Origin of the sequence: Paenibacillus pectinilyticus (assembly GCF_001700435.1) — a bacterium.
In the GTDB taxonomy this organism is placed as follows: Bacteria; Bacillota; Bacilli; order Paenibacillales; family NBRC-103111; genus Paenibacillus_E; species Paenibacillus_E pectinilyticus.
In genome coordinates, this window is the sequence record NZ_LYPC01000029.1 from 307 (window position 1) to 55843 (window position 55537).

General features: G+C 44.3%; 71 protein-coding genes, 1 rRNA gene and 1 other annotated feature (1 of these 73 cut by a window edge). Of the genes, 70 read left to right on the top strand and 2 right to left on the bottom strand.

All coding sequences use genetic code 11. The annotated features are described in order from the left end of the window. The first annotated feature begins 14 nt into the window (after positions 1-14). The 8 genes from rrf (at position 15) to pssA (ending at position 8567) form a co-directional block, all read left to right on the top strand. Positions 15-131 (top strand): 5S ribosomal RNA (gene rrf / locus A8709_RS31425). A 284-nt stretch (positions 132-415) separates the two neighbouring features. Next, positions 416-877, top strand: coding sequence for a CtsR family transcriptional regulator (locus A8709_RS31430; RefSeq protein ID WP_065858807.1), 462 nt, complete (start codon positions 416-418; stop codon positions 875-877). A gap of 13 nt (positions 878-890) precedes the next feature. Next, positions 891-1400 (top strand): protein-arginine kinase activator protein McsA, encoded by a 510-nt coding sequence (gene mcsA, locus A8709_RS31435; RefSeq protein ID WP_065858809.1) that lies wholly within the window; start codon positions 891-893, stop codon positions 1398-1400. A gap of 23 nt (positions 1401-1423) precedes the next feature. Continuing rightward, positions 1424-2485, top strand: a complete 1062-nt coding sequence (mcsB, locus tag A8709_RS31440) for a protein-arginine kinase McsB (RefSeq protein WP_084225681.1) — start codon at positions 1424-1426, stop codon at positions 2483-2485. Between the two features lie 54 nt (positions 2486-2539). Next, on the top strand, positions 2540-4981 hold the full coding sequence (gene clpC / locus A8709_RS31445; protein ID WP_065858811.1) for an ATP-dependent protease ATP-binding subunit ClpC: 2442 nt from the start codon (positions 2540-2542) through the stop codon (positions 4979-4981). A gap of 249 nt (positions 4982-5230) precedes the next feature. Then, a complete protein-coding gene (radA, locus tag A8709_RS31450) occupies positions 5231-6598 on the top strand; it encodes a DNA repair protein RadA (RefSeq protein WP_065858813.1) in 1368 nt (455 codons plus the stop codon). 45 nt (positions 6599-6643) lie between these two features. Continuing rightward, the gene (gene disA, locus A8709_RS31455) at positions 6644-7723 is read left to right on the top strand and encodes a DNA integrity scanning diadenylate cyclase DisA (protein ID WP_084225683.1); all 1080 of its coding nucleotides are present in this window, start codon (positions 6644-6646) and stop codon (positions 7721-7723) included. Positions 7724-7808: 85 nt separating this feature from the next. Then, entirely contained in the window at positions 7809-8567 is a 759-nt protein-coding gene (pssA, locus tag A8709_RS31460) for a CDP-diacylglycerol--serine O-phosphatidyltransferase (protein ID WP_065858817.1), read from the top strand. Positions 8568-8655: 88 nt separating this feature from the next. Here pssA and A8709_RS31465 read toward each other — a convergent pair whose 3' ends face one another. Further along, on the bottom strand, positions 8656-9051 hold the full coding sequence (locus A8709_RS31465) for a nucleoside triphosphate pyrophosphohydrolase family protein (RefSeq protein ID WP_065858819.1): 396 nt from the start codon (positions 9049-9051) through the stop codon (positions 8656-8658). 152 nt (positions 9052-9203) lie between these two features. Here A8709_RS31465 and A8709_RS31470 point away from each other — a divergent pair, with 152 nt between their 5' ends. The 62 genes from A8709_RS31470 to A8709_RS31770 all read left to right on the top strand — a co-directional run bounded on the left by A8709_RS31470 (position 9204) and on the right by A8709_RS31770 (position 55374). Beyond that, entirely contained in the window at positions 9204-10271 is a 1068-nt protein-coding gene (locus tag A8709_RS31470) for a PIN/TRAM domain-containing protein (protein WP_065858821.1), read from the top strand. A gap of 62 nt (positions 10272-10333) precedes the next feature. Next, positions 10334-11041, top strand: coding sequence for a 2-C-methyl-D-erythritol 4-phosphate cytidylyltransferase (ispD, locus tag A8709_RS31475; protein WP_065858823.1), 708 nt, complete (start codon positions 10334-10336; stop codon positions 11039-11041). Continuing rightward, positions 11038-11523 carry a 2-C-methyl-D-erythritol 2,4-cyclodiphosphate synthase gene (gene ispF, locus A8709_RS31480; protein WP_065858825.1) on the top strand — a complete coding sequence of 162 codons (486 nt, stop codon included), beginning with the start codon at positions 11038-11040 and terminating at the stop codon, positions 11521-11523. Before ispD ends, ispF begins: the two co-directional genes overlap by 4 nt. Before the next feature lie 40 nt (positions 11524-11563). After that, positions 11564-13021 (top strand): glutamate--tRNA ligase, encoded by a 1458-nt coding sequence (gltX, locus tag A8709_RS31485; protein ID WP_065858827.1) that lies wholly within the window; start codon positions 11564-11566, stop codon positions 13019-13021. A 339-nt stretch (positions 13022-13360) separates the two neighbouring features. Continuing rightward, a complete protein-coding gene (cysE, locus tag A8709_RS31490; protein WP_065858829.1) occupies positions 13361-14032 on the top strand; it encodes a serine O-acetyltransferase in 672 nt (223 codons plus the stop codon). Then, positions 14013-15413, top strand: a complete 1401-nt coding sequence (gene cysS, locus A8709_RS31495) for a cysteine--tRNA ligase (protein WP_065858830.1) — start codon at positions 14013-14015, stop codon at positions 15411-15413. The genes cysE and cysS overlap by 20 nt, the downstream gene beginning before the upstream one ends. Beyond that, positions 15410-15838 carry a Mini-ribonuclease 3 gene (locus A8709_RS31500; RefSeq protein WP_065858833.1) on the top strand — a complete coding sequence of 143 codons (429 nt, stop codon included), beginning with the start codon at positions 15410-15412 and terminating at the stop codon, positions 15836-15838. Before cysS ends, A8709_RS31500 begins: the two co-directional genes overlap by 4 nt. A 42-nt stretch (positions 15839-15880) precedes the next feature. Next, positions 15881-16621, top strand: coding sequence for a 23S rRNA (guanosine(2251)-2'-O)-methyltransferase RlmB (gene rlmB, locus A8709_RS31505; RefSeq protein ID WP_065858835.1), 741 nt, complete (start codon positions 15881-15883; stop codon positions 16619-16621). Between the two features lie 3 nt (positions 16622-16624). Further along, positions 16625-17137 (top strand): NYN domain-containing protein, encoded by a 513-nt coding sequence (locus A8709_RS31510; protein WP_065858837.1) that lies wholly within the window; start codon positions 16625-16627, stop codon positions 17135-17137. 119 nt (positions 17138-17256) lie between these two features. Then, positions 17257-17901 (top strand): RNA polymerase sporulation sigma factor SigH, encoded by a 645-nt coding sequence (gene sigH, locus A8709_RS31515; RefSeq protein ID WP_028557511.1) that lies wholly within the window; start codon positions 17257-17259, stop codon positions 17899-17901. Positions 17902-18124: 223 nt separating this feature from the next. Next, entirely contained in the window at positions 18125-18274 is a 150-nt protein-coding gene (gene rpmG / locus A8709_RS33905; protein ID WP_079418041.1) for a 50S ribosomal protein L33, read from the top strand. 19 nt (positions 18275-18293) lie between these two features. Then, entirely contained in the window at positions 18294-18506 is a 213-nt protein-coding gene (secE, locus tag A8709_RS31520) for a preprotein translocase subunit SecE (protein ID WP_028557510.1), read from the top strand. Between the two features lie 24 nt (positions 18507-18530). Then, entirely contained in the window at positions 18531-19064 is a 534-nt protein-coding gene (nusG, locus tag A8709_RS31525) for a transcription termination/antitermination protein NusG (protein WP_028557509.1), read from the top strand. A gap of 137 nt (positions 19065-19201) precedes the next feature. Further along, positions 19202-19627, top strand: a complete 426-nt coding sequence (gene rplK / locus A8709_RS31530; RefSeq protein ID WP_028557508.1) for a 50S ribosomal protein L11 — start codon at positions 19202-19204, stop codon at positions 19625-19627. A 116-nt stretch (positions 19628-19743) separates the two neighbouring features. After that, a complete protein-coding gene (rplA, locus tag A8709_RS31535) occupies positions 19744-20436 on the top strand; it encodes a 50S ribosomal protein L1 (RefSeq protein ID WP_065858839.1) in 693 nt (230 codons plus the stop codon). A 54-nt stretch (positions 20437-20490) separates the two neighbouring features. Next, positions 20491-20644: a sequence feature (ribosomal protein L10 leader region), on the top strand. 68 nt (positions 20645-20712) lie between these two features. Further along, a complete protein-coding gene (gene rplJ / locus A8709_RS31540; RefSeq protein ID WP_065858841.1) occupies positions 20713-21222 on the top strand; it encodes a 50S ribosomal protein L10 in 510 nt (169 codons plus the stop codon). A gap of 65 nt (positions 21223-21287) precedes the next feature. Then, the gene (gene rplL / locus A8709_RS31545; protein ID WP_065858843.1) at positions 21288-21653 is read left to right on the top strand and encodes a 50S ribosomal protein L7/L12; all 366 of its coding nucleotides are present in this window, start codon (positions 21288-21290) and stop codon (positions 21651-21653) included. Positions 21654-21881: 228 nt separating this feature from the next. After that, positions 21882-22478: a class I SAM-dependent methyltransferase gene (locus A8709_RS31550; protein ID WP_065858845.1), complete on the top strand. Its 597-nt coding sequence runs from the start codon at positions 21882-21884 to the stop codon at positions 22476-22478. A 357-nt stretch (positions 22479-22835) separates the two neighbouring features. Then, a complete protein-coding gene (gene rpoB / locus A8709_RS31555) occupies positions 22836-26375 on the top strand; it encodes a DNA-directed RNA polymerase subunit beta (RefSeq protein WP_065858848.1) in 3540 nt (1179 codons plus the stop codon). Between the two features lie 69 nt (positions 26376-26444). Beyond that, the gene (gene rpoC, locus A8709_RS31560) at positions 26445-30065 is read left to right on the top strand and encodes a DNA-directed RNA polymerase subunit beta' (protein ID WP_065858850.1); all 3621 of its coding nucleotides are present in this window, start codon (positions 26445-26447) and stop codon (positions 30063-30065) included. 184 nt (positions 30066-30249) lie between these two features. Further along, on the top strand, positions 30250-30501 hold the full coding sequence (locus A8709_RS31565; RefSeq protein WP_065858852.1) for a ribosomal L7Ae/L30e/S12e/Gadd45 family protein: 252 nt from the start codon (positions 30250-30252) through the stop codon (positions 30499-30501). A gap of 161 nt (positions 30502-30662) precedes the next feature. After that, complete coding sequence (gene rpsL / locus A8709_RS31570) at positions 30663-31082, top strand: 30S ribosomal protein S12 (RefSeq protein WP_028557500.1); 420 nt, start codon at positions 30663-30665, stop codon at positions 31080-31082. A gap of 44 nt (positions 31083-31126) precedes the next feature. Further along, positions 31127-31597: a 30S ribosomal protein S7 gene (gene rpsG, locus A8709_RS31575; protein ID WP_028557499.1), complete on the top strand. Its 471-nt coding sequence runs from the start codon at positions 31127-31129 to the stop codon at positions 31595-31597. Between the two features lie 39 nt (positions 31598-31636). Beyond that, positions 31637-33712, top strand: a complete 2076-nt coding sequence (fusA, locus tag A8709_RS31580; RefSeq protein WP_065858854.1) for an elongation factor G — start codon at positions 31637-31639, stop codon at positions 33710-33712. A 39-nt stretch (positions 33713-33751) separates the two neighbouring features. Further along, positions 33752-34942: an elongation factor Tu gene (tuf, locus tag A8709_RS31585; RefSeq protein ID WP_028557497.1), complete on the top strand. Its 1191-nt coding sequence runs from the start codon at positions 33752-33754 to the stop codon at positions 34940-34942. Positions 34943-35354: 412 nt separating this feature from the next. Next, a complete protein-coding gene (gene rpsJ / locus A8709_RS31590) occupies positions 35355-35663 on the top strand; it encodes a 30S ribosomal protein S10 (protein ID WP_028557496.1) in 309 nt (102 codons plus the stop codon). 43 nt (positions 35664-35706) lie between these two features. Beyond that, a complete protein-coding gene (rplC, locus tag A8709_RS31595; protein WP_029196463.1) occupies positions 35707-36330 on the top strand; it encodes a 50S ribosomal protein L3 in 624 nt (207 codons plus the stop codon). A gap of 16 nt (positions 36331-36346) precedes the next feature. After that, positions 36347-36973: a 50S ribosomal protein L4 gene (gene rplD / locus A8709_RS31600; protein ID WP_065858858.1), complete on the top strand. Its 627-nt coding sequence runs from the start codon at positions 36347-36349 to the stop codon at positions 36971-36973. Further along, on the top strand, positions 36970-37260 hold the full coding sequence (rplW, locus tag A8709_RS31605; RefSeq protein ID WP_028557493.1) for a 50S ribosomal protein L23: 291 nt from the start codon (positions 36970-36972) through the stop codon (positions 37258-37260). Before rplD ends, rplW begins: the two co-directional genes overlap by 4 nt. Before the next feature lie 29 nt (positions 37261-37289). Continuing rightward, positions 37290-38120 (top strand): 50S ribosomal protein L2, encoded by an 831-nt coding sequence (gene rplB, locus A8709_RS31610; RefSeq protein WP_028557492.1) that lies wholly within the window; start codon positions 37290-37292, stop codon positions 38118-38120. A gap of 51 nt (positions 38121-38171) precedes the next feature. Further along, positions 38172-38450, top strand: coding sequence for a 30S ribosomal protein S19 (rpsS, locus tag A8709_RS31615; RefSeq protein ID WP_028557491.1), 279 nt, complete (start codon positions 38172-38174; stop codon positions 38448-38450). Between the two features lie 29 nt (positions 38451-38479). Then, positions 38480-38812 carry a 50S ribosomal protein L22 gene (rplV, locus tag A8709_RS31620; RefSeq protein ID WP_028557490.1) on the top strand — a complete coding sequence of 111 codons (333 nt, stop codon included), beginning with the start codon at positions 38480-38482 and terminating at the stop codon, positions 38810-38812. A 13-nt stretch (positions 38813-38825) separates the two neighbouring features. Continuing rightward, complete coding sequence (gene rpsC / locus A8709_RS31625) at positions 38826-39488, top strand: 30S ribosomal protein S3 (protein ID WP_028557489.1); 663 nt, start codon at positions 38826-38828, stop codon at positions 39486-39488. Between the two features lie 3 nt (positions 39489-39491). After that, positions 39492-39926 carry a 50S ribosomal protein L16 gene (gene rplP, locus A8709_RS31630; RefSeq protein WP_028557488.1) on the top strand — a complete coding sequence of 145 codons (435 nt, stop codon included), beginning with the start codon at positions 39492-39494 and terminating at the stop codon, positions 39924-39926. Further along, a complete protein-coding gene (rpmC, locus tag A8709_RS31635; RefSeq protein ID WP_028557487.1) occupies positions 39916-40113 on the top strand; it encodes a 50S ribosomal protein L29 in 198 nt (65 codons plus the stop codon). Before rplP ends, rpmC begins: the two co-directional genes overlap by 11 nt. Before the next feature lie 27 nt (positions 40114-40140). Beyond that, positions 40141-40404 (top strand): 30S ribosomal protein S17, encoded by a 264-nt coding sequence (gene rpsQ / locus A8709_RS31640; RefSeq protein WP_028557486.1) that lies wholly within the window; start codon positions 40141-40143, stop codon positions 40402-40404. Between the two features lie 35 nt (positions 40405-40439). Further along, positions 40440-40808 carry a 50S ribosomal protein L14 gene (gene rplN / locus A8709_RS31645; protein WP_028557485.1) on the top strand — a complete coding sequence of 123 codons (369 nt, stop codon included), beginning with the start codon at positions 40440-40442 and terminating at the stop codon, positions 40806-40808. A 55-nt stretch (positions 40809-40863) separates the two neighbouring features. Then, the gene (gene rplX / locus A8709_RS31650) at positions 40864-41217 is read left to right on the top strand and encodes a 50S ribosomal protein L24 (protein ID WP_081787661.1); all 354 of its coding nucleotides are present in this window, start codon (positions 40864-40866) and stop codon (positions 41215-41217) included. Positions 41218-41251: 34 nt separating this feature from the next. Further along, complete coding sequence (gene rplE / locus A8709_RS31655; protein WP_065858860.1) at positions 41252-41794, top strand: 50S ribosomal protein L5; 543 nt, start codon at positions 41252-41254, stop codon at positions 41792-41794. Between the two features lie 36 nt (positions 41795-41830). Beyond that, on the top strand, positions 41831-42016 hold the full coding sequence (locus A8709_RS31660) for a type Z 30S ribosomal protein S14 (RefSeq protein WP_028557482.1): 186 nt from the start codon (positions 41831-41833) through the stop codon (positions 42014-42016). Positions 42017-42049: 33 nt separating this feature from the next. Then, complete coding sequence (rpsH, locus tag A8709_RS31665) at positions 42050-42448, top strand: 30S ribosomal protein S8 (protein ID WP_028557481.1); 399 nt, start codon at positions 42050-42052, stop codon at positions 42446-42448. 29 nt (positions 42449-42477) lie between these two features. Then, positions 42478-43020, top strand: coding sequence for a 50S ribosomal protein L6 (gene rplF, locus A8709_RS31670; RefSeq protein ID WP_065858862.1), 543 nt, complete (start codon positions 42478-42480; stop codon positions 43018-43020). Between the two features lie 101 nt (positions 43021-43121). Next, entirely contained in the window at positions 43122-43490 is a 369-nt protein-coding gene (rplR, locus tag A8709_RS31675; protein ID WP_057313450.1) for a 50S ribosomal protein L18, read from the top strand. 28 nt (positions 43491-43518) lie between these two features. Beyond that, complete coding sequence (gene rpsE / locus A8709_RS31680) at positions 43519-44016, top strand: 30S ribosomal protein S5 (protein WP_056618277.1); 498 nt, start codon at positions 43519-43521, stop codon at positions 44014-44016. A gap of 11 nt (positions 44017-44027) precedes the next feature. Next, positions 44028-44216, top strand: coding sequence for a 50S ribosomal protein L30 (gene rpmD / locus A8709_RS31685; protein WP_057313449.1), 189 nt, complete (start codon positions 44028-44030; stop codon positions 44214-44216). 35 nt (positions 44217-44251) lie between these two features. Beyond that, positions 44252-44692, top strand: coding sequence for a 50S ribosomal protein L15 (gene rplO, locus A8709_RS31690; RefSeq protein WP_056618269.1), 441 nt, complete (start codon positions 44252-44254; stop codon positions 44690-44692). Next, a complete protein-coding gene (gene secY, locus A8709_RS31695; protein WP_065858864.1) occupies positions 44692-45996 on the top strand; it encodes a preprotein translocase subunit SecY in 1305 nt (434 codons plus the stop codon). Before rplO ends, secY begins: the two co-directional genes overlap by 1 nt. A gap of 86 nt (positions 45997-46082) precedes the next feature. Continuing rightward, a complete protein-coding gene (locus tag A8709_RS31700; protein ID WP_056618263.1) occupies positions 46083-46733 on the top strand; it encodes an adenylate kinase in 651 nt (216 codons plus the stop codon). Then, positions 46733-47485 carry a type I methionyl aminopeptidase gene (gene map, locus A8709_RS31705; protein ID WP_065858866.1) on the top strand — a complete coding sequence of 251 codons (753 nt, stop codon included), beginning with the start codon at positions 46733-46735 and terminating at the stop codon, positions 47483-47485. Before A8709_RS31700 ends, map begins: the two co-directional genes overlap by 1 nt. Then, the gene (locus A8709_RS31710; RefSeq protein WP_208607781.1) at positions 47486-47800 is read left to right on the top strand and encodes a KOW domain-containing RNA-binding protein; all 315 of its coding nucleotides are present in this window, start codon (positions 47486-47488) and stop codon (positions 47798-47800) included. Positions 47801-47802: 2 nt separating this feature from the next. Then, the gene (gene infA, locus A8709_RS31715; RefSeq protein ID WP_009676800.1) at positions 47803-48021 is read left to right on the top strand and encodes a translation initiation factor IF-1; all 219 of its coding nucleotides are present in this window, start codon (positions 47803-47805) and stop codon (positions 48019-48021) included. A 103-nt stretch (positions 48022-48124) separates the two neighbouring features. Further along, positions 48125-48238, top strand: a complete 114-nt coding sequence (gene rpmJ / locus A8709_RS31720) for a 50S ribosomal protein L36 (RefSeq protein ID WP_003333770.1) — start codon at positions 48125-48127, stop codon at positions 48236-48238. A 19-nt stretch (positions 48239-48257) separates the two neighbouring features. Next, complete coding sequence (gene rpsM / locus A8709_RS31725) at positions 48258-48626, top strand: 30S ribosomal protein S13 (RefSeq protein ID WP_028557471.1); 369 nt, start codon at positions 48258-48260, stop codon at positions 48624-48626. An 18-nt stretch (positions 48627-48644) separates the two neighbouring features. After that, positions 48645-49040 carry a 30S ribosomal protein S11 gene (gene rpsK / locus A8709_RS31730; protein WP_028557470.1) on the top strand — a complete coding sequence of 132 codons (396 nt, stop codon included), beginning with the start codon at positions 48645-48647 and terminating at the stop codon, positions 49038-49040. A gap of 125 nt (positions 49041-49165) precedes the next feature. Then, the gene (locus A8709_RS31735) at positions 49166-50110 is read left to right on the top strand and encodes a DNA-directed RNA polymerase subunit alpha (protein WP_028557469.1); all 945 of its coding nucleotides are present in this window, start codon (positions 49166-49168) and stop codon (positions 50108-50110) included. Between the two features lie 24 nt (positions 50111-50134). Then, positions 50135-50500 carry a 50S ribosomal protein L17 gene (gene rplQ / locus A8709_RS31740; protein WP_056618253.1) on the top strand — a complete coding sequence of 122 codons (366 nt, stop codon included), beginning with the start codon at positions 50135-50137 and terminating at the stop codon, positions 50498-50500. Positions 50501-50640: 140 nt separating this feature from the next. Beyond that, entirely contained in the window at positions 50641-51402 is a 762-nt protein-coding gene (gene truA, locus A8709_RS31745; protein WP_065858886.1) for a tRNA pseudouridine(38-40) synthase TruA, read from the top strand. A gap of 175 nt (positions 51403-51577) precedes the next feature. Continuing rightward, positions 51578-52015: a 50S ribosomal protein L13 gene (gene rplM / locus A8709_RS31750; protein WP_065858869.1), complete on the top strand. Its 438-nt coding sequence runs from the start codon at positions 51578-51580 to the stop codon at positions 52013-52015. 18 nt (positions 52016-52033) lie between these two features. Continuing rightward, positions 52034-52426 carry a 30S ribosomal protein S9 gene (gene rpsI, locus A8709_RS31755; protein WP_028557465.1) on the top strand — a complete coding sequence of 131 codons (393 nt, stop codon included), beginning with the start codon at positions 52034-52036 and terminating at the stop codon, positions 52424-52426. A gap of 248 nt (positions 52427-52674) precedes the next feature. Then, positions 52675-53367, top strand: coding sequence for a phosphoadenylyl-sulfate reductase (locus tag A8709_RS31760; protein ID WP_065858871.1), 693 nt, complete (start codon positions 52675-52677; stop codon positions 53365-53367). Between the two features lie 96 nt (positions 53368-53463). Beyond that, complete coding sequence (cwlD, locus tag A8709_RS31765) at positions 53464-54225, top strand: N-acetylmuramoyl-L-alanine amidase CwlD (protein WP_065858873.1); 762 nt, start codon at positions 53464-53466, stop codon at positions 54223-54225. A 54-nt stretch (positions 54226-54279) separates the two neighbouring features. Beyond that, positions 54280-55374, top strand: a complete 1095-nt coding sequence (locus A8709_RS31770) for an Mrp/NBP35 family ATP-binding protein (protein ID WP_065858875.1) — start codon at positions 54280-54282, stop codon at positions 55372-55374. Between the two features lie 52 nt (positions 55375-55426). Here A8709_RS31770 and gerD read toward each other — a convergent pair whose 3' ends face one another. Then, positions 55427-55537, bottom strand: the 3' portion of a protein-coding gene (gerD, locus tag A8709_RS31775) for a spore germination lipoprotein GerD (protein ID WP_065858876.1). The gene runs 666 nt beyond the window's last position; 111 of the gene's 777 nt are visible here — the last part of the coding sequence; its start codon lies off the right edge, out of view; its stop codon occupies positions 55427-55429.

Here is a 55537-nt window from a genome sequence, read left to right on the forward strand (position 1 = left end):
AAACGCTTTGACTGTTTGGTGATGATGGCGGAGGGGACCCACGCGTTCCCATCTCGAACACGACCGTTAAGCCCTCCAGCGTCGATGGTACTTGAACCGCAGGGTTCTGGGAGAGTAGAACGTTGCCAAGCAAAAGATCAGACCTTTTTGAGAGAATTCTCAGAAAGGTTTTTTTTGTTTTATGCCTTTCCTTTTTATGTGAAAAGAGCGAGGAGATCAGCTTTTTCTTCGTTTCATTTCGAATAAATCTGTAGGGAAGGTCAACAATAGTAAGGTTCACATAAGGGGATCGGATCCGTGGGGGGAGACAATTTAGGAGCAGTACTTGTCAAAAAGAAAGGAAATGATTATAATTTAGTTAAGGTCAAAGAAAGTCAAAGTCAATTTACTTCTAGAAATCTGGGAGGCCGAATTGATGCGCAATGTATCAGAAATTATTGAACAGTATTTAAAACATGTCCTGCAGCAAAGTACGGAAGGCGCTATCGAGATTCAACGAAATGATTTGGCTGACCAATTTCAATGCGTACCTTCACAAATAAATTATGTCATTAGTACAAGGTTTACTTTGGAAAAAGGCTATATTGTGGAGAGTAAACGCGGCGGCGGCGGCTATATTCGCATCCAGAAGATCGAGCTCAAGAGTCATGGTTCTATTTTGGACCATATATTCCGTACGATTCATACCCACATTGATCAAGTCACCTCTGAGGGGCTGATTTATCAATTGCAAGAGGGGCATTATATTTCCACCAGAGAAGCTAACCTGATTCGGGCGGCGATATCCAGAGATGTATTGACCTTTAAGCTACCGCTGCGCGATGAAATTCGGGCTAAGATTCTTAAAGCAATGCTGATATCCTTGCTTAGCAGATAAGGAGGCAGATGGAATGGTTTGTCAGGAATGCGGGAAACGACCGGCTACTCTTCATTTCACGAAGATTGTGAATGGGGATAAGAACGAGTTCCACATTTGTGAGAATTGCGCCCGTGAGAAGGGCGAGATGATTCCTGGAACATCGAATGGCTTTTCGATTCATAATTTATTATCAGGTTTACTTGACTTTGAACCCTTATCATCTACGACCAAGCCTCAAGCGATCCGATGTGATAACTGTGGCCTTACGTATTCGCAATTTAGTAAATTAGGTCGGTTTGGTTGCGGTTCCTGTTATCAGAACTTTTCGGAGAAGCTAGACCCTCTTTTCAAGCGAGTGCACGGGAATATCGTACACGTTGGGAAAGTACCCAAGCGGAGCGGTGGTATCATTCAGTGCAGACGAGAAATTGAGCTTTTGAAGAAAGATATGATGACCTGTATCGAAGGCGAAGAATTCGAACAAGCGGCACAGATACGCGACCAGATACGTGAGATTGAGAAGAAGATTGCGAGTATGTAAGTTTGTAAGGGAGTGTGAATCCAGTGGCGTTACAGCGGTTTACAGGAGATGCATTAAGTGAGTGGATGAAGGGTGAAGGGCCTGAGTCGGATATTGTCATCAGTAGTCGAATCCGAATTGCTCGTAACCTGAGAGATTATCCTTATCCCATGCTCGCGACCAACCAACAATCACAGGAAGTGCTGGAGCAGTTGTCTGGTGTTCTTGCGAATGATGAGTTAGAGACGATAAGTAACTTCTCACTCATTCCATTGTCAGAGCTTAATGAGCTTGAGCGAATGGTGCTTGTGGAGAAACATTTAATTAGTCCAAATTTAGCTAACGAATCCAGAAATGGTGCCGTTATTTTAAGCGATAATGAGTCGATTAGTATTATGATCAATGAAGAAGACCATCTTCGCATACAATGTCTATGTCCAGGTTTTCAGATTAAAGAGGTTTGGGACTTGGCCAATCAGATTGACGATATTTTTGAAACGCAGATGGATTACGGTTATGATGAAAAAAGAGGCTACTTAACGAGCTGCCCGACGAATGTCGGTACAGGAATTCGCGCATCTGTAATGATGCACTTACCTGCGTTAGTGCTTAGCCAGCAGATTAATCGTATTTTATCCGCTGTTACACAAGTTGGATTGACGGTTAGAGGATTATATGGGGAAGGCAGCGAAGCTTTAGGTAATCTATTCCAAATCTCTAACCAAATTACGTTAGGTCAGTCAGAAGAAGAGATTATAGATAATTTATACAGTGTGGCCAGGCAGATTATAGAGCATGAACGCGCCGCAAGACATAAGCTAATGCAAGAGTCTAGAATGCGTATTATTGATCGCGTAAATCGATCCCTTGGTATTCTATCGTATGCAGGGATTATCGACTCTAAAGAAGCGGCACAGCGGCTATCAGATGTAAGGCTAGGGATCGACCTGGGCATCATCAACAATGTTTCTTCCAATGTACTGAATGAGCTTCTAGTTATGACGCAGCCTGGATTCCTTCAGCAGTATGCGGGCGAGAAGCTTGGTGCAGATGAACGAGATATGCGGCGTGCAGAGTTGATTCGCGAAAAGTTTGGCAGGGTATAAAAAGATTCATCCTTTAGGAATTCCATAGATATACTACTTTTGGAGGTGTTCGCTATGATGTTTGGCAGATTTACGGAACGTGCGCAGAAGGTGCTTTCTCTAGCTCAAGAGGAGGCTGTTCGTTTAGGGCATAACAATATTGGAACAGAGCACATTTTACTAGGACTAATTCGTGAAGGTGAAGGCATTGCTGCTAAAGCACTCGTTGCGCTCGGCCTAGGTCTTGAGAAAATTCAAGATGAAGTGGAATCTCTAATTGGCAGAGGGCAAGAGCAACCTACTAACATCGCGTATACACCTAGAGCTAAGAAAGTCATTGAGCTTTCGATGGATGAAGCGAGAAAATTAGGTCACACGTATGTGGGGACTGAACATATTCTGCTTGGCCTTATTCGTGAAGGTGAGGGCGTAGCGGCAAGAGTGCTTAATAATTTGGGGGTATCGCTTAATAAAGCGCGCCAACAAGTTCTTCAACTTTTGGGCAGCAGCGAAACAGTATCGCCAAGTCATGGTACGAATCCGAATGTGAACACGCCTACATTGGATGGGCTGGCAAGAGATTTGACGGCATACGCCAAAGAGGGGCATTTGGACCCTGTTATCGGCCGTAGCAAAGAAATCGAACGTGTTATTCAGGTGTTGAGCCGTAGAACGAAGAACAATCCAGTTCTTATCGGTGAGCCAGGCGTTGGTAAAACGGCGATTGCAGAAGGTCTTGCACAAAAAATTATTAACAATGAAATTCCCGAAACGTTAAAAGATAAACGCGTTATGACCCTGGATATGGGGTCTGTCGTAGCAGGTACGAAGTACCGCGGCGAGTTCGAGGATCGTCTGAAGAAGATCATGGATGAGATTCGACAAGCCGGCAATATCGTATTGTTCATCGATGAGTTGCACACGTTGATCGGTGCAGGGGGAGCGGAAGGCGCGATTGATGCTTCCAACATCCTGAAGCCGGCGCTTGCCAGAGGCGAGCTGCAATGTATTGGTGCGACGACGTTGGATGAGTACCGGAAATACATTGAGAAAGATGCTGCTCTAGAGCGTCGTTTCCAACCGATTACCGTAGATCAACCTTCCCCAGAGGAAGCGGTTCAAATTCTGTATGGCTTACGCGATCGTTATGAAGCACATCACCGTGTGAAAATCACAGATGCTGCGATTCAAGAAGCTGTAAAGCTGTCTGATCGTTATATCACAGATCGTTTCTTACCGGATAAAGCGATCGATTTGATCGATGAAGCGAGTTCGAAAGTAAGACTTCGTTCTTACACGACACCGCCATCCTTGAAGCAACTTGAGAATAAATTGGAAAATATCCGTAAAGAAAAAGATGCTGCGGTTCAAAGCCAAGAGTTCGAGAAGGCAGCAGGTCTTCGGGATACGGAGCAAAAGCTTCGCGAAGAGCTAGACTCCACGAAGAACGAGTGGAAAGAGAAACAAGGCCGTCTAGATACGGAAGTAACACCAGATGATATCGCACAAATCGTGGCGAGCTGGACTGGAATTCCTGTGAGTAAGCTGGCAGAGGAAGAAACAGATCGTTTGCTCAAAATGGAGGATATCCTTCATGAACGTGTCATTGGACAAGAAGAAGCGGTTAAAGCGGTAAGTCGTGCGATTCGCCGCGCAAGAGCTGGATTGAAAGATCCTAAGCGTCCTATGGGCTCATTTATTTTCCTAGGACCAACTGGGGTAGGGAAAACCGAGCTTGCACGTGCCCTAGCAGAGTCCCTCTTTGGAGATGATAATGCGGTTGTGCGTATCGATATGTCTGAATACATGGAGAAACACTCGACATCCCGTCTAGTAGGAGCGCCTCCAGGTTATGTAGGCTATGAAGAAGGCGGTCAACTGACTGAGAAAGTTCGCCGTAAACCGTACTCGGTTGTCCTCTTGGATGAGATTGAAAAAGCACATCCTGAAGTGTTTAACATCCTTCTACAAGTACTGGAAGACGGTCGTTTAACGGACTCCAAAGGACGTACGGTTGACTTCCGCAACACGTTGATCATTATGACATCCAATGTTGGTGCAGATTTGATCAAGAAGAACTCTTCATTAGGCTTTACAGCGGCACTTGATGCTGGAAAAGACTACACGAATATGAAGGATAAAGTGATGGGCGAGTTGAAGAAAAGCTTCCGTCCCGAATTCCTTAACCGGATCGATGAAATCATCGTATTCCACTCTTTGGATGAAACACACATTGCACAAATCGTTAGCTTGATGGCTGATGATCTTCGCAAACGTCTAAAAGAACAAGAAGTGGATTTCTTGCTTACGGATAAAGCGAAACTGTTCCTCGCGAAGGAAGGCTTCGATCCAACCTACGGCGCGCGTCCATTACGCAGAGCCATTCAGAAACATATCGAAGATCGCTTGTCGGAAGAATTGCTGAGAGGCAACATTTCCAAAGGTGATTCGCTAACTATTGATGAGAATGAAGGCGAGCTTGTTGTCCTTAAGGGCGAAGGCGTAGCAACCAAGTAAGCGAAAGTGAAGAAGCATTTCACTTCATCCGATGAGGGTGGAGTGAAATGCTTTTTATTTCAAATATAGAAAATAGATGTTTCACATCAGAAGTCGGCTATATATCTCCATGAACGCTTCCTGTCCAATGAGGACAGTGTAGTCGTTTATTTTGTATCAGCACTTTCATGGCAACCATAAAAATGGTAAACTTTATGTGGTAAGGATATCCAGAAAGGGTATCTTCCAAGTTAAGGAGTAATTTCTTTTATGAGCAAGCAGAAAACGAAATTTAGCTGCCAAGAATGCGGCTATGATTCACCGAAATGGATGGGCAAATGTCCAGGTTGTCAGTCGTGGAATACGATGGTGGAAGAAATTGAAACCGTAGTTCGTACACAAGGGATGACATCTTCGATCCCCAAAACGAAAGAAAAAGCGGTCCCCATCATACATATAGAAAGCAGCTCGGAGCCAAGGGTTGTCACTAGTAATAAAGAATTAAATCGGGTTTTAGGCGGAGGTATTGTCCCAGGCTCATTGATCCTTGTAGGTGGGGATCCTGGTATTGGGAAATCAACCTTGCTGTTACAAACGTCCTTTGAACTCACACAAGCCCAGCAAAAGGTGCTTTATATATCGGGAGAAGAATCCATTAAGCAAACGAAGCTGCGTGCAGATCGATTGAATGCTTCTTCTCCGCTACTTTATGTATTATGTGAGACTAATCTAGAATTGATTGAGGAAGCCATTCAGGAAACCAATCCCGATTTTCTAGTGATTGACTCCATTCAAACGGTATTTCATCCCGCCATTACTTCAGCGCCAGGTACCGTATCACAGGTTCGAGAATGCACAGGCCATTTTATGAGAATAGCTAAGGGGAAGGGAATTGCAACGGTCCTTGTCGGGCATGTGACGAAGGAAGGTGCCATTGCTGGACCACGAATGCTAGAGCATATGGTGGATTGTGTGCTCTACTTTGAAGGCGAACGGCATCACTCCTATCGCGTGCTAAGAGCGGTAAAGAACCGTTTTGGCTCGACGAATGAAATTGGTATTTTTGAAATGCAGGAAGTTGGACTCGTTGAAGTAAGTAATCCCTCTGAGCTCTTTCTATCCGAGAGGCCGCTTGGAGTCGCTGGTTCGGCTGTCGTCGCAAGTATGGAGGGGACGCGTCCCGTCCTGGTTGAAATACAAGCGTTGGTATCTTCAACGAATTTCCCTTCTCCTCGAAGGATGGCGACCGGTGTCGATCATAACCGTCTCTCTTTAATCATTGCGGTGCTAGAGAAACGGATGGGGATGTTTCTTCAAAATCAAGATGCGTACTTGAATGTGGCCGGCGGAATTAAGCTGGATGAGCCCGCGGTGGATCTGGCCATCGCCATTAGTATTGCCTCGAGCTTCCGGGACCAAGCTACCCAGCCATTTGATGTGGTGTTCGGGGAGATAGGCCTAACAGGGGAAGTGCGCGGTGTATCTCGTATAGATCAACGTGTGAAAGAAGCGGAGAAGCTCGGGTTCCGGAGGGTTATTATGCCGGAGAAGAGTTTGAAGGGGTGGACGCATCCCAAAGGGATGGAGATTATTGGTGTAAACACGGTGGCAGAGGCATTGAAAGCAGCGCTTGGCTAAGATAGGGTGCTGTTCGGTAAGCTGAAAGCCTTCAGGAGGAAAATGATGAGTAAAGAAGAGATCAAACGAGATGTGATGAGCCAATTGCTCCAATTGGTAGCGCCTGGTACGCCATTTCGTGATGGCTTGGAGAATGTCCTGCGTGCCAAAACAGGCGGTCTGATCGTCGTGGGTTTCAGTTCAGAGGTAACTGAAATCGTAGACGGCGGGTTTTCTATAAATTGTGATTTTTCACCCAATTATTTATATGAGCTTGCCAAAATGGATGGGGCGATTATCCTCAGCGAGGATATCAAACGGATCTTATATGCGAACACGCAATTGATTCCGGACTCCTCCATTTCCTCGTCTGAAACAGGAATTAGGCACCGAACGGCAGAGCGTGTGGCGAAACAAACGAATAAATTAGTCGTTTCCATCTCGCAACGGCGGAATGTGATAACGCTCTATCAAGGTAATTTAAGGTACGCGTTGAAGGACATTGGCGTTATTCTCACCAAAGCGAATCAAGCCATCCAAACCTTAGAGCGCTATAAAGTTGTCTTAGATCAATCCTTAACGAACCTAAGTGCATCTGAGTTTGAGGAATTAGTGACGCTGCATGATATTACCAATGTCATCGCCCGATTTGAAATGGTACTCCGCATTAAAGCAGAAATTAACCGTTATATTAATGAGTTAGGCAATGAGGGACGATTAATTAGCATGCAGCTTGAAGAACTTGTGGGGAATGCGGAACTTGAGGCGCGTTTGCTCGTAAAAGATTATGTAAGAGATTTAACGGAGGACCGAGTCAAAGATATGCAAGCCGGTCTGAAGCGTTTGTCGTCTGATGAGCTGCTAGAGCCCCAGCAAATTATCCGATTGCTAGGGTATTCTCATACCAATTCGATTGCTGAAGAGCCGGTCTCGCCACGCGGCTTCCGGATCTTGGGTAAAATTCCGCGGTTGCCATCGATTATTATTGGTAATCTTGTGGAAAAGTTCGGCTACCTGCCACACATGATGATGGCCACAATTGAGGAATTGGATGAAGTTGACGGTATCGGAGAAGTGAGGGCCCGCGCGATTAAGGAAGGTCTCAAAAGAATTCAAGAACAAGTGTTCATTGACAGACATATTTAAACTGGATACAATCATAAAGTATCATTGTTGAGGTTTCATGAAGTCAAGTTTAGGGTATAGTAAATCCAGAGGTGGACAAAAACATATGTTAACGAAATCAATTCCCAGTCTCTTTACAGTAGGGAACTTATTCCTAGGCGTTTTATCGATTATCTTGGCCTTCAGTGGCGAACATGGCGTCGCAGCCGTTCTTGTCATTGTCGCAATGCTGTTAGATGGACTCGATGGACGTGTAGCTCGAGCATTGAATGCTCAAAGTGAGTTCGGTAAAGAATTAGACTCCTTATCCGACGTTATTTCTTTCGGTGTTGCTCCGGCTTTCATCATGTATGTAGTTGCGTTCAACGACCCTACAGTCATTAGTCCAGCGTTCGCTTGGATTGTAACAGCGATCTTCCCGATTTGTGGAGCGCTGCGTTTAGCAAGATTCAATGTTGTTGCCGGTACGCCTGGCTATTTCATCGGTTTACCGATTCCAGCAGCAGGCGGTGTTCTTTGTACGTTAGCTTTGTTCGTGAATGACATAAACGTATATGTACTTCTTGTAAGTACAGTTCTCTTGTCATACTTAATGGTAAGCACAGTGAAATATCCGAATTTCAAAAAAGCGGGTATTCCCAAAGCAGCGATTTGGGTCACACCGATTATTGTGGCAGCTGCAATTTTGATTGCTATCAAATGGCCTGAATCCATTTCTAAAATGATTTTCGTACCGCTTTTGATGTACGCTCTTTACGGCCTAAAAAAAAACGTTGATGGATATTTCATCCGTCTGCGCAATCTTCGCAGAAAGAACAAAAGACGTGCGATGGAAGAAAGCAATTCAGTGAAATCTGACTTGTAAGCACGTTGTTCGAAAATAAAAAGCATTTATTTTCTCCTGAATTCTCAGGAAGAAGATAAATGCTTTTTTTTTCGTCTTGTATGCATGATCATGACATGTTGAATAGGCCCAATGTTGTACATTTCTTTGATTCATTCTCAACAACTTGCTCCAAATTAATATCAAGAATGTTGCTTAGCGCGGACATGTAGAAGAGATTCCTGCCTAGCTCACTGCTCACAACCTCGATGCATTGTTCACATAAGTGTCCAGATACATGGGTGCGGAGGACATCCTTAGCCTCATCCAAGGTCATCTCTGGATGATACTCTTGCTTAGCCGCGTGAACTTGGATACATCCACATTCCGTAATGGATTTCACGACAGAACGGTTGGCTGCTGCGCCTGACTGCTGAAATTTGGATAAGACGTCAAGCAAACTGCGGTGACGGAGTAATAATTCAGACACTTGATCCTGAAACTGCTTTAAAGTCAAGGAGCTCATTCCATCCACCTCGGGTAGGTTGGTAACTTCCATTTCATTATAAGGGATGCCTTCTAATATTTCAATTTTCTGACGAAAGAAGTGATTAACGTTGCATAAATTGGAACATAATTGTAATAAGGTTCAAAAAAGTTGATGCAGGAGGTGAATCTGTGATGAAGAAATGGGTACAAATCATTTTAGCCATCATGGGTGGCAGTTTAGGTTATAGGTGGAGCGATGCGTTCCTTCGAACAACAGATGTAGCAGTACAGGCAGGACAAGTTTTTTGGATTAATAGTTTATGTGCAGCAGGGATGTTTTTGGTTTCGGCATGGGTAGCTAGTTTAGGGATGAAGTTGCTGATGAGAGGGGAACGCAATGTCACGGATATTCCCGTGTCGGACTTGCTCTCAGGTACGTTAGGTCTCGTCATTGGATTATTAGTATCCGTGATGCTGTTTCCTGTCATGGAGCAAGCCAAATGGGCAGGGCCGTTTCTACCTTTCGTTGTGTCGGCTATTTTAGGCGTTATGGGCTTCCGTATCGGCTACAGCAAGCGGGAAGAGCTTGTTCAGATCATTGTGAAGAGCCGCTCTGGCGGTCCTGAGAAGCAGACGCATCGTCCGTATGAGGAACATAAGATTCTGGACACGAGCGTCATTATCGATGGCCGTATTGCAGACATTTGCAAAACAGGATTTATCGAGGGCACCTTAGTAATCCCTGAATTCGTATTAGAAGAGCTGCAACATATTGCAGACTCATCGGATTTACTCAAGCGAAATCGGGGGCGTCGCGGACTGGACATTTTGAACAAAATTCAAAAAGAGCTTGAAGTGAAAGTCCTCATCTACGAGGGGGATTTCGAAGAAATTGCCGAAGTGGACAGTAAGCTTGTTCGTTTAGCGAAAGTGCTGCAAGGAAAAGTAATTACGAATGATTTTAACCTGAATAAAGTGTGTGAACTACAAGGTGTTTCGGTGCTCAATATTAACGATCTTGCCAATGCGGTTAAACCAGTCGTCTTACCGGGTGAAGAAATTATTGTGCAAGTCATTAAAGACGGCAAAGAACATGGACAAGGTGTGGCCTATTTGGATGACGGCACAATGATCGTAGTTGAAGGCGGACGCGATTTCATTGGGATGACGCTTGAAGTGATGGTAACCAGTGTGCTGCAGACGTCGGCGGGTCGGATGATTTTCGCGAAACCAAAACTATTGGAAAAAGCTCAGTAAAACCAGTATGATAAGGAGATGTAACATTACTTTGTTTGGAAAGCGCTAGGGTTGGAGGACTTATGGGGAAGCTAGGGGTTATCATCGTGGCAGCGGGCAAAGGCTCGCGCATGGGTACAGCGGAGAGTAAACAATACCTGCAACTGGGACAGAAGCCAATTCTGGTACATACCTTGCAATTATTTCAAAACATACATGAAGTGGATGAGATTATTCTTGTTGTGGGTGCAGATGATGTGAACCGCTGTGAGGCGTATGTCACGGGCTATGCGCTTACCAAGGTAACACGTGTGCTAGCAGGGGGCGCTGAGCGTCAGGATTCCGTTAGACAGGGTCTCCAAGCCTTACAAGAAGGCACGGAGTGGGTGCTTGTGCATGACGGAGTTCGGCCTTTCGTCAAAATAGAACATGTGTTCGAGTGCCTGGCGAAGGCGCAAGAAGTAGGGTCAGCCGTACTGGCCGTTCCCGTCAAAGATACCATTAAGGTTGTGGATGCAGCAGATAAGCGCATTCAATCAACGCCAGATAGACGAAGCTTGTGGGCGATCCAAACGCCGCAGGCTTTTCGTCTTTCCCTCCTCCAGGAGGCGCATGAGGCCGCTTTGCGTGATCAGTTCATAGGGACGGATGATGCAAGTCTTGTGGAGCGTCTAGGCGCTGCGGTGCATGTTGTAGAAGGGGACTATTATAATATTAAAATTACGACCCCGGAAGATTTACCTTGGGCAGATTGGATATTACATAACGTAAGGGGAGAGGAACGCTCATGATTCGTGTAGGGAATGGGTTTGATGTTCATCAATTGGTAGAAGGACGTAAGTGTATTATTGGAGGCGTAACGATTCCTTATGAAAAAGGATTACTGGGCCACTCCGATGCGGATGTGCTGTTGCACGCTATTAGCGACGCGATTCTGGGCGCATTAGGTCTTGGGGATATCGGGAAGCACTTCCCGGATACAGCTGACGAGTACAAAGACGCGGATAGCTTGGTCCTATTGAAGCGTGTATGGCAATTGGCCAAAGAGAAAGGCTACAAATTGGGGAACGCAGATTCCACCATTATAGCTCAGAAGCCGAAGATGCTGCCGTACATTCCGCAAATGGTCGAAATTATTGCAGCTGCGCTAGAGGCGGAGCCTGAACAAGTCAACGTGAAAGCGACCACGACAGAGCAGCTTGGATTCACAGGTCGAGGCGAGGGAATCGCGGCGCAATCGGTTGTTTGTTTAATTCGTGATGTGCTAAAATAGCAGAATATTCATGCTTGGAAGAAGAAAAGGGGATACCACAATGAATCAGCCTTTACGCGTGCGTTATGCACCTAGTCCGACTGGACATTTACATATTGGCGGTGCCCGTACGGCACTGTTTGATTATTTATTAGCTCGTCGCCATGGCGGAGCGTTTGTTGTGCGTTTTGAAGATACGGATCAAACTCGTCACAAAGAGTCAGGAATCGAGGACCAATTGAATGGTCTCAGATGGCTTGGCCTGGAGTGGGACGAGAGCGTAGATATCGGAGGTCCGTTCGGCCCTTATCGTCAAATGGAGAGACTCGATATTTACAAGACTTATCTGGATAAGCTTTTAGCTAGTGGTCATGCATACGGCTGCTATTGCTCAGAAGCAGATCTAGAGCAAGAGCGTGCAGAGCAAGAAGCTAGCGGGGAAATGGGCGGTTACTCCGGCAAATGCCGTCATTTGAAGCCTGAGCAGATTGCTGCGTATCAAGCAGAAGGTCGCGTACCTGCTACTCGCTTCCGTGTGCCAGCAGACCGTATCATCGCTATCGAAGATAAAGTGCGTGATCATGTGGAATTTGATTCGAATGGGATCGGTGATTTCATTATCGCTCGTCCTGACGGCATTCCGACATATAACTTTGCGGTTATTGTTGACGATCATTTGATGCAAATCAACTTGGTCATACGTGGTGAAGAGCATCTGTCTAATACGCCTAGGCAAATCCTCATGTACGAAGCGCTGGATATGCCGATTCCAGAGTTTGCTCACTTGGCCCTTATTTTGAATCCTGACCGTAAGAAAATGAGTAAACGAGATGAGTCGATCATCCAGTTTATCGAACAGTACAGAGAGCTCGGCTATTTGCCAGAAGCGGTGGTGAACTTCATTGCCCTGCTAGGTTGGTCACCTGGTGGAGAAGAAGAGATGTTCACGAAGGAAGAACTGATCGCACAGTTTGATCTGGATCGTGTATCCAAGAGCCCAGCTGTGTTTGATATGGATAAATTGAATTGGATGAATAACGCTTATTTGAAAAAAGCTCCGCTATCCCGCATCGTCGACCTGTGCTTGCCGCATTTGCGCAAAGCTGGCTATCTGCAAGAAGGTGAATTGGATGCGACTACTGGGGCATGGGTAGAGGCGCTGGTAGGCCTTAACCAAGAAAGAATGCGCTTCGCGGCTGAGATCGTGGATCTAGCGGCACTCTTTTTCAAAGAAGACCTGGTCATCGACGAAGAAGCAGCAGTCGTATTGAAGGAAGAACATGTGCCTGTTGTGTTGACTAGCTTCTTAGCACAAGTGGAGCAAGCAGAAGCTTTCACTGTTGAAGCGATGCCAGCACTGCTGAAAGCTGTACAGAAGGAAACAGGCTTCAAAGGGAAGCAGCTGTTCATGTCTGTCCGCTCTGCGCTAACAGGTCAAGTGCATGGACCGGACTTGAATGTCTCCCTTTTCCTACTAGGGAAAGAAAAAGTCGCTTCACGTCTACGGAGCTTATTGTAAAGCGGGCTTCTTTTCGCTATACTTATACACAACGAATACGCAAATGCCATGATCAGGAGAGTATGGTTAAGTGAGGATTCATCAGAGAGGATAATCGGGGCCGCGAGGCTTCGGCTGAGAGTTATCCAGTCCTTGTAATCAGAAATGCACCTGGGAGCAGCCGCGCCGAATACTCATCGAGTAGGGTAGGCGCAGCCGGAACACCCACGTTACGGGTTTTGAGTTGGGAGACTTCCGAGTCACCAAGCAGAGTGGAACCGCGATAACCACGCCTCTGCAGCCTTAGGGCTGCAGGGGCTTTTTTTATTTTATAGGCACTCTATGAAGAAGGTGAGCATGATGTGGTCAACGATCAAATCTGATATATCCGCTGTATTCGATAACGACCCTGCCGCACGCAGTTGGTTTGAAGTTGTATTTACGTATTCGGGCCTTCACGCCATTTGGTCGCATCGGATCGGGCATTGGTTATATACAAGAAAGATGTATACCCTAGCACGTATCGTTTCTCAAATTAGCCGGTTCATGACAGGGATCGAGATTCATCCTGGCGCAACGATCGGTAGACGTTTGTTTATTGACCATGGGATGGGTGTAGTCATTGGAGAAACCTGTGAAATTGGGGACGACGTGATTCTGTATCAAGGTGTAACTTTAGGTGGAACAGGGAAAGAAAAAGGTAAGAGACACCCAACAATTGGCAATAATGTAGTTGTAGGTTCGGGTGCCAAAGTGCTCGGTTCCTTCCTCGTCGGTGAAAATTCACGCATTGGGTCCAACGCGGTTGTCATTCAGGAGGTTCCTCCCAATAGTACCGTTGTTACCGTTCCTGCTAAGGTCGTGAAACGAGATGGTGTTCGTGTAAATCGATTGGACCATGGCAATTTGCCAGATCCGATCGTTGATATTTTCCAAGAATTACAAGGGCAAATTAATGAGTTGAAAAGCCAATTGAACGAAGAACGGAAGAGGAATGGAGAACTGAGAGAACATGACGCTCAAAGTATATAATACATTAACCCGCAAGAAGGAAGAGTTCGTTCCGATTGAACCTGGCAAAGTGAAAATGTACGTATGCGGACCGACTGTGTATAACTACATTCATATTGGCAATGGCAGACCTGTTATTTTTTTCGACGTTGTTCGTCGTTATTTGGAATCCCAGCAATACGAAGTGACTTATATCACGAACTTTACCGATGTGGATGATAAAATGATTCGAAAAGCCGAGGAGATGGCTGTTTCCGTACCAGAGCTTGCTGAAACTTTTATCGCTGCTTTTTTGGAAGATATCCAAACATTGGGTGTGCATGAGGCGACATTGAACCCGCGTGTAACCGAGAACATCCAGGAAATCATTGAGTTCATCGCAGCACTCGTGGAGAAAGATTTCGCTTACGAGGCTGGTGGTGATGTCTACTACCGGACATCTAAATTCGCAGAATATGGCAAGCTTTCCGGGCAGAATTTAGAAGAGCTTCAATACGGAATTCGTGTCGAAGTCGACGACCGCAAAGAGAATCCGCAGGACTTTGTCCTCTGGAAAGCAGCGAAGCCAGGTGAGATATATTGGGATAGTCCTTGGGGGCAAGGTCGACCAGGCTGGCATATCGAGTGCTCCGCAATGGTACGCAAGTATCTAGGCGAAACCATTGATATTCATGGCGGCGGACAAGATTTAACATTCCCTCACCATGAGTGTGAGATTGCTCAGACCGAGGCAGTCACCGGCCATCCAATGGCCAATTATTGGCTTCACAATGCTTTTTTGAACATCGATAATGAGAAAATGTCGAAATCCTTAGGGAACGGCATTCTGATCCGTGATCTCGTGAAACAAATTAAACCTGAAGTATTCCGTTACTTCATGCTTTCTGCCCACTATCGCAACCCGCTGAATTTCAGTGATGAAAGCTTGAAGCAAGCGGCCAATGCGTTGGAACGTATTCAAAATGCGTATGATAATATGAAGCACCGTCTAGCTACAGCATCTGCAACCGGTGAGGTCGAAGCGGGTGTAACGGATAAGCTGCAAGCCATTTCTAAGCAATTTGTGGATAAAATGAATGATGACTTTAATACGCCGGATGCGATTACCGCGGTATTCGAGCTTGTTGCCGAAGCGAACTTGTACCTGCAGCAGGAGCGGGTTAATGCGGAAGTGGTGAAGCTGTACCTCGCACAATTAGAGGCATTTGATACTACGTTAGGTATCCTATCGCAACAAGCGGATGAATTGCTGGATGAAGAAATTGAGCAACTCATCGTGGAGCGTACGGAATCGCGCAAATCGAAGAATTGGGCACGCGCGGATGAAATCCGAGATCTGCTTACGGAGAAGGGGATATTCCTTGAAGATACACCACAAGGGATTCGTTGGCGCCGCAAATGAGTGAAATGAATTTGGAAGCTGCCAATCTCTTTGCTTTTCCGCCATCGAAAAGCCCGAATTTATTGAACCCTTTAGTGCTTGCCTATATCGGCGATGCTGTGTATGAAGTGTATATTCGGCAATATGTCATCTCAGGGGCGAATCATCGCCCTAATCATTTGCATAAAGCCTCGACAGGGTATGTTTCAGCCAAAGCGCAGTCCAAACTGCTTACTTCATTGATGCCCATGCTGACTGAAGAAGAAGTGGATATCGTAAAGCGGGGACGCAATGCCAAGTCAGGGACGACGGCTAAGAACGCGGATGTGCTGGAATACCGGCACAGTACCGCGTTTGAATGCTTAATCGGTTATTTGTATTACAAACAATCCTTTGAACGGTTGAAGGTCATCTTAGACTTCGCCATCTCACATAATCAGAAATAGTTTTATCAGAGATATTCGGAAGAGCAATTAGGAGGAATTAGGATGGATGAAGACATTATTGGCGGGAAGCACTCCGTGTTGGAGGCGCTTCGCGCAGGACGGACGATAAATAAAATATGGATCGCGGAAAGTGCGCAGAAGCAGTTCGCAGGACCCATTGTAGCGGAAGCCAAAAATTTAGGGATTATCGTCCAATTTACGGACAAGCGTAAGCTGGATCAAATGGCTGAAGGCCTTCAACATCAAGGTGTCGTGGCACAAGTTGCTGCCTATGAATATGTGGAAGTAGAGGACATTTTAGCCAAGGCCAAAGAATTAGGTCAAGAGCCGTTCATTTTGATCCTGGATGAAATTGAAGATCCACATAACTTAGGTTCTATCCTGCGTACCGCAGATTGCACAGGTGTTCATGGTGTGATTATACCGAAACGACGTTCCGTCGGGCTAACAGCAACAGTTTCCAAGACATCCGCAGGAGCTGTTGAGTATGTCCCAGTCGCGCGCGTAACGAACATCGCACAAACGATTGAACAATTGAAAGAGCAAGGCGTTTGGGTTGCAGGAACCGATGTATCTGCGGCTCAGGATGTTTACAAAGCCAACTTTACCATCCCTATTGCACTAGTTATTGGGAACGAGGGCAAAGGGGTTGGCCGTCTCATTAAAGAAAGATGCGACTTCTTAGTTAAGCTGCCTATGGCCGGACATGTGAACTCTTTGAATGCTTCCGTTGCCGCGGGGGTATTGATGTATGAAGTGGTCAGACAGCGCAATAAGAGTTAATGAATGGAACAGATCCTGATCGTAGATGGCTACAATATCATCGGCGCTTGGCCTGATTTAAGTAAATTAAAGGATTCAGACCTTGAAGGAGCTCGTGACGGCCTGATTCACATGCTTGCTGAGTTTCAGTCATTCTCAGGGATGAAAGTATATCTCGTTTTTGATGCCTACATGGTGCCAGGACTGGGCAAGAAGTATGTGCAGAATAAGTTAGCTGTTCTCTACACCAAGGAGAAGGAAACCGCCGATGAGCGAATCGAGCGGCTGGTAACGAGCTTGATGGGCAGGCGCAAAGAAATTTACGTGGCGACGTCAGATATGATTGAGCAGCACGTTATTTTTGGTAAAGGAGCTTTGCGGATGCCAGCGGCTGAATTACTTGTAAAAATCAGGCAAAACCGCAAAGAGGTTCGCGAACGCATTGTTCCGGAGACGACAACCAAACGAAATCCTTTCGATGGTAAGCTGAGTGATGAGCTAAAAGCGAAGTTTGAGCGATGGCGACGCGGGGAATAAATCCTCCAAATGCTAGAAATGGTGGGGTTCCCCGTTGACGGTGTGAGATTTCATCATGTATACTTAACCTAACTTTTATAGTGAAATCTGGGTAGTCTTGCAGGCCGGAGGGATTGTTGGTGAGTGTCGACCTCAAAGAACTGAGAATGTATGATTATGACCTCAAGCCAGATGAAGACATTGTCGAAGCAGTCCGTGAAGGCAGTAGCGAAGCGTTGGAATATCTTATCAACAAGTATAAGAATTTTGTGCGTGCTAAAGCGCGTTCATACTTTTTGATAGGTGCAGACCGAGAAGATATTGTGCAGGAAGGAATGATAGGTTTATATAAATCTATCCGTGATTTCCGAGGAGACAAGCTTGCTTCATTCAAAGCCTTTGCTGAACTGTGTATTACACGACAGATCATCACGGCGATTAAGACAGCAACGCGTCAAAAGCATATTCCTCTGAATTCCTACGTGTCACTGGACAAGCCCATCTATGATGAAGATTCTGACCGTACGTTGCTTGACGTCATCAGCGGTTCCAGGGTGACAGACCCTGAGGAGCTTGTGATTAATCAAGAAGAGTTTACGGGACTTGAAGATAAAATGGGAGAAATTTTAAGCGACCTGGAGCGTAGAGTTCTCATGCTCTATCTCGATGGCAGATCCTACCAAGAAATCGCGGTAGATCTTGATCGCCATGTGAAGTCAATTGACAATGCTCTCCAACGTGTCAAGCGCAAACTTGAGCGGTATTTAGAAGTTAGAGATTTATAGAAATGCCCGTGCTGCCCTAGCTGTACGGGTGTTTTTCTTTCTCCGCATGTTTAGTAACTCTCGGGAGAACCTATACTGGTGATACTCTTGCTTTTGTGAGACTTCTACCTTGACACTCGGGGGACAGTTGTGATAAAGTGTTTCAGGTAGCCCTAAAAGTCGCTTTCTTTTTGATGCGCTTAGAAGGGCTTTAATTAGAAAGTGTCTGTAGGAGGTGTACATCATGCGGGTCATCATCACATTAGCGTGCACAAATTGCAAACAAAGAAACTATGCATCCACTAAAAATAAGCGCAACAATCCCGACCGTATTGAGTTGAAGAAATATTGCAAATTTTGCAATGAACATACTGCTCATCGCGAGACTAGGTAGTTCTTTGGAGGTGTAGTTTGTGGCGTTCTTGGCTAGAATGAGACAAAGCTTCGGATCCACTTTTTCCTTCTTCACCGACAGTTGGACAGAACTCAAAAAGGTCAAGTGGCCAAGTCGCAAAGAGATGACTACCTATACGCTTGTCGTCATAGGTACAGTAGCTTTTGTTGCTATTTATTTTTTTGTGCTGGATCTAGGAATTTCTGAGTTGCTGCGCCTTGTTTTTAAATAAACAGGACTATAGGTGAATTTATTCATGGAAAAAAGATGGTACGTCGTACATACCTATTCAGGGTATGAGAACAAAGTGAAAGCCAACTTAGAGAAGCGCGTTGAGTCTATGGAAATGACGGACAAGATCTTCCGTGTGCTTGTGCCTATGGAAGAAGAACTGGTAAACAAGGATGGCAAGAAAAAAGTTGTCATGCGTAAAGTTTACCCGGGATATGTTCTCGTGGAAATGATTCAAACAGACGACTCATGGTACGTAGTACGTAATACGCCAGGAGTAACTGGATTCGTAGGTTCTACAGGATCCGGCTCTAAACCAACTGCATTGTTACCGGAAGAAGTGGAATCCATTCTTAAGCATATGGGTATGGAAGAGCCGAAGGAAGTAATTGACTTCGAACTCAAAGAAACTGTACGCGTTAAAGTAGGTCCATTTGCAAACTTTGTCGGCTCTGTTGAAGAAATCATTGCTGATAAGGGCAAACTGAAGGTACATGTCAACATGTTTGGTAGAGAAACACCGCTTGAGCTCGATTTCGACCAAGTAGAAAAGCTCTAGGAAACATGACAACCAAAAGTTTCTACCAGGTCTATTCCTTGGGATAGACCTACGTTAGTGGGATCGCATTAGATTCCTGAATAGCGAGACTTTGATTCGTCAAAGGGCAGCTATATTACTGCAAGGAGGTGTCTATCATGGCAAAAAAGGTTATTAAAATCGTGAAGCTTCAAGTTCAAGCTGCGAAAGCAAATCCAGCACCACCGATCGGTCCAGCATTGGGTCAAGCAGGTGTGAACATCATGGCTTTCTGTAAAGAGTTTAACGCTCGTACTGCTGATCAAGTTGGTCTAATCATTCCAGTTGAAATCACAGTTTTCGAAGACCGTTCCTTTACATTCATCACTAAAACGCCTCCGGCTGCAGTTCTTCTTCGCGTCGTTGCTGGTATCGAAAAAGGATCCGGTGAACCGAACAAAAAGAAAGTTGCAACTGTGAAACGCGCTAAAGTTCGCGAAATCGCTGAACAAAAAATGCCTGACCTAAATGCTGCATCCGTTGAGGCTGCTATGCGTATGGTTGAAGGTACTGCTCGCAGCATGGGAATCGTCATCGAAGATTAATTCCGCAAGGAATGCGACTGTGTAAGCTCGAAGCTTACGGATATGTTTTCTACGAAAACATGGAAGTCGCTCGGTGGGAGGATTATCCGCTAATACCACTAAGGAGGATAAATATTATGCCTAAACACGGTAAGAAATACCGCGAAGTTGCTCAGCTTGTAAACGCTGAAAACTTGTACGATCCGTCAGAAGCAATCGAGCTTGTTAAGAAAACAGCTCCTGCTAAATTCGATGAAACTGTAGATGTTGCAGTTCGTCTGGGTGTAGACCCAAGAAAACAAGATCAGGCTGTTCGTGGTGTCGTTGTACTTCCACACGGTACTGGTAAAACAAAACGCGTTCTCGTATTTGCAAAAGGCGAGAAAGCAAAAGAGGCTGAAGCAGCTGGTGCAGATTTTGTTGGTGATGCAGATATGATCAACAAAATTCAACAAGGTTGGTTCGAATTCGATGTTTGCGTAGCTACTCCTGACATGATGAGCGAAGTTGGTAAACTGGGTCGTATCCTCGGGGGTAAAGGTCTTATGCCGAACCCTAAAGCAGGAACAGTTACTTTCGACGTTACCAAAGCTGTTCAAGAGATCAAAGCTGGTAAAATCGAATACCGTCTTGACAAAGCAGGCCAAATCCATGCTCCACTTGGTAAAGTATCTTTCGATGCAGACAAGTTGAACGAAAACTTCAAAGCATTGGTTGATGCACTTGTTCGTGCGAAACCAGCAGCGGCTAAAGGTGTATACCTTAAGAACATTGCTGTATCTTCCACAATGGGTCCAAGCGTACGTGTGAACCTGTCATCCTTCAGATAAGTAAAAGCTACCAGTTGACTTCGGTTACTGGGCGTGATACTCTATCAAAGGTCCTAAAAATGAATATGCAAACCGTAGACAGTAGGTGCTGAAGAGCTTAATTTCCTACCGAGGTGTTATGATATATATAACGATTTCTTTGTACATCAGGGAAAAAGTGAACACATCATGCCTTCGTAGCGTCTACGAAGGCATTTCTTATTCATAGATAAGAAATGCTAATGCTCCTACTGTTTGCGATCTTGAAAGATAAATGCATAAGAAGTGAGGTGTACTATGGCAAACGCGAAAATTCTTGCAGAGAAAGAACAAGCAGTAGCTGAAGTAACTGAAAAGTTCAAAGCTAGTTCTTGTACAGTCGTGGCAGATTACCGTGGTTTGAACGTAGCTCAAGTAACTCAGCTGCGCAAAAGCTTACGTGAAGCTGGTATCGAATTTTCAGTTCTTAAGAACTCCTTGGCGAGACGCGCAACGGCTAACGCTGAACTGACTGAGTTGGATGAGTTCCTAACAGGACCAACAGCTATTGCTTTCAGCAAAGACGATGTAATCTCTCCAGCTAAAATCTTGACTGAATTTGCGAAAAAGAACGATAAATTAAGCGTGAAAGCTGGTGTGGTCGAAGGCCGCGTAGTTGGATCCGCAGAAATCAAAGCTCTTGCAGAACTTCCATCCAGAGATGGTCTTCTCTCCATGTTGCTTAGCGTTCTTCAAGCTCCAGTTCGTAACTTTGCACTTGCTGTTAAAGCAGTTGCAGAGAAAAAAGAAGCTGAAGGTCAAGCTTAGTTTCAACGTACGAAACGTTTTACAATAACAAAAACTAATTTATTAATGATAATGGAGGTTTAACCATGAGCACAAATGCAACGATCCTAGAAGCAATCAAAGGCATGACAATCTTGGAATTGAACGACCTGGTTAAAGCAATTGAAGAAGAGTTTGGCGTAACAGCAGCAGCTCCTGTAGCAGCTGGCGGCGGCGCAGCAGTAGCAGTTGAAGAAGCTCAAACTGAGTTTGACGTTATCTTGACAGGCGCTGGCGCTTCCAAAATCAACGTAATTAAAGTAGTTCGTGAAATCACTGGTCTTGGCTTGAAAGAAGCTAAAGACTTGGTTGATGGAGCTCCAAAAGCAGTTAAAGAAAAAGTTAGCCAAGAAGAAGCAGACGCTGTTAAAGCTAAGCTTACTGAAGCTGGCGCTTCCGTAGAAGTTAAGTAATTCTTTTTCTTAAGAAACCTCTTGAAGCTTGACTTCAAGAGGTTTTTTTCAACATTAAGAATTGATGTGTTTTTACAAAATAAGTCGGCAAAGGTCTAGATAAACGCATTTGTCCAGAATGGACGAAGAAGCTGTTTATTGTGCCTAAGTTTTTACCCTTAGGAAAGCCTTAGGAACGCTCGCAGTTATTTGATTTTCCTATAGGTAGAAAGAGGAGGGAATTGGGGCGTGTCAGAACACTATTACACACAAAAGCCTTCCGTGAAGAGCGATGTTCATACAACGCAAGAAGTTTTGCGAGGTAAGACGTTTACTTTTCTTACGGACGCTGGTGTGTTTTCTAAAAAAGGTGTCGATTATGGGAGTAAGCATTTAATTGAGACGATGGATTTGCCGGACAATGCGAGTGTTCTTGATGTAGGCTGCGGTTACGGGCCGATGGGGTTAAGTGCTGCAGTTATATGCCCTAAGGGACATGTGACGATGGTAGACATTAATGAGAGAGCCATTGAGCTTTCGATTGAAAATGCCAAACGCAACGGTATTACCAATGTAACTATTTTGCAGAGTGATCTGTTGGAACAAGTAAAAAATAAGAGATTTGACGTTGTCTTAACGAATCCTCCTATTCGAGCAGGGAAAGAAACTGTTCATCGAATCTTCGTGGACGCTTATGATTGCCTTGTCGATGGAGGTTCCCTTTGGGTTGTTATCCAGAAGAAGCAAGGCGCACCATCCGCGGTCAAAAAGTTAGAAACTATGTATAGTGATGTCGTTGAAGTTTCGAAAGACAAAGGATATCGTATTCTCAAGGCGACAAAGTAACTCTTTGATGAATATTCGTGGGAATTTGTTTGACTTGACATTTCAAATGTGATATTATAAAAAAATGTCAGTATTAAGATGGGACACATGTCTTTAGTTAACAAAAATGTCAAGTCTTTTTTTCAGCTGAGATGAATAAAATTTGAACCAGCAACGTATAATGTTTGAATTTTGGGAAATTCTAACAGGATGAGAAGAGATACTTGCAGAAGCTTTGTTGAATACAGAGAAAAACCTTCATCCATACAGTCGCTTATTCGGACGGGCTCCACTAACGGAGGCGTCCTGAGTGTACGTCGGTCGAAGTTTTTCTTCTTTCTTTTTATTTATTGAGTAGAGTTGAGGGGTGAATGAAAGTTGGCGGGACATCTTGTTCAATTTGGACGACGTAAACGCAGGACTTATGCACGTATTAATGAGGTGCTGGGCATTCCAAACCTAATTGAAATCCAGCAAAAATCGTATGAGTGGTTTTTGGAAGAGGGACTTCGTGAGATGTTTCAGGATATCTCCCCGATTCAGGATTTTACAGGGAACCTAGTACTGGAGTTTATTGACTATAGCTTAGGCGATCCTAAGTATTCGGTTGATGAATCCAAAGAACGCGACGTAACATATGCGGCGCCGTTAAGAGTCAAAGTCCGTTTGATTAATAAGGAGACTGGCGAGGTCAAGGAACAAGAAGTGTTCATGGGGGATTTCCCTATTATGACCGATACAGGAACGTTCATTATTAACGGTGCGGAGCGTGTAATCGTCTCCCAGCTCGTTCGTTCGCCCAGTGTTTATTATAGCACGAAAGTGGATAAAAACGGCAAAAAAACTTACACGGCGACAGTCATTCCGAACCGTGGAGCATGGCTGGAGCTTGAGACAGATGCGAAGGATATCATCTATGTTCGTATCGACCGCACGCGTAAAATTCCAGTTACCGTATTGCTTCGTTCATTAGGATTTGGCACGGATGCTGAGATACTAGATTTGCTTGGTGATAATGAATATATTCGTAACACGCTCGATAAAGATAACACGGATTCTACGGAAAAAGCGTTGATTGAAATCTATGAGCGTCTTCGTCCGGGCGAGCCTCCTACACTTGATAATGCAAGAAGCTTGATCGTTGCTCGTTTCTTTGATCCGAAGCGTTACGATTTGGCGAACGTAGGTCGCTACAAAATCAACAAAAAATTACACATCAAAAACAGATTGTTCAATCAACGTTTGGCTGAAACATTGGTGGATTCCGAAACTGGAGAAATCATTGCTGAAGCTGGACAATTGTTGGATCGTCGTGTGCTTGATGAAATCCTTCCTTTTATCGAAAAAGGCGCAGGATATAAAGAGTTTACAATTCCTAAAGGTGTAACTGGCGCGGATACAATCCCTGTTCAGTGCATTAACGTTTATTCGCCGACTGAAGAAGGCAAGGTTGTTAAGGTTATTTCGAATGGTGTTATTGATAAAGCTGTCAAGAACATCACGCCTGCCGATATCATTTCGTCCATTAACTACTTCATTAACTTGTTGCATGGTATTGGAAACACGGATGATATTGACCATCTTGGTAACCGTAGACTTCGTTCTGTAGGTGAATTGCTTCAAAATCAATTCCGTATCGGTCTATCCCGTATGGAACGTGTTGTTCGTGAGCGTATGTCGATTCAAGACGCTAACGTGATCACGCCGCAAGCGTTGATCAACATTCGTCCTGTTATCGCGTCGATCAAAGAGTTCTTCGGTAGCTCCCAGCTTTCTCAGTTTATGGACCAAACGAATCCGCTTGCTGAATTGACGCACAAAAGACGTCTGTCTGCACTCGGACCCGGCGGTTTGACGAGAGAGCGAGCAGGGATGGAAGTTCGGGACGTGCATCACTCTCACTATGGTCGTATGTGCCCTATTGAGACGCCTGAGGGACCGAATATTGGTTTGATCAACTCCTTGTCCACGTTTGCCCGTATTAATGAGTATGGCTTCATTGAGGCGCCGTACCGTTGGGTAGATCCGAAGACTGGTTTGGTAACTGACCAAATCGCTTACCTGACTGCGGATGAAGAAGATAACTACGTTATCGCGCAAGCGAATGCGAAATTGACGGAAGATAACAAATTCGTCGAAGACGCGATTATCGTTCGTTACAAAGATGATAACTTAACACTTCCGGTTGAACGTGTCGATTACATGGACGTTTCTCCGAAACAAGTTGTCTCTGTTGCGACAGCGTTGATTCCGTTCCTTGAAAACGATGACTCCAACCGTGCGTTAATGGGTTCCAACATGCAGCGTCAAGCTGTTCCACTTCTTATTCCGAAAGCACCGCTTGTTGGTACAGGAATGGAGCACAAGGTTGCTAAGGACTCAGGAGTATGTATTGTCTCCAAATTCGATGGAATTATTGAGAAAGCTGCTGCGAATGAAATTTGGCTGCGCCGCCAAGAAATGGTGGATGGCAAGCTAGTCAGCGGTAACGTCGTTAAATATAAGCTTCACAAATTTATGCGTTCCAACCAAGGTACTTGTATTAATCAACGTCCGATTGTTAAAAAAGGTCAATTGATTAAAGCAGGCGATATTCTTGCTGATGGACCATCAACCGAACAAGGCGAATTGGCACTTGGACGTAACGTAGTCGTAGCTTTCATGACTTGGGAAGGTTACAACTATGAGGATGCGATCTTGCTGTCCCAAAAGCTTGTTAAAGAAGATGTGTACACATCCATTCATATCGAGGAATACGAGTCTGAAGCTCGTGATACGAAGCTTGGGCCAGAAGAAATTACTCGCGACATCCCGAACGTAGGGGAAGACGCACTTAAAAACCTTGATGAGCGCGGAATCATCCGTGTTGGTGCCGAAATCGGTGCTGGCGATATCCTTGTTGGTAAAGTAACACCGAAGGGTGTAACGGAACTGACAGCGGAAGAAAGATTGCTACACGCGATCTTCGGTGAGAAGGCTCGTGAGGTTCGTGACACGTCCCTACGCGTACCGCATGGTACCGATGGTATCGTTGTTGATGTAAAAGTATTTACGCGTGAGAACGGCGATGAGCTGCCTCCTGGTGTGAACCAACTTGTTCGTGTCTATATCGCTCAAAAACGGAAAATTTCCGAAGGCGACAAAATGGCGGGACGTCATGGTAACAAAGGGGTAGTAGCACGTATTCTCCCTGAAGAAGATATGCCTTTCCTTCCTGATGGTACGCCGGTTGAAGTCGTTCTGAACCCACTAGGGGTTCCTTCACGGATGAACATTGGTCAAGTATTAGAAGTTCACTTAGGTATGGCCTCCAAGTATCTTGGTATTCATGCTGCTACACCGGTATTCGATGGAGCGCGTGAGTATGACGTATTTGATGCGATGGAAGAAGCTGGTATGCAACGTAGCGGTAAAACGATTCTGTACGATGGTCGTACAGGCGAGTCCTTCGAACGCGAAGTAACCGTAGGCGTTATGTACATGATCAAACTGGCACACATGGTTGACGATAAAATCCATGCCCGTTCCACAGGACCTTACTCCCTTGTTACTCAGCAGCCGCTGGGTGGTAAAGCGCAGTTCGGTGGACAACGTTTCGGGGAGATGGAGGTATGGGCGCTTGAGGCTTATGGAGCTGCTTATACATTGCAAGAGATCCTTACTGTTAAGTCAGATGACGTTGTTGGTCGTGTGAAAACATACGAATCCATCGTTAAAGGTGAGAACGTGCCAGAACCAGGCGTTCCGGAATCCTTTAAAGTTTTGATCAAAGAGCTTCAAAGCTTAGGTATGGATGTCAAAATCCTATCTGGCGACGAAGAAGAGATCGAAATGCGCGAAGCGGACGATGACGATGAAGTCACTAGCGATAAATTAAACCTAAACATCGAGGGCACCGAGCTAGGGGTCAATGAATAATATTTTCGCAATAGATCGAGAACGATTCACTGTTACAGTGGGTTTAAATTCTTAAAGGAGGGTTGCTCCTTGATGGACGTTAACAACTTCGAGTTTATGAAAATCGGCTTGGCATCACCCGATAAAATTCGCTCTTGGTCCCGTGGGGAAGTAAAGAAGCCGGAAACGATTAACTACAGAACCTTAAAACCTGAGAAAGAAGGTCTTTTCTGTGAAAAGATCTTCGGACCTACGAAGGATTGGGAATGTCATTGCGGTAAATACAAACGTGTACGCTATAAAGGCGTCGTTTGTGACCGTTGTGGTGTTGAAGTAACCCGTCAAAAAGTACGTCGTGAACGCATGGGGCACATTGAACTTGCTGCTCCTGTTTCACACATTTGGTACTTCAAAGGGATTCCTTCCCGTATGGGCCTTGCGTTAGATATGTCTCCAAGATCTTTGGAAGAAATCATCTACTTCGCATCCTACGTAGTAACGGATCCAGGTGATACACCGCTTGAGAAGAAGCAACTATTGTCTGAGAAAGAATACCGTAGCTATCGCGAAAAGTACGGCTATGCTTTCCAAGCAGGCATGGGTGCGGAAGCTGTCAAAAAGCTTCTTATCGATATTGATATCGAACGCGAAGTAGAAACACTCAAAGAAGAACTCAAAACAGCTCAAGGTCAACGTCGTAACCGCGCGATCAAGCGTCTAGAAGTTATGGAAGCATTCCGTAACTCCAAGAACTTGCCTGGTTGGATGGTACTGGATGTACTTCCGGTTATTCCACCAGAACTTCGTCCGATGGTACAACTTGATGGTGGACGTTTTGCGACATCCGATTTGAATGATCTCTATCGCCGTGTTATCAACCGTAACAACCGTTTGAAGAGATTGCTCGACCTAGGCGCACCGGATATCATTGTTCAAAATGAAAAACGGATGCTGCAAGAAGCGGTTGATGCATTGATCGATAATGGTCGTCGCGGCCGTCCAGTAACAGGTCCAGGTAACCGTCCTTTGAAATCCCTCAGCCATATGCTGAAAGGTAAACAAGGTCGTTTCCGTCAGAACTTGCTCGGTAAACGTGTTGACTACTCGGGTCGTTCCGTTATCGTTGTAGGACCTAACCTGAAGATGTACCAATGTGGTCTTCCGAAGGAAATGGCGCTTGAACTATTCAAGCCTTTCGTTATGAAAGAGCTTGTGAATAAAGGGTTGGCTCATAACATCAAGAGTGCGAAACGTAAAGTTGAGCGCGTAAGTCCGGATGTATGGGATGTTCTAGAAGAAGTTATTAAGGAGCACCCGGTTCTTCTAAACCGTGCCCCTACGTTGCATAGACTTGGTATTCAAGCTTTTGAACCGATTCTGGTAGAAGGCCGCGCGATTAAATTGCATCCGCTTGTATGTACAGCTTACAACGCTGACTTCGACGGTGACCAAATGGCGGTTCACGTACCATTGTCCTCAGAAGCACAAGCTGAAGCTCGTTTGCTCATGCTAGCATCAGGTAACATTTTGAATCCGAAAGACGGTAAACCGGTTGTTACGCCTTCACAGGATATGGTTCTGGGAAGCTTCTACTTAACAACGGACAACAAATTTGCTAAGGGTGCAGGTTCTATCATTAGAACGGTACACGAAGCAGTTTCTTCTTACCAATCCGGCAAAATGGCACTTCACGCGCGTGTAGCGATTCCTGCTAAAGCGTTGAACAAAACAAGCTTCACAGATAAACAACAAGACGCTATGTTGATTACGACAATTGGTAAAATCATTATGAACGAAATCTATCCTGCTGATTTCCCATTCATTAATGAGCCGACCAAGACGAACCTTCTGAACGGTATTCCAGATTCGCACTTTGTTTTTGAAAAAGGTGCAGATTTGAGAGCGATCATGTTGGAACGCGATGAGAACAAAGCGGTAGGTAAAGAATATCTTGGATCCATCATTGCCGAGTGTTTCCGTAAGTATCACACAACGCAAACATCAATGATTCTAGATAAAATTAAAGAACTTGGATTCACGTATTCCACCAAAGCGGGTATTACCGTAGCTGTCTCCGACGTTGTTGTTCCAACGGAAAAAGTAGCAATCCTTAAGGAATGTGAAGAGAAAGTACGCGTAGTTACGAATCAATACCGTCGTGGTTTGATTACAGATGAAGAGCGTTATGACCGCGTTATTGCGATCTGGAGTAAAGCGAAGGATGAAATCACAGACATCTTGATGAAATCCCTTGATAAATACAACTCCATTTCCATGATGGTTGAATCCAAAGCACGGGGTAACAAATCACAGATTACACAGCTTGGCGGTATGCGTGGTTTGATGGCGAATCCATCCGGTAAGATTATGGAGTTGCCGATTAAATCGAACTTCCGTGAAGGTCTGACAATCTTGGAATACTTTATTTCCACGCACGGAGCGCGTAAAGGTCTTGCCGATACAGCACTTCGTACAGCGGATTCCGGTTACTTGACGCGTCGTCTCGTTGACGTTGCGCAAGATGTTATTGTTCGTGAAGATGACTGTGGAACAGACAAGGGCTTCATGGTTAGCAAAATTCAAGACGGTAAAGAGGTTATTGAGGATCTTTACGATCGTATTGAAGGCCGCTATGCATATGAAACGCTTCGTCATCCACAAACAGGTGAAGTTATCGTTCAACGCAATGAGCTTATCGAAGCAGGTATTGCAGATAAGATTATTGAAGCAGGTATTGAGAGACTTCAAATCCGTTCTGTTCTTAGCTGCCGTACGAATCATGGTGTTTGTAAGAAATGTTACGGCCGTAACTTGGCTACTGGTCAATTCGTTGAGGTTGGTGAGGCAGTTGGTATTATTGCCGCGCAATCCATTGGTGAGCCAGGAACACAGTTGACGATGCGTACGTTCCATACCGGTGGTGTTGCCGGAGACGATATTACACAAGGTCTACCGCGTATTCAAGAGCTCTTTGAAGCACGTAATCCTAAAGGTCAAGCGATCATTTCTGAAATCGACGGTGTCGTGAAAGAAATTCGTGAGGCGAAGGATCGTCGTGAGATTGAAGTTCAAGGTGAAGCAGAATCCAAAGTGTATGCAGTTCCTTACGGATCTCGCGTTCGTGTTTCGTTGAATCAACAAGTTGAAGCTGGTGACGAGTTGACGGACGGATCTATCGATCCGAAAGAAATGCTTCGCATCAAAGGTATTCGCGGCGTTCAGAACTATATTCTTCAAGAAGTACAACGTGTATATCGTAACCAAGGGGTAGAAATTAACGATAAGCACATTGAAGTTATGGTTCGTCAAATGTTACGTAAAATCCGCATCGTTGACGCGGGAGATACGACGCTTCTACCTGGTTCATTTGTTGATATCCATGAGTATGAAGCAGCTAATAAAGTTGCTTTGTTCGCTGGTAACGAGCCTGCTGTTGCCCGACCTATCTTGCTTGGTATCACGAAAGCTTCCCTTGAAACGGACTCCTTCTTGTCCGCAGCGTCTTTCCAAGAAACAACTCGTGTCTTGACAGATGCAGCGATTAAGGGGAAAGTCGACCAATTGTTAGGATTGAAAGAGAATGTTATCATCGGTAAACTGATTCCTGCGGGAACAGGTATGCCAAGATACCGTAACATTCGTATCACCAATCCGAATGAGGTTGTCGTTCAAGATGAAGATTTGGAAAAAGAAACGGTTGCTGTTGAGTAACTTTATATAGGCAATTAGAGGTAGCCACTTGAGTTGGGGTGTGCTGCCTCTTTTTTTCTGGAATAAAGGGCGATTGAATTCTACGAAAATAAAGATATAACTCTTGACACTCGCTGTCCAAAATGCTAATATATCGTAGTGTGCCTAAGTCGATATTCTTTCCTTTCTTTTAAGGGGGTGCCTAATGTCTTATGAAATAGTCAAACAGGCCAAGAATAGATGTGTAGGCACGAAGAAAGTTACAAAAACAGTCGAGCAAGGTAAAGCGATTGAAGTTTTTGTTTCTAAAGATGCAGATCCGCGATTGACGATAAATCTGGTAGCCCTCTGTACGCAGAGAGGTATACCTGTAACCTACGTAGATTCTATGAAGATGCTAGGTAAAGCATGTGGAATTGAAGTTGGAGCTGCGGTAGCAGCTGTTGTAAATGAATAAACGCTAAAGACGTTTTTGTTGGTGGACCTAGTTAGGTAAGTACTAGTGACTTGAACAGCTATCCATGGCAAAGACTTTCTCTTTGCTCATTTATGACTCGCCTGGATCTGTGGGCTTGCAAGAAACACATCATGTTATGAATGTAGGGAGGAGGTGGCGATATGCCAACAATTAACCAACTAGTACGTAAAGGTCGTCAAGCGAAGGTGGATAAGTCCAAATCACCAGCTTTACAAAAAGGTTTTAACGCTTTGAAAAGAGAAGCAACGGATTTGAGCGCTCCTCAAAAACGTGGTGTCTGCACGCGTGTAGGTACTATGACTCCTAAGAAGCCTAACTCCGCACTTCGTAAATATGCACGTGTTCGTTTAACGAACCGCGTAGAGGTGACAGCTTACATTCCAGGTATCGGTCACAACCTGCAAGAACACAGTGTTGTATTGATCCGTGGAGGTAGAATTAAAGATCTTCCAGGGGTACGTTATCACATCGTGCGTGGCGCGTTAGATACTTCCGGTGTTAACAACCGTAAGCAATCCCGTTCCAAATACGGTACGAAACGTCCGAAAGTTAAAAAATAAGAGATAATAATCAGGAATGATTCTTATAAGAAAGGGGGATAACTATGCCTCGTAAAGGTCCAGTTACTCGCAGAGACGTATTGCCAGATCCAATTTATAATAGCAAACTAGTTACTCGTCTTATCAACCGCATCATGGTTGATGGAAAAAGAGGGGTAGCACAAACGATTCTATACAACGCTTTTAACCTCGTGAAAGATCGTACAGGTAAAGAGCCGATGGAAGTGTTTGAAGCTGCTATCAAAAACATTATGCCAGTACTAGAAGTTAAAGCTCGCCGTGTTGGTGGAGCAAACTATCAAGTGCCTATCGAAGTTAGACCTGATCGTCGTTCGACATTAGGTTTGCGTTGGTTGGTTAACTATTCCCGTCTTCGCGGTGAGAAGACGATGGAAGAAAGATTGGCTTATGAAATTATCGATGCTAGCAATAGCACTGGTTCTTCCGTTAAGAAACGTGAAGATACACACAAAATGGCTGAAGCTAACAAAGCTTTCGCTCACTACCGTTGGTAGAATTCTAAAACAATTAATAGAAAGGAGACATAACGACCTATGGCTAGAGAGTTCTCCTTAAAAAACACACGTAATATCGGGATCATGGCTCATATCGATGCTGGTAAAACGACAACAACAGAGCGTATCTTGTACTACACTGGTAAAGTTCACAAAATCGGAGAAGTGCACGAAGGTGCAGCTACGATGGACTGGATGGAGCAGGAGCAAGAGCGCGGAATCACGATTACTTCCGCTGCTACAACTGCGCAATGGGAAGGTCACCGCATCAATATTATTGATACCCCAGGGCACGTTGACTTTACCGTTGAGGTAGAGCGTTCCCTTCGTGTGTTAGATGGAGCGGTTGGTGTATTTAGTGCGAAAGAGGGCGTTGAACCTCAATCAGAAACAGTTTGGAGACAAGCTGACAAATACAACGTTCCACGGATTGCTTACGTAAACAAAATGGATATCATCGGTGCAGACTTCCTGCAAGTAGTTGAATCCATGCGTCAAAAACTTGGTGCAAATGCTGTAGCTATTCAACTTCCAATCGGTGCTGAGAGTGATTTCAAAGGAATCATCGATTTAGTTGATCAAGTTGCGTATATGTACAAAGATGATCTTGGTAAGGATATCGAGAAAGTGGAGATTCCTGCTGAGTTCGCTGATCAAGTTGCAGAACTACGTTTGGAACTTATCGAGAAAGTTGCTGAGCTTGATGAAGAGCTTACAATGAAATATCTTGAGGGTGAAGAACTTACTGTTGATGAGATCAAAGCAGCTCTACGTAAAGGTGTCTGCGAAGTGAAAATCTTCCCAGTTATCGTAGGGTCTTCTTACAGAAACAAAGGTGTACAATTGATGTTGGATGCAGTTATTAACTACCTTCCTTCACCACTTGATGTACCTGACATTAAAGGTGTACTTGACGATGGTACTGAAGTGGTTCGTAAGTCTGCTGATGATCAACCTTTCTCAGCGCTTGCATTTAAAATCATGACAGATCCTTTCGTTGGTCGTCTTACTTTCTTCCGTGTTTACTCTGGTACCTTGAACTCCGGTTCCTATGTCTCTAACGCGACAAAAGGAAAACGTGAGCGTGTTGGTCGTATTCTTCAAATGCATGCGAACGCACGTCAAGAGATCAGCATTGTATACGCTGGTGATATCGCCGCGGCTGTTGGATTGAAAGATACAACAACTGGTGATACACTTTGTGATGAGAAACACCCAGTTATTCTTGAGAAAATGGTCTTCCCAGAACCGGTTATCCAGCTTGCTGTTGAACCGAAGACGAAAGCCGACCAAGATAAAATGGGTATCGCATTGCAAAAACTTGCAGAAGAAGATCCTACTTTCCGTGCTTCTACAGACGAAGAAACTGGACAAACGATCATCGCAGGTATGGGTGAGCTTCACCTTGAGATCCTCGTTGACCGTATGCTTCGTGAGTTCAAAGTAGAAACCAATGTTGGTAAACCGCAAGTTGCTTACCGTGAAACATTCCGTGCAGCAGCTAAAGTTGAAGGTAAATTCGTTCGTCAATCCGGTGGTCGTGGTCAATACGGACATTGTTGGGTTGAGTTCGAACCGCAAGAAGCTGGCGTAGGTTTTGTCTTCGAAAACAAAGTTGTGGGTGGAGCTATTCCTAGAGAGTATATTGCACCTATTCAAGCTGGTATCGAAGAATCCATGAAGAACGGTGTAATCGCAGGATTCCCTCTCGTGGATATCAAAGCTACAGTTGTTGATGGATCGTACCATGATGTTGACTCCAATGAAATGGCGTTCAAAATCGCGGGATCCATGGCACTTAAAGCAGCTAAAGAAAAATGTAAACCGGTTCTTCTTGAGCCAATCATGAAGGTAGAAGTTACTGTACCTGAAGAGTACATGGGCGATGTTATGGGTGACCTTAACTCCCGTCGTGGACGTATCGAAGGTATGGATAGCCGTCATGGAGCACAAGTCATCCGTGCTAAAGTGCCATTGTCCGAAATGTTTGGTTACTCCACAACACTTCGTTCAAGAACACAAGGCCGTGGTGTTTACTCCATGGAACTTTCACATTATGAAGAAGTACCTAAGTCCATTGCAGAAGAAATTATTGCAAAAGGCAAAGGCGCTTAATATAAAAATATTAGTCACTCTAAGGAGGAATCGTTTAAAATGGCAAAGGCTAAATTTGAACGTAACAAACCGCATGTTAACATCGGAACTATTGGTCACGTCGATCATGGTAAAACAACTTTGACAGCTGCTATCACTACAGTATTGTCCAAAAGATACGGTGGAGCTGCAGTAGCATTCGACCAAATCGATAAAGCACCAGAAGAGCGCGAGCGCGGTATCACAATCTCCACAGCTCACGTTGAGTACGAAACTCCTAACCGTCACTACGCACACGTAGATTGCCCAGGACATGCTGACTATGTTAAAAACATGATCACAGGTGCTGCTCAAATGGACGGCGCTATCCTAGTAGTATCCGCAGCTGATGGCCCTATGCCACAAACGCGTGAGCACATTCTTCTTTCCCGTCAAGTAGGCGTACCATACATCGTGGTATTCCTTAACAAATGTGACATGGTTGAAGACGAAGAGTTGCTTGAATTGGTTGAGATGGAAGTTCGCGACCTTCTTAACGAATATGAGTTCCCAGGCGATGATACTCCAATCATCCGTGGTGCAGCTCGTGAAGCTCTTCAAAACCCAGATGGTCCTTGGGCTGACAAAATCATCGAGTTGTTCGAGCAAGTTGATACTTACATCCCAACTCCTGAGCGTCAAACAGACAAACCTTTCCTTATGCCAGTTGAGGATGTATTCTCAATCACTGGTCGTGGAACAGTTGCAACTGGTCGTGTTGAGCGTGGTACTGTTAAAGTACAAGAAGAAGTTGAAATCGTTGGTATCGCTGAAGAAACTCGTAAATGCATCGTAACTGGTGTAGAGATGTTCCGTAAATTGCTTGATTCCGCTCAAGCTGGTGACAACATCGGAGCTTTGCTTCGTGGTGTTGATCGTAAAGATATCGAGCGTGGACAAGTTCTTGCGAAACCGGGTTCAGTTAAACCACACACGAACTTTACAGCTCAAATCTACGTTCTAACTAAAGAAGAGGGTGGCCGTCATAAGCCTTTCTTCACTGGTTACCGTCCACAGTTCTACTTCCGTACAACTGACGTAACGGGTATCATCTCCCTTCCAGAAGGAACAGAGATGGTAATGCCAGGTGATAACATCACAGTTACAGTTGAACTTATCAACCCAATCGCAATCGAAGAAGGAACACGCTTCGCGATTCGTGAAGGCGGACGTACAGTTGGTGCGGGCGCGGTTGCTACAATTCAAAAATAATCTCTCTTTGAGAGATCGGAACATCCATCGATTTATCGGTGGGTGTTTTTTTATTTCTATATAAGATATGTGTAGAATAATGTTTCGATTGACGTCGTGATCGGATTGGAAACAGAATGCAGTGGTTTTAATAAGTTGCTTCTATTATAATGAGGAAACTGAGTTAGACAACGAGTCGTGAGTGGCTAAAAATGAAGCAAAATTCATGTTCAAATAATTATGTGTATTTGCCTAAAATTTCACTTGCTTTTCGTTTTAGAATTTTATATAATATTAAACGTTGGTCTGTGACGTTGCGATGATGCGAAAGGTTGCCGACACACCAGGCCCCTTTGCCATGGGGATGGCTGTTGGAGAATTTTCGCGGAGTATGTCCGATAATAAATTGGGCGATAGAAGGAGGGACTTTTAAATGGCAAAGCAAAAAATTCGTATCCGTTTGAAGGCTTATGATCACAGAATTATTGATCAATCTGCTGAGAAAATCGTGGAAACTGCCAAGCGTTCCGGTGCAGGTGTATCCGGTCCGATTCCGCTTCCGACAGAGAAGCAAATCATCACGATTCTTCGTGCGGTGCACAAGTACAAGGATTCGCGTGAGCAATTCGAGATGCGTACGCATAAGCGTCTAATCGATATTGTGAATCCAACACCACAAACAGTTGATGCTCTAATGCGTCTAGACTTACCGTCTGGCGTTGACATTGAGATCAAACTGTAAAACAACTATAGAGTTAACAATGGAAGGAAATGAGGTGTCAACGATGAAAGGTATCTTAGGGAAAAAACTTGGGATGACACAGTTGTTTACTCCGGAGGGTAATGTTGTTCCGGTAACTGTCATTCAAGCAGGACCATGTGTGGTACTGCAAAAGAAAGATGTGGATAACGATGGTTATGAGTCGATCCAAATCGGTTTTGATGATGTAAAGGCTAGCCGTATCATTAAACCAGAGCTTGGCCATGCGAAAAAAGCAGGGGCAACTCCTAAGCGCTACGTTAAAGAAATTCGTGGCATTCAGTTGGGTGACTATGAAGTTGGTCAAGAGCTGAAAGCAGATCTGTTCACAGAGGGCGAATTCGTTGATGTAACGGGTACTTCCAAAGGTAAAGGGTTCCAAGGTAACATCAAAAGACATAACCAATCCACTGGGCCAATGGCACACGGATCACGTTATCACCGCGGACCAGGTTCGATGGGTTCAATCCAAGCTAACCGTGTTCCTAAAGGTAAGAAATTGCCAGGACACATGGGTAACGAAACAGTAACACTTCAAAATCTTCAAATCATTAAAGTAGATGCTGAACGTAATGTATTGCTAGTTAAAGGTTCCATTCCGGGTCCTAAAAACAGCTACGTTAGCGTGAAGTCTGCTGTGAAAAAGTAAGAAAGGAGGAAGACAGATGCCAAAAGTAGCTTTATATAATGTAACAGGTGCTCAGGTAGGAGAAGTTGAACTGTCTGACGTTGTTTTCGGAATTGAACCTCACGTTCATGCGATTCACGAAGCTGTTCTTTTGCAACAAGCAGCTGTGCGTCAAGGGACTCACAAAACAAAAGGTCGTTCAGAAGTACGCGGCGGTGGTCGTAAACCTTGGAAACAAAAAGGAACAGGCCGCGCTCGTCAAGGTAGTATTCGTGCTCCACAGTGGAAAGGCGGCGGTACCGTATTCGGACCAACTCCTCGTAGCTATGGTTTCAAATTACCAAGAAAAGTTCGTCGCTTAGCGATCAAATCCGCTTTGTCCTCGAAACTTATCGATAACAACTTGATCGTTCTGGATCAACTACAAATGAATGCTCCGAAAACGAAAGAATTCGTAGCTATTCTGAACAACCTGAAAGTAGATTCCAAAGTACTAGTTGTAGGCGTTCCTAACGACTCCAATGTTGCTTTGTCTGCTCGTAATATCCCAGGTGTGAAATTTGTTGCTGCTGATGGAGTTAACGTTCTTGATGTCATGCTTTATGACAAATTGATCTTAACACAAGAGGCTGTACAGAAAGTTGAGGAGGTGCTTGCACAATGAAAAATCCACGCGACATTATCAAGCGCCCGATCATCACTGAGCGTACAAGCGACCTAATGGCTAACAAAAAGTATGTTTTCGAAGTGGATCTTCGCGCTAACAAAACAGAAATTAAACAAGCTATCGAAGCAATCTTCAAAGTAAAAGTTACAAATGTAAACACATTGAGAATGCCTGCTAAGCCTAAACGTTATGGCAAACACTCTGGTTACACTTCCATCTGGAAGAAAGCTATCGTGTCCCTAAGCGCAGAAAGCAAAGAATTGGAATTCTTTGAATCCGTATAACCCATTTCTTAAAGTAAGGAGGAAACAGAGTGCCAATTAAAAAATATAAACCAACCTCACCAGCACGTCGTGCGATGTCGGTTTCTACTTTTGAAGAAATCACAACATCAACACCGGAGAAATCCTTGCTTGCACCATTGTTCAAGCATGCTGGTCGTAACAACCAAGGTAAAATTACGGTTCGTCACCATGGTGGTGGACACAAGCGTAAATACCGTATCATCGATTTCAAACGTACTAAAGATGGAATACCAGGACGCGTTGCTACAGTTGAGTACGATCCTAACCGTTCCGCGAACATCGCATTGATCCATTATGCTGATGGCGAGAAAAAATACATCATCGCTCCTAAAGGTCTTAAAGTGGACGATCGTATCGTTTCTGGACCACAAGCAGATATCAAAGTAGGTAACGCTCTTCCATTGGAAAACATTCCAGTTGGTACAGTTATCCACAACATTGAGTTGAAGCCTGGTAAAGGTGCACAATTAGTGCGCGCAGCTGGTACAGAAGCTCAATTGCTTGGTAAAGAAGAGACTTACGTAACCATTCGCCTTTCATCCGGTGAAGTTCGTAAAGTACTTAAAGTTTGCCGCGCGACTATCGGTTCTGTTGGTAACGAAGATCACGAACTAGTGAAAATCGGTAAAGCAGGACGTAATCGTTGGAAAGGCAATCGTCCACAAGTTCGTGGGGTTGTTATGAACCCGAATGATCACCCACACGGTGGTGGTGAAGGACGTGCACCAATCGGACGTAAATCACCTATGTCTCCATGGGGTAAACCGACGCTTGGTTTCAAAACTCGTAAAAAAGGTAAAGCATCCGATAAATACATTGTACGTCGTCGTACGAAGTAAAAATCGCGGATATATGAATTCTCTTGAGGTTCAAGGAAGGGAGGAACACCCATGGGTCGCAGCTTAAAGAAGGGTCCATTTATCGATGGACACTTACTGAAAAAAGTAGAGGACTTGAACACTTCTGGCAAGAAACTAGTTGTCAAAACGTGGTCCCGTCGTTCTACAATTTACCCGCAATTCGTTGGTCACACTTTCGGAGTATATGACGGAAGAAAACACGTGCCAGTATATGTAACGGAAGATATGGTTGGGCATAAGCTTGGTGAATTTGCTCCAACACGTACGTATAAAGGTCACGATGACGATAAGAAAACCGGAAAACGTTAATTCATTTTTAACCGAGAGGAGGTACTACCATGCAAGCTAAAGCAATATTGAACCACGCTCGGATTGCTCCTCGTAAAGCAAAGCTAGTTGTTGACTTGATTCGGGGAAAAGCGGTAGGTGAAGCGATCGCAATTTTGCGTCATACACCGAAGGCAGCTTCTCCAATTCTGGAGAAACTATTAAATTCCGCAATTGCCAATGCAGAGCATAACTATTCATTAGATCCAAACAAACTTGTTGTATCCGAGACTTTCGTAAATCAAGGGCCAACAATGAAAAGATTCCAACAACGTGCAATGGGCCGCGCTAGCGCGATCAAAAAACGTACCAGCCACATCACAATCGTGGTATCTGAAAAATAAGGAGGGGTAACGTGTGGGTCAGAAAGTACACCCGATAGGTTTTAGAATTGGTGTCATTCGTGATTGGGAATCCAAATGGTTCGCAGAAAAAGATTTCGGAACTCTGCTGCTTGAAGATGTCAAAATCCGCGAATACTTAAAAAATAAACTTAAAGACTCAGCAGTTTCCCATATCGATATCGAGCGCGCGGCTAACCGTGTTAACGTAACGATTCATACTGCTAAGCCAGGAATGGTTATTGGTAAAGGCGGAGCTGAAGTTGAAGTTATTCGTAACTACATCGCAGCTATGTCGAACAAAAAAGTTCATATCAACATTTCTGAAATCAAACACCCAGATCTTGATGCTATCCTAGTAGCTGAAGCTGTTGCACTTCAATTGGAGCGTCGTGTATCATTCCGTCGTGCTATGAAGCAAGCTATGCAAAGAACAATGAGATCCGGAGCAAAAGGTATTAAAGTTGCAACTAGCGGACGTCTTGGCGGTGCTGAGATTGCTCGTACGGAAGGATATAGCGAAGGAACTGTTCCACTTCATACACTTCGTGCGGATATCGACTATGGTACGGCTGAAGCAGCCACTACTTATGGACGTATTGGTGTTAAAGTATGGATCTACCGTGGAGAAGTGCTTCCGACAGCTAAGAAAAAGGCTCAGCCGGAAGGAGGAAATTAAATCATGTTAGTACCTAAACGTGTAAAACACCGTAAAGAACACCGCGGTAACATGAAAGGTCGCGCTAAAGGCGGTACGGAAGTTGCTTTTGGCGAATATGGTCTGCAAGCGGTAGAACCGGCTTGGGTTTCCAACCGTCAAATCGAAGCAGCACGTATTGCCATGACACGTTACATCAAACGTGGCGGTAAAGTATGGATTAAAATTTTCCCAGCAAAACCAGTTACACAAAAACCACTTGAAGTTCGTATGGGTAGTGGTAAAGGTAGCGTGGAAAAATGGGTTGCCGTAGTAAAACCGGGCAAAATTTTGTTTGAACTAGCAGGTGTAAGCGAAGAGGTTGCTCGTGAAGCAATGCGTCTTGCTGCTCACAAGCTTCCAATCAAAACGAAGTTCGTGAAAAGAGAAGAAGTAGGCGGTGAAGCAAATGAAGGGTAGTGAATTCCGGAACTTAACCACTGCTGAAATCGAGCAAAAAGTTAATGGTTTTAAAGAAGAACTCTTTAACCTCCGTTTTCAACTAGCTACTGGTCAATTGGACAACCCGACTCAGATTCGTGATTTGCGTAAAGAGATCGCTCGTGCCAAGACTATTTTGCGTGAAAGAGAACTGGGTATTGGGTAACCAAATCTAGAAGGGAGTGTTCCTTAGATGACTGAACGTAACGATCGTAAAGTTCTGATCGGTAAAGTTGTCAGCGATAAAATGGATAAAACCATTGTTGTGGCTGTTGAAACTTACAAAAAACATGAACTCTACCACAAAAGAATTAAATCTACAAAGAAGTTCAAAGCGCATGATGAAAACAACCAAGCTAAGATTGGTGACACTGTGAAAATCAGTGAAACTAGACCGTTGTCCAAAGATAAAAGTTGGAGACTGGTTGAAATTCTTGAAGTGGCAGTTGTTATCTAATATTCTAGATATGAACCCCGAAAGGAGGGAATACGATGATTCAACCATTTACTCGTTTGGCTGTCGCTGACAACTCAGGTGCGAAACAATTAATGTGTATCCGCGTTTTGGGTGGTACTGGTCGTCGCGTTGGTCACATTGGTGATTTGATCGTATGTTCAGTAAAAGAAGCAACACCAGGTGGCGTTGTCAAAAAAGGTGACGTTGTTAAAGCAGTTATCGTTCGTACGAAGAGCGGTGCTCGCCGTAAAGACGGTTCATATATCTCATTCGATGAGAATGCAGCTGTTATCGTGAAAGAAGATAAAAGCCCACGTGGTACTCGTATCTTCGGACCAGTTGCTCGCGAACTTCGCGATAGAGACTTCATGAAGATCGTATCCTTGGCTCCAGAAGTTATCTAAAACGTGTTACGATGTTGTTTTCCATTGTGGAAAACCCCAGGAGGTGTAGAAGCTAATGCCAAGACTAAAAAAGAGACTAGAATCTCATAACAATAAATTGCACGTGAAAAAAGACGACACTGTTTTTGTTATCACGGGTAAAGACAAAGGTAAAAAAGGCCGCGTTATCGCAGCTTACCCTCGTCAAAATCGTGTTCTTGTTGAAGGTGTAAACATGGTTAAGAAACATGCGAAACCATCCCAACTGAACCCACAAGGCGGTATCTTGAATCAAGAAGCTGCAATCCACGTTTCTAACGTGATGCTAATTGATCCTAAGAGCGGCAAACCTACTCGCGTAGGATACAAAGTATTGGATAACGGAACGAAAGTTCGCATTGCGAAAAAATCCGGCGAAGTTATCGACTAATACACACATGTATGGAAAGGAGGCAATCTAAGCTATGGCAGTAAGATTGAAAGATCGTTACTTGAACGAAATTACGCCTGCATTAATTCAAAAGTTCAACTACACAACAGTTATGCAAGTGCCGAAAATCGAAAAAATCGTTATCAACATGGGTGTTGGTGAGGCTGTTTCGAACTCCAAAGTACTTGACACTGCAGTAGAAGATCTTCAAAAGATCTCTGGTCAAAAACCAGTTGTAACAAAATCCAAAAAAGCGATCGCGGGTTTCAAACTTCGTGAAAATATGCCGATCGGCGCGAAAGTAACTCTTCGTGGTGAGCGTATGTATCACTTCTTGGATAAACTATTCAACGTATCACTTCCACGTGTACGTGACTTCCGCGGTATTTCCAACAAAGCATTTGATGGTCGCGGTAACTACACACTTGGTTTGAAAGAACAACTCATTTTCCCTGAAATTGAGTATGATAAAATCGATAAAGTTCGTGGTATGGATATTGTTATCGTAACGACGGCTAAGTCCGACGAGGAAGCTCGCGAGCTTTTAACACAACTCGGAGCGCCTTTCGTAAAATAGGTTACCAGTCGTACCTATCAGGAGGTGTTATATTAAGTGGCAAAAACTTCGATGAAAGTCAAACAGCAACGTACCCCGAAGTTTAAGGTGCAAGCATACACACGTTGTGAGCGCTGCGGACGTCCGCATTCAGTGCTTCGCAAGTTTAAAATTTGTCGGATTTGTTTCCGCGAATTAGCACACTTGGGTCAGATTCCAGGCGTGAAAAAAGCAAGCTGGTAATCACCCTATTTTCGGGAAGGAGGTTTACACAAAATGGTCATGTCAGATCCAATTGCAGATATGCTAACACGCATTCGTAATGCGAACATCGTACGTCATGAGACAGTTGAAATCCCTGCATCAAAAGTGAAAAGGGAAATCGCTGAAATCCTTAAAAAAGAAGGATTTATCCGTGATGCTGAATACGTTCAAGATAGCAAACAAGGTATCATCCGTTTGTTCCTGAAATATGGTTCAAACAACGAGCGTGTTATCTCTGGTTTGAAAAGAATTTCGAAACCAGGTCTACGCGTTTACACTAAATCACAAGAAGTCCCTCGTGTTCTGGGCGGATTAGGGATTGCCATCATCTCCACGTCTCAAGGAGTTATGACGGATAAAGATGCTCGTCAATCCAAAGCTGGCGGAGAGGTTATCTGCTACGTTTGGTAATACAATTGTAATTGAATGGAGGTGCAAACATGTCTCGTATTGGTCGTAAGCCAATCACCATTCCAAGTGGTGTAAATGTAACACTAGACAATACTCAAATCACGGTTAGTGGACCTAAAGGTTCTTTGACCCGTGTACTTCATATTGATATGAAAGTAAACGTTCTAGAGAACGAGATTTCTGTTGAGCGTCCTTCCGATAACAAACTCCACCGTTCCCTGCATGGTACAACACGTAGTGTTGTTGCCAACATGGTAAGTGGTGTTACGGAAGGGTTCACGAAATCGTTGGATCTAGTAGGCGTTGGTTACCGTGCAAACAAAAGCGGTGACAAATTGGTTCTCAACGTTGGGTACTCCCATCCAGTTGAAATCAACCCTGAGAACGGTATTGAGTTTGATGTTCCATCAAACACAAAGATTATCGTTAAAGGTATTGATAAAGAGCTAGTTGGCGCTATGGCAGCTAAAGTTCGTTCCGTACGTGAACCAGAGCCGTATAAAGGTAAAGGTATCAAGTATGAAGGCGAACGCATTCTTCGTAAAGAAGGTAAAGCTGGTAAGAAGAAATAAGATCGAAAGATCGCGGGTAATAGCTAAGAGTTTTCTTAGGAAAACTTGCTACGTAAGCATAAGCCTCGCATCATAAGATGATGAAAGGAGTGTAAGTATAGATGATTACTAAAAGCGATAAAAACAAAGCTCGTCTGAAAAGACACCTTCGTGTTCGTAAGAAAATTGAAGGTACAACTCTTCGCCCACGCTTGAACATTTTCCGTTCTTCCAAGCATATGTATGCTCAACTTATCGATGATACTACTGGTGCAACTATCGTTGCAGCATCTACGCAAGATAAAGAGCTTAAAAGTGAAGTTGGTAACGGTGGAAACGTTGAAGCTGCTCGTAAAGTTGGCGCATTAATCGCGGCACGTGCGAAAGAAAAAGGTGTAGTTCAAGTGGTTTTTGACCGCGGTGGATACCTTTATCATGGACGTGTTCAAGCATTAGCTGACGCAGCTCGTGAAGCTGGACTTGAATTCTAAGAAATACATTAATAAGGAGGTAAAAGACTTGCGTGTAGATCCTAATACTTTAGAGCTAACAGAAAAAGTTGTAAATATTAATCGCGTAGCTAAAGTAGTAAAAGGCGGACGTCGTTTCAGCTTCAGCGCACTTGTTGTCGTTGGCGATGGCAATGGCTGGGTTGGTGCAGGAATCGGTAAAGCTTCCGAAGTTCCAGATGCGATCCGTAAAGGCATTGAAGATGCGAAAAAGAACTTGATTCATGTTCCTATCGTAGGCACTTCGATTCCTCACCTTGTTACTGGTAAATTTGGCGCAGGACGCGTTCTATTGAAACCGGCATCCCAAGGTACAGGAGTTATCGCAGGCGGACCAGTTCGTGCAGTACTTGAACTTGCTGGTGTTGGCGATATCTTGACAAAATCCCTAGGTTCATCGAACTCCATGAACATGGTTAACGCAACGCTTGAAGGCTTAAGCCGCTTGAAAAAAGCGGAAGAAGTTGCAAAGCTTCGTGGTAAAACTGTTCAAGAGCTATTAGGTTAGGAGGGGTAAACATGGCTAAACAATTACAGGTTACCCTAAAACGCAGCTTGATCGGCCGTCCTGAAACGCAACGCGTTACTGTGAAAACACTTGGTCTTCGCAAGATTAACCAAACTGTTCTTCACCAAGATAATGCAGCAATCAGAGGCATGGTTAATCAAGTAAGCCATTTGGTAGAAGTTAAAGAAATCGAAGCATAGAATTACAATTTAAGATCTAGAGGAGGTGTGCAACGATGAAGTTACATGAGCTAAGTTCTGCTACTGGCGCTCGTAAATCACCTAAGCGTGTTGGACGTGGAACAAGTAGTGGTATGGGTAAAACATCAACTCGCGGACATAAAGGTCAAAACGCACGTTCCGGTGGAGGCGTTCGTCCTGGGTTCGAAGGTGGACAAAACCCATTGTACCGTCGTTTACCTAAACGTGGATTTACGAACCGTTTCCGTACGGAGTACGCGATCGTGAATCTTGAAGATTTGAACAATTTCGCAGCTGGTACTGAAGTGACTCCAGAAGTATTAATGGAGACTGGTATTGTTAAAGCTCCTAAAGATGGCATCAAGATTTTAGGAAACGGTGAAATCACAGTAAAATTAACCGTTAAAGCGAATAAGTTCTCTCAATCAGCGATTGAGAAAATCCAAGCTGCCGGCGGTCAAACCGAGGTGATTTAATGTTCAATACCATAGCCAACATCTTCAAAGTAGAAGATTTACGCAGAAGGATTCTATTCACGCTTATCTTGCTAATCGTCTACCGTTTAGGTGCTTTCATTCCGGTACCTAACATCAATACAGATGTTCTGAAACTTCAAGATCAAGCGAATCAGAGCGATGTCTTTGGTTTGCTTAACACGTTTTCTGGTGGTGCGCTCTTTCAATTCTCCATCTTCGCGATGGGAATTATGCCTTATATCACAGCTTCAATCATCGTTCAGCTTTTGTCCATGGATGTAATCCCGCGCTTTGCGCAATGGGCGAAAGAAGGCGATGTTGGAAGAAAGAAAATGACACAAGTAACTCGTTACGGTACGATTGTTCTAGGGTTGATTCAAGCTTTTGGTCTATCAATTGGTTTTAACCGCCTATACAGCGGACTAGTGATTGATGCTGGCTTTACAACTTACGCTATGATCGCCATCGTATTGACTGCAGGTACTGCTTTCTTGATGTGGTTAGGTGAGCAAATCACGGAGTATGGGATTGGAAATGGTATTTCCATTATCATCTTTTCCGGTATCGTTGCTGCGATTCCAACAACTACGAAGCAACTATATACTTCAATTTTCACAAGTGACGGAGCGGTATTCTTAAGTATCGTGAAGTTAGTGATCATTGCTGTTGTCGTTGTTCTAATTATTGCTGGCGTTATATTCGTACAACAAGGTGTTCGTAAGATCCCTGTGCAATATGCGAAGCGTGTCGTAGGACGTAAAATGTATGGTGGGCAAACAACACACATTCCACTTAAAGTGAATGCTGCTGGTGTTATCCCTGTAATCTTTGCATTATCACTTTTGATGTTTCCTCCAACCATTGCAAGTTACTGGAGAGGAAATGTAGTTGCAGAATGGATTATCAATAACTTGAGTATCAACCAAACTGCACCATTAGCGATTGTACTTTATGTACTGCTGATTATTGGGTTCACATACTTTTATACCTTCGTACAAATTAATCCAGTTCAAATGGCCGACCAGATGAAGAAAAATGGTGGATACATACCTGGTATTAGACCGGGTAAAACCACATCGACTTATCTGACTCGCGTAATGACTAGAATTACTCTTTCTGGAGCTTTGTTTCTCTCAGCAATCTCTATTCTTCCAATGTTGTTTGGAGGACTTGCCGGGTTGCCTAGTTCGGTTAAGATAGGTGGTACATCTTTACTTATCGTAGTAGGCGTTGGTCTTGAGACTATGAAGCAAATCGAGAGCCAATTGATTAAGCGTCATTACAAAGGATTCATCAATAAATAGCTAATAGGTTCTGATGGGGCAAGTTTTGCGACATCGGCACCTATTGTGCTGTTCGTAATGCCGAGTGCGATGGGGAGGTTTTAATTGTGAACGTAATTTTTATGGGGCCTCCTGGTGCAGGCAAAGGTACGCAAGCAGAGAAAATCGTTTCTGAATTTCAAATTCCTCATATCTCTACAGGCGACGCGTTCCGCGCAGCTATGAGCCAAGGTACTCCGATGGGTATCGAAGCCAAAGGATATGTGGATAAGGGACTACTTGTTCCTGATGAAATTACGAATGGTATCGTGAGAGAGCGTCTTGCACAGCCGGATTGCGATAAAGGATTTTTGCTGGATGGGTTTCCGCGAACGGTAGCTCAAGCAGATGCATTGTCTGAAATCGTTGATTCGCTTGGCAAGAAGATTGAGGTCGTAATCAATCTAGCTGTTGATCGTAGTTATCTGTTGGCACGACTAACTGGCCGAAGAATTTGTAAATCCTGTGGTTCTACGTATCATGTCATCTTCAACCCACCTCAGCAAGAAGGCGTATGCGATAAATGTTCCGGTGAGTTGTACCAACGATCTGATGATACGGAAGAGAAAGTCGGAACACGTTTGGATGAATACATCAATAAAACGGCTCCGCTGCTGGATTACTACCAAAAGAGGGAATTATTGCGTGAGGTTAACGGGGAACAAGACATTCATGCGGTAACCGAACAAATTAGCTCACTGCTACGAGGTCTAGCGTAATGATCATTTGTAAGTCCGAGGTTGAACTAGACCTAATGCGAGAAGCTGGTCGTATCGTAGCCGAAACGCACCGCTTATTGGCAAGGGCGATTCGTCCGAACATTACAACGAAAGAACTTGATCAGATCGCAGAGGAATTCATTCGCAGTCAGGGAGCGATTCCATCTTTCAAAGGTTACAATGGTTTTCCTGGAAGCATTTGTGCTTCAGTCAACGAAGAATTAGTTCATGGTATTCCTGGTCCAAGAAAGCTGGTTGAGGGCGATATCATCTCTATTGATATTGGCGCTCAGTATAAAGGTTATCATGGAGATTCTGCTTGGACATATCCTGTCGGTGAAATTTCTGAAACGGCTCAGCGCTTGCTGACTGTGACTGAAGCGTCACTCTATCGAGGCATTGCAGAAGCTAAACCGGATGCTAGACTCTACACGTTGTCGCATGCAATCCAAACTTGTATTGAAGACGCAGGCTTCTCCGTGGTTATAGAGTATGTCGGCCATGGGATTGGAACGGATCTTCACGAAGAACCACAAATTCCGAACTATGGTATTCCTGACAAAGGTCCCAGGCTCAAACCAGGCATGGTCCTAGCCATTGAACCCATGGTGGTTGTTGGCGAAAGATTTGTCCAAACACTCGAAGACGATTGGACCGTAGTCACGACGGATCGTACCCTATGTGCTCATTTCGAACATACGGTTGCTATAACGGCAGCTGGTTATGAAATATTGACTTTGCCTAGATCGTAGGTGAATGGAGTGGATAGTAAGATTCCGCAAGTGGGTCAAATCGTAAAGGTGCTTCGCGGTAGAGATCCCGGAGAATATGCGGTCGTGATTGGTATTATTGATCATCGTTTCGTCTGGCTTGCCGACGGCGATCATCGTAAGTTCGATCAACCGAAGAAGAAGAACCTGAATCACCTTCAGTTACAAGAAACGATTAGCAGTGAAGTGGAGTCAAGCATTAGGGAAACAGGTCGTGTTACTAATGGGAAGCTGCGCTTTGCAGTCGCCAAATTCGTTGAACTTATGCAAGTTGAAGCACATGAGAAAGGAGAATGACTGTGGCCAAAGAAGATGTAATTGAAGTAGAAGGTACAGTGATTGAACCTCTTCCGAATGCAATGTTTAAAGTTGAATTGGAAAATGGTCATAAAATCCTAGCCCATGTTTCAGGAAAAATCAGAATGCATTTTATTCGCATTTTGCCTGGAGATAAGGTTACCGTAGAATTATCGCCTTATGATTTGACGAGAGGCCGTATAACCTACCGTTTTAAATAAATGTTCGGCTTAGAAGTAATACTCTCTCAAGGCGTATGCTTACGAAGCAAGTTTTCTAACGAAAACGCAACATGGTTGCTTACGATAAAAAGGAGGGCTTAAAATGAAAGTAAGACCGTCAGTAAAACCGATTTGTGAAAAATGTAAAGTCATTCGCCGTAAAGGCAATGTAATGGTAATTTGCGAAAATCCTAAGCACAAACAAAAACAAGGTTAAAAGGAGGTGCATTCTGTAGATGGCACGTTTAGCTGGAGTTGACTTACCTCGTGACAAACGAGTTGTAATCGCGTTGACTTACATTTTCGGTATCGGCACTACAACTGCTCAGAAAATCATTGCTTCCACAGGTATCGATGCGAGTACTCGCGTTCGTGACTTGACTGAAGATGAAGTGAGCAAAATCCGTGATGTAATTGACAAAACCCTTAAAGTAGAAGGCGATCTTCGCCGTGAAATTTCCCTTAACATCAAACGTCTAATCGAAATCGGATCCTACCGTGGTCTTCGTCACCGCCGTGGTCTTCCTGTTCGTGGTCAACGTACTAAAACTAATGCTCGTACACGTAAAGGTCCTCGTCGTACAGTAGCTAATAAGAAGAAATAATAAAGGGGGTTAGAGCTAATGGCAAAACCTAAAAAAGTCGTCCGTACGAAACGTCGTGACCGGAAAAATATTGAGAGCGGTGTAGCACACATCCGTTCAACATTTAACAACACGATCGTAACGATCACGGATCCACATGGTAACGCAATTTCTTGGGCAAGTTCAGGAAACCTTGGATTTAAAGGTTCCCGTAAAAGTACTCCTTTCGCAGCACAAATGGCAGCTGAAAAAGCAGCTAAAGCAGCAATGGAGCACGGCTTGAAAACAGTTGAAGTTATGGTTAAAGGTCCAGGCGCTGGCCGCGAAGCAGCAATCCGCTCTTTGCAAGCAGCAGGTCTTGAAGTAAACCTGATTAAAGACGTGACGCCGGTTCCTCATAATGGCTGCCGTCCTCCAAAACGTCGTCGTGTATAATTCAGGATCACTTTGTAGTATAATTATTCCAAAATCGTGAATAATGGTTTGAAGGATAGGCATACTATGAAATTTTCAACGAAGTATCCAGAGGGAACCGACGTATTGAATGGAGGGTACATTTCATGATCGAAATCGAAAAGCCAAAAATAGAAACTGTAGCATTAAGTGAAGATGGCGCTTATGGTAGATTTATCATCGAGCCGTTGGAGCGTGGCTACGGTACAACCTTAGGAAACTCACTACGTCGTATCTTACTGTCCTCTTTACCGGGGGCAGCAGTAACCTCTGTCCAAATCGATGGCGTTTTGCACGAATTTTCAACGATTCCTGGCGTGCTTGAGGATGTAACGGAAATTATCCTCAACCTGAAAGGTTTATCGTTGAAGATTCACTCCGATGAGGAGAAAGTGCTAGAAATTGATGCAGAAGGAGAAGGTAACATTACTGCGGCTGATATCCGTGGTGATAGCGATGTAGAGATCCTTAACCCGGATTTACACATTGCAACCTTATCTCCAGATGCACGTCTTCACATGAGGATTCATGCGGGCAGAGGGCGCGGTTACGTCCAATCAGACAAAAATAAGCATGAAGAGCAACCAATTGGTGTAATTCCAATTGATTCGATCTACACGCCTATTACTCGGGTAAACTACGCTATTGAGAATACTCGCGTCGGCCAAGTGACTAACTATGATAAGTTGACCCTCGAAGTGTGGACCGATGGAAGTATTCGACCAGAAGAAGCAGTAAGCTTGGGCGCGAAAATCTTAACTGAGCATTTGAACTTGTTCGTCGGTTTGACGGATGAAGCCAAAGACGCTGAGATCATGGTTGAGAAGGAAGAAGATAAGAAAGAGAAAGTTCTTGAGATGACGATCGAAGAACTAGACCTTTCCGTTCGTTCTTATAACTGCCTCAAACGTGCAGGGATTAATACCGTACAAGAGCTGATTACCAAAACAGAAGAAGACATGATGAAAGTTCGGAACTTAGGCCGCAAATCCCTTGAAGAAGTTCAAGAGAAGCTCGAAGAGCTAGGATTGGGTCTACGTACCGAGGAATAATCGTGTCAGAAGGAGGTTAACTCAATGAACTACAGAAAATTGAACCGCGATTCCAGTAATCGTAAAGCATTATTTCGTGATCTGGTAACGGATCTGTTCATACATGAGCGCATTCAAACAACAGAAGCAAAGGCAAAAGAAATTCGTTCAATCGCTGAGAAGTTAATTACTCTTGCGAAACGCGGAGATCTTCATGCACGCCGTCAGGTTGCTGCTTTTGTTCGTAGAGAAGCTGCTAACGAAAATCAAGATGCGATTCAAAAACTATTCTCTGAATTGGCACCACGTTATTCCGAGCGTCCAGGTGGATACACACGTATTCTTAAACTGGGACCACGCCGCGGTGACGCAGCACCAATGGTTTACCTAGAGCTAGTAGATCGCGCATAGAAGACGGATGGGAAAGGGTGGACGGAATCACTAGATTCTGGTGAAGCCCTTTTTTTGCAGTCTTGGATCGCATTCTAGGACCGGGAGCCGCTGAGGGTACTCGGGCTAGGTAGGAAGGATGACTCATGGAGGAACAAGCCTTGAGAAATCTACGTTTTACCATAAGCTATGATGGCTCGTCTTACTCTGGCTTTCAAGTGCAGCCCAAATCGGACACGATTCAATATCGGTTAGAGCAGGCCGTATTTCTTTTGACAGGTGAGACGGTGAAAGTCATTTCATCAGGGCGTACAGATGCCGGTGTTCATGCGAAAGCACAAGTTATTAACTTTACTACAAGTTCTAAGATACCAGTGGAACGATGGTGTTTAGCTCTAAATGCTAGACTACCCAAGGATATCGTCGCACATACCGCGGAAGAAGTCCTCCCTACATTTCACTCCCGCAAAGCCGCGAAACGGAAAACGTACTGTTATACGATTCGTTCGGCGCGCTTCCCTGATGTCTTTCACCGCAATTTCGAATATCACCATCCTACGCATTTAAATGTGGAAGCCATGAGAGAGGCGCTCCCTTGTTTGCTAGGTGAGCATGATTTTACTTCGTTTTGCACCGTAAGAACGGATAAGGAAATCAAAGTGAGAACCTTATATCAGGTACGTATGGAGACCGAAACGGATGATCTCTTGGCGACAGGCAAAGTGGACCGGATCCGGTTGATTATAACGGGCAATGGATTCCTCTATAACATGGTTAGGATCATCGTAGGCACGCTAATACAGATCGGTGAGGGTAAGAGACCATCCAGCGATATGCTGCGTGTTCTCGAGGCCAGAGATCGGTCTCAGGCGGGACCTACAGCCGAAGCTATGGGTTTAACCTTGTGGAAAGTCGAGTATTAAAAAGTTATCATCACTACTTGCTTCTTAACACATTATCGTGTAAAATATAACTTGGCGTTTCGTGATCGGCTACCCCACAGCCCCTGATCACAAATGACCACTAACTATCCATCGCTTATGTAAATTAAACAACTATAACTTATGTATTTCAGATATATTTTTAGGAGGATTAAGCATGCGCACCACATATATGGCTAAGCCAAATGAAGTAGAGCGTAAATGGTACATTGTTGACGCTGCAGGCCAAACACTTGGCCGTCTTGCAAGTGAAGTTGCTAGCATTATCCGCGGTAAGCACAAACCGGAGTTCACTCCACACGTAGATACAGGCGATTTCGTTGTTGTTATCAATGCTTCCCAAATTAAGCTTACTGGTAAGAAAATGCAAAACAAAATGTACTACCGTCACTCTTTATACCAAGGTGGTTTGAAAGTGACTTCCGCTCAGGACCTACTTAACACTAAGCCTGATCGTATGATCGAATTCGCAGTTCATGGTATGCTTCCTAAGAACCGTCTAGGCGACAGCTTGAAAACTAAGCTTAAAGTCTACGGTGGAGAAGAGCATCCGCACCAAGCACAACTACCAGAAGTCTGGAATCTTCGCGGTTAATATAAGGAGGAACGTTTCGTGGCACAAGTTCAATATTATGGAACGGGTCGTCGTAAACATTCGGTAGCGCGTGTTCGCTTAATACCGGGTGAAGGACGCATCATCATCAATAAACGTGATCTAGATGAGTATTTCGGTCTAGAAACATTGAAGCTAATCGTTAAACAACCACTTGCTCTAACTGAAACAATCGGTCAATACGATGTTCTAGTTCTTGCAAATGGCGGCGGAATCAGCGGACAAGCTGGAGCAATTCGTCACGGTATTTCCCGTGCATTGTTGAAAGCTGACCCGGAATACCGTGGATCCTTGAAAAAAGCTGGATTCCTAACACGTGATTCCCGTATGAAAGAGCGTAAAAAATACGGATTGAAAGCAGCACGTCGTGCTCCTCAATTCTCCAAACGTTAAGATCTTGTGCCTCTGGCACGCAAGAAAAACCTTTTCGGCTTTATGGCTGGAGAGGTTTTTCTTTTTTGTGCTTTTATGCATAAGGTATGAGTAGGTAAGCCATGATTACATTTACTATCCGATTAATCCGCTAAAAAGTTAATACCAAAATGGTGAAAAGTCGTTGACACTTCGTAATTGTCGGATATAATTAAATTATAAATCATACAATAACAGTCGGGATTATCGACTATTGGAGGAATCGTACGATGAATCTATTTGAAAAAGAAGCATTTGTAACGAAAGCTGCGGAAGAATTCGAAAATCAATCGCCTGAAGCTTTGTTAAAATTTGCTGTAGATACATTCCCAAGCTTGACTCTTGCATGCAGTTTTGGCGCAGAAGATGTGGTGCTTGTTGATATGCTTCAAAAAATTAACCCGAACGTGGATATTTTTTATTTGGATACGAATGTACACTTTGATGAAACATACGAGACGAAAGACCGTCTTGAGAAACATTATGGAACAAAGTTTGTTCAAGTGCTGCCTAAGCTGACGCTTGAAGAGCAAGCAGAGAAATTTGGCGATGAGCTTTGGAAAAGCGATGCGAACCAATGCTGCAACATTCGTAAAGTTGATCCGCTAACAGATATTCTAAGGAATTATGATGCCTGGATTACAGGTATTCGCCGCGACCAAGCGCCTACACGTGCTAACGCTAAAAAAGTGGAGTATGATGTGAAATTTGGTCTCATTAAGTTTAATCCGCTTGCTGGATGGACTTCGGAAGATGTTTGGCAGTATATCCGCGATAACGATGTGATTTACAACCCACTACATGATCGTAACTATCCAAGTATCGGCTGCACGCATTGCACACGCCCTGTTGCAGAAGGTGAAGATCCACGCGCTGGACGTTGGGCAAGTATTGAGAAAACAGAGTGCGGTCTCCACAAGTAATAGAACACTTGAATATCAAGCCTAGTCAGGTATATTTGTCCACCCTGTCCCATATAGATGTTACAGAGTCTATAGGGGAACAGAGGTGGATTTTTTATGCGTAAAAGGAAGAAGAGGTTGGTAGTGTGGCTGACCTTTCACGGGAGTTTGAAAATAATGCTGTCTGCATTACTAGTTGGACTTGTTGTGTTTATTTATGCGTACGAGCTCCCTACAACGAAAACGTGGTCAGATTGGACACTTCCACTCTCAGGCAAAACAATTGCCTTAGATGCGGGTCACGGCGGTCCAGATGGCGGGGCGGAGAGTAAGGATGGCGTCATTGAAAAAGATATTAATTTAGCGATCACATTGCAGCTCCGCGACTATTTACAACAGGCTGGTGCTGTTGTTGTTTTAACAAGAGAAACAGATACAGATTTAGCGGAGTCAGGTACTAAAGGCTATAGCAAACGGAAGACGCAAGATCTACATAACAGGGCTGATTTAATTCAAAACAATAATGCCGATATGTTTTTGAGTATCCATTTGAACAGTATTCCGTCAGAGAAGTGGCGAGGCGCACAAACGTTCTATTATTTGAATAACCCTGACAATCCCAACTTAGCGGCACTCATTCAAGCAGAATTAAGAAGGAACTTAGAGAATACGGATCGGGTAGCGAAATTAGCGGATAAGACCGTATATTTGTTAAAAACCTTGAAAATACCGAGCGCGCTTGTTGAGGTAGGCTTCCTATCCAACCCGGAAGAGGCTAAATTGTTGGCCGATGAGAACTACCAGAAGATGCTGGCAGCGTCAGTGTATCAAGGGATTTTGAGATATTTTGCGGGAGAAAAAGTGGGATCTTCCTCATAATGTGTTATAATTAAAGCCGCGAATACAATGTCTCAATAAAGGTGTGATGTGGCTATGATACAGAAAGATCAGATACTAGAAGCGTTGCAAACGCTAGTAGAACCTCATTTCAATAAAAACGTAGTAGAGTTAAACCTGATTCGCGATGTTATGATTAAAGAAGATGCGGTTTCCTTAAGCTTACTTGTCGTAACAGAGGATGAAGGGTTTAAAGAACAAGCTAGAGCTTCGATTCAGCAAGCTTTAGCCAATATAGGAATACCTCAGGTACATATACGTTTTCGACTTTTAACAGAGCACGAACGGAATCGGATGGAAGAGCCTGTACAGCAACATTCGGAGCAAGCAAACACATCCAAACCTGTTCAGCCCCCAATTCAGCAGCCGATTCTTGGACAATCCTCTACGGTTGAATTTATTGCGGTCGCGAGTGGAAAAGGTGGCGTTGGGAAATCAACTGTCACAGTGAACTTAGCTGTTGCGTTAGCTCGCAAAGGTAAAAAGGTTGGGATTATTGACGCGGATATTTATGGCTTCAGTATTCCGGATATGATGGGGATCGAAGAACAACCTCAACTAGTGGAGAATGTGATAATTCCCGTGGAGAAATTCGGCGTTAAAGTCATATCTATGGGCTTCTTCGTTCAGGATAATGCGCCAGTCGTCTGGCGTGGACCGATGCTGGGTAAAATGCTTCGCAATTTCTTCAATGAAGTAAATTGGGGCGATGTGGAATATATCTTGCTAGATCTTCCGCCAGGTACAGGAGATGTAGCGCTAGATGTGCATCAGCTTATCCCTCAGAGTAAAGAAGTCATCGTGACAACGCCTCATGCTACTGCAGCTTTCGTAGCTGCGAGAGCTGGAGCTATGGCGATTCAAACAGATCATGAAATTCTAGGCATTGTCGAGAACATGTCCTATTATGAGAGCAAAGACGGCAGTATCGACCACATCTTTGGCAAAGGCGGCGGAGCTAAGCTAGCAGAAGATTTGCATAGTGAGCTTTTGGCTCAGATCCCATTAGGTGCTCCGGATAACCATATCTCGGAGAAGGATTACTCCCCATCCGTTTATAAAGCAGATTCCAAGGCTGGCCAAATTTATTTGGAAGTAGCTGAAAGAATTATCGCGAAGCTTCAGAAGTAAAAAGAAAAAGGAAGAGGGAGCAGACTTGAGCTGCAACCTCTTCCTTTTTGGTTTAGGAACCAGAATCAGATTCACTTCCCTTTTTCTCGCTTCCTTGTTTTTCAGAATCTCCCGAGGAATCATCTTTCTGTTTCTCATCCCCGCTTTGCTTGTCCTGATCTTT

What these genes read in the sequence shown, in the direction of transcription:
- radA (WP_065858813.1), top strand. Translation starts at nt 5,231, where the DNA reads ATGAGCAAGCAGAAAACGAAATTTAGCTGCCAAGAATGCGGCTATGAT.
- rplC (WP_029196463.1), top strand. Translation starts at nt 35,707, where the DNA reads ATGAAAGGTATCTTAGGGAAAAAACTTGGGATGACACAGTTGTTTACT.
- pssA (WP_065858817.1), top strand. Translation starts at nt 7,809, where the DNA reads ATGTTAACGAAATCAATTCCCAGTCTCTTTACAGTAGGGAACTTATTC.
- cysE (WP_065858829.1), top strand. Translation starts at nt 13,361, where the DNA reads ATGTGGTCAACGATCAAATCTGATATATCCGCTGTATTCGATAACGAC.
- fusA (WP_065858854.1), top strand. Translation starts at nt 31,637, where the DNA reads ATGGCTAGAGAGTTCTCCTTAAAAAACACACGTAATATCGGGATCATG.
- rplX (WP_081787661.1), top strand. Translation starts at nt 40,864, where the DNA reads ATGCCAAGACTAAAAAAGAGACTAGAATCTCATAACAATAAATTGCAC.
- ispD (WP_065858823.1), top strand. Translation starts at nt 10,334, where the DNA reads ATGGGGAAGCTAGGGGTTATCATCGTGGCAGCGGGCAAAGGCTCGCGC.
- mcsA (WP_065858809.1), top strand. Translation starts at nt 891, where the DNA reads ATGGTTTGTCAGGAATGCGGGAAACGACCGGCTACTCTTCATTTCACG.
- rpsJ (WP_028557496.1), top strand. Translation starts at nt 35,355, where the DNA reads ATGGCAAAGCAAAAAATTCGTATCCGTTTGAAGGCTTATGATCACAGA.
- rpsQ (WP_028557486.1), top strand. Translation starts at nt 40,141, where the DNA reads ATGACTGAACGTAACGATCGTAAAGTTCTGATCGGTAAAGTTGTCAGC.
- A8709_RS31565 (WP_065858852.1), top strand. Translation starts at nt 30,250, where the DNA reads ATGTCTTATGAAATAGTCAAACAGGCCAAGAATAGATGTGTAGGCACG.
- tuf (WP_028557497.1), top strand. Translation starts at nt 33,752, where the DNA reads ATGGCAAAGGCTAAATTTGAACGTAACAAACCGCATGTTAACATCGGA.
- secY (WP_065858864.1), top strand. Translation starts at nt 44,692, where the DNA reads ATGTTCAATACCATAGCCAACATCTTCAAAGTAGAAGATTTACGCAGA.
- rplJ (WP_065858841.1), top strand. Translation starts at nt 20,713, where the DNA reads ATGGCAAACGCGAAAATTCTTGCAGAGAAAGAACAAGCAGTAGCTGAA.
- rpmD (WP_057313449.1), top strand. Translation starts at nt 44,028, where the DNA reads ATGGCTAAACAATTACAGGTTACCCTAAAACGCAGCTTGATCGGCCGT.
- rplW (WP_028557493.1), top strand. Translation starts at nt 36,970, where the DNA reads ATGAAAAATCCACGCGACATTATCAAGCGCCCGATCATCACTGAGCGT.
- A8709_RS31770 (WP_065858875.1), top strand. Translation starts at nt 54,280, where the DNA reads ATGATACAGAAAGATCAGATACTAGAAGCGTTGCAAACGCTAGTAGAA.
- rpsK (WP_028557470.1), top strand. Translation starts at nt 48,645, where the DNA reads ATGGCAAAACCTAAAAAAGTCGTCCGTACGAAACGTCGTGACCGGAAA.
- rpmG (WP_079418041.1), top strand. Translation starts at nt 18,125, where the DNA reads ATGCGGGTCATCATCACATTAGCGTGCACAAATTGCAAACAAAGAAAC.
- rpmJ (WP_003333770.1), top strand. Translation starts at nt 48,125, where the DNA reads ATGAAAGTAAGACCGTCAGTAAAACCGATTTGTGAAAAATGTAAAGTC.
- rpsL (WP_028557500.1), top strand. Translation starts at nt 30,663, where the DNA reads ATGCCAACAATTAACCAACTAGTACGTAAAGGTCGTCAAGCGAAGGTG.
- rpmC (WP_028557487.1), top strand. Translation starts at nt 39,916, where the DNA reads ATGAAGGGTAGTGAATTCCGGAACTTAACCACTGCTGAAATCGAGCAA.
- rpsM (WP_028557471.1), top strand. Translation starts at nt 48,258, where the DNA reads ATGGCACGTTTAGCTGGAGTTGACTTACCTCGTGACAAACGAGTTGTA.
- A8709_RS31735 (WP_028557469.1), top strand. Translation starts at nt 49,166, where the DNA reads ATGATCGAAATCGAAAAGCCAAAAATAGAAACTGTAGCATTAAGTGAA.
- nusG (WP_028557509.1), top strand. Translation starts at nt 18,531, where the DNA reads ATGGAAAAAAGATGGTACGTCGTACATACCTATTCAGGGTATGAGAAC.
- rplE (WP_065858860.1), top strand. Translation starts at nt 41,252, where the DNA reads ATGGCAGTAAGATTGAAAGATCGTTACTTGAACGAAATTACGCCTGCA.
- rplM (WP_065858869.1), top strand. Translation starts at nt 51,578, where the DNA reads ATGCGCACCACATATATGGCTAAGCCAAATGAAGTAGAGCGTAAATGG.
- rplF (WP_065858862.1), top strand. Translation starts at nt 42,478, where the DNA reads ATGTCTCGTATTGGTCGTAAGCCAATCACCATTCCAAGTGGTGTAAAT.
- A8709_RS31500 (WP_065858833.1), top strand. Translation starts at nt 15,410, where the DNA reads ATGAGTGAAATGAATTTGGAAGCTGCCAATCTCTTTGCTTTTCCGCCA.
- rplO (WP_056618269.1), top strand. Translation starts at nt 44,252, where the DNA reads ATGAAGTTACATGAGCTAAGTTCTGCTACTGGCGCTCGTAAATCACCT.
- ispF (WP_065858825.1), top strand. Translation starts at nt 11,038, where the DNA reads ATGATTCGTGTAGGGAATGGGTTTGATGTTCATCAATTGGTAGAAGGA.
- rpsS (WP_028557491.1), top strand. Translation starts at nt 38,172, where the DNA reads ATGGGTCGCAGCTTAAAGAAGGGTCCATTTATCGATGGACACTTACTG.
- rplP (WP_028557488.1), top strand. Translation starts at nt 39,492, where the DNA reads ATGTTAGTACCTAAACGTGTAAAACACCGTAAAGAACACCGCGGTAAC.
- rpsH (WP_028557481.1), top strand. Translation starts at nt 42,050, where the DNA reads ATGGTCATGTCAGATCCAATTGCAGATATGCTAACACGCATTCGTAAT.
- rplK (WP_028557508.1), top strand. Translation starts at nt 19,202, where the DNA reads ATGGCAAAAAAGGTTATTAAAATCGTGAAGCTTCAAGTTCAAGCTGCG.
- disA (WP_084225683.1), top strand. Translation starts at nt 6,644, where the DNA reads ATGAGTAAAGAAGAGATCAAACGAGATGTGATGAGCCAATTGCTCCAA.
- rplL (WP_065858843.1), top strand. Translation starts at nt 21,288, where the DNA reads ATGAGCACAAATGCAACGATCCTAGAAGCAATCAAAGGCATGACAATC.
- rplA (WP_065858839.1), top strand. Translation starts at nt 19,744, where the DNA reads ATGCCTAAACACGGTAAGAAATACCGCGAAGTTGCTCAGCTTGTAAAC.
- rplV (WP_028557490.1), top strand. Translation starts at nt 38,480, where the DNA reads ATGCAAGCTAAAGCAATATTGAACCACGCTCGGATTGCTCCTCGTAAA.
- rlmB (WP_065858835.1), top strand. Translation starts at nt 15,881, where the DNA reads ATGGATGAAGACATTATTGGCGGGAAGCACTCCGTGTTGGAGGCGCTT.
- rplR (WP_057313450.1), top strand. Translation starts at nt 43,122, where the DNA reads ATGATTACTAAAAGCGATAAAAACAAAGCTCGTCTGAAAAGACACCTT.
- rplQ (WP_056618253.1), top strand. Translation starts at nt 50,135, where the DNA reads ATGAACTACAGAAAATTGAACCGCGATTCCAGTAATCGTAAAGCATTA.
- map (WP_065858866.1), top strand. Translation starts at nt 46,733, where the DNA reads ATGATCATTTGTAAGTCCGAGGTTGAACTAGACCTAATGCGAGAAGCT.
- A8709_RS31510 (WP_065858837.1), top strand. Translation starts at nt 16,625, where the DNA reads ATGGAACAGATCCTGATCGTAGATGGCTACAATATCATCGGCGCTTGG.
- rplN (WP_028557485.1), top strand. Translation starts at nt 40,440, where the DNA reads ATGATTCAACCATTTACTCGTTTGGCTGTCGCTGACAACTCAGGTGCG.
- rplD (WP_065858858.1), top strand. Translation starts at nt 36,347, where the DNA reads ATGCCAAAAGTAGCTTTATATAATGTAACAGGTGCTCAGGTAGGAGAA.
- cysS (WP_065858830.1), top strand. Translation starts at nt 14,013, where the DNA reads ATGACGCTCAAAGTATATAATACATTAACCCGCAAGAAGGAAGAGTTC.
- A8709_RS31760 (WP_065858871.1), top strand. Translation starts at nt 52,675, where the DNA reads ATGAATCTATTTGAAAAAGAAGCATTTGTAACGAAAGCTGCGGAAGAA.
- cwlD (WP_065858873.1), top strand. Translation starts at nt 53,464, where the DNA reads ATGCGTAAAAGGAAGAAGAGGTTGGTAGTGTGGCTGACCTTTCACGGG.
- gltX (WP_065858827.1), top strand. Translation starts at nt 11,564, where the DNA reads ATGAATCAGCCTTTACGCGTGCGTTATGCACCTAGTCCGACTGGACAT.
- clpC (WP_065858811.1), top strand. Translation starts at nt 2,540, where the DNA reads ATGATGTTTGGCAGATTTACGGAACGTGCGCAGAAGGTGCTTTCTCTA.
- A8709_RS31430 (WP_065858807.1), top strand. Translation starts at nt 416, where the DNA reads ATGCGCAATGTATCAGAAATTATTGAACAGTATTTAAAACATGTCCTG.
- rpsG (WP_028557499.1), top strand. Translation starts at nt 31,127, where the DNA reads ATGCCTCGTAAAGGTCCAGTTACTCGCAGAGACGTATTGCCAGATCCA.
- A8709_RS31465 (WP_065858819.1), bottom strand. Translation starts at nt 9,051, where the DNA reads ATGAGCTCCTTGACTTTAAAGCAGTTTCAGGATCAAGTGTCTGAATTA.